The organism is Xanthomonas sp. WCS2018Noco2-27 (genome assembly GCF_031843525.1).
Lineage (GTDB): Bacteria > Pseudomonadota > Gammaproteobacteria > Xanthomonadales > Xanthomonadaceae > Xanthomonas.
The window spans coordinates 288,358-335,436 of the sequence record NZ_JAVTIK010000004.1; the positions used below are offsets into that span (position 1 = coordinate 288,358).

The 47,079-nt window shown below is 63.0% G+C and carries 27 protein-coding genes and 1 pseudogene (1 of these 28 only partly in view); 7 read left to right on the plus strand and 21 right to left on the minus strand.

Annotation, left to right across the window (positions count from 1 at the left end):
* Together RQH86_RS10270 and RQH86_RS10275 are read left to right on the plus strand one after the other, a co-directional pair.
* A protein-coding gene (locus RQH86_RS10270) for a N(4)-(beta-N-acetylglucosaminyl)-L-asparaginase (RefSeq protein ID WP_311238658.1) crosses the window boundary here: on the plus strand, positions 1-252 show its final stretch. Its footprint begins 813 nt before the window's first position; only the last 252 of its 1,065 coding nucleotides appear in the window; its start codon lies off the left edge, out of view; it ends in the stop codon at positions 250-252.
* 23 nt (positions 253-275) lie between these two features.
* Positions 276-995 carry a copper homeostasis protein CutC gene (locus tag RQH86_RS10275; RefSeq protein WP_311238711.1) on the plus strand — a complete coding sequence of 240 codons (720 nt, stop codon included), beginning with the start codon at positions 276-278 and terminating at the stop codon, positions 993-995.
* Positions 996-1,589: 594 nt separating this feature from the next.
* On the opposite strand, the gene RQH86_RS10280 is transcribed toward RQH86_RS10275, so the two are convergent.
* Positions 1,590-2,660 carry a sialidase family protein gene (locus RQH86_RS10280; RefSeq protein ID WP_311238659.1) on the minus strand — a complete coding sequence of 357 codons (1,071 nt, stop codon included), beginning with the start codon at positions 2,658-2,660 and terminating at the stop codon, positions 1,590-1,592.
* A 387-nt stretch (positions 2,661-3,047) separates the two neighbouring features.
* Here RQH86_RS10280 and RQH86_RS10285 point away from each other — a divergent pair.
* Positions 3,048-3,367, plus strand: a pseudogene (locus tag RQH86_RS10285) (RebB family R body protein).
* 65 nt (positions 3,368-3,432) lie between these two features.
* Here RQH86_RS10285 and RQH86_RS10290 read toward each other — a convergent pair.
* From RQH86_RS10290 to RQH86_RS10330, 9 genes are all read right to left on the minus strand, one after another.
* Positions 3,433-3,636 (minus strand): hypothetical protein, encoded by a 204-nt coding sequence (locus RQH86_RS10290; protein ID WP_115528640.1) that lies wholly within the window; start codon positions 3,634-3,636, stop codon positions 3,433-3,435.
* Positions 3,637-4,205: 569 nt separating this feature from the next.
* A complete protein-coding gene (locus tag RQH86_RS10295) occupies positions 4,206-6,047 on the minus strand; it encodes a beta-galactosidase (protein ID WP_311238660.1) in 1,842 nt (613 codons plus the stop codon).
* A gap of 328 nt (positions 6,048-6,375) precedes the next feature.
* Positions 6,376-8,718 (minus strand): GH92 family glycosyl hydrolase, encoded by a 2,343-nt coding sequence (locus RQH86_RS10300; RefSeq protein ID WP_311238661.1) that lies wholly within the window; start codon positions 8,716-8,718, stop codon positions 6,376-6,378.
* A gap of 168 nt (positions 8,719-8,886) precedes the next feature.
* Positions 8,887-10,350, minus strand: a complete 1,464-nt coding sequence (locus RQH86_RS10305; protein WP_115513585.1) for a glycoside hydrolase family 125 protein — start codon at positions 10,348-10,350, stop codon at positions 8,887-8,889.
* Between the two features lie 784 nt (positions 10,351-11,134).
* Positions 11,135-12,559: a 6-phospho-beta-glucosidase gene (locus tag RQH86_RS10310; RefSeq protein WP_115554344.1), complete on the minus strand. Its 1,425-nt coding sequence runs from the start codon at positions 12,557-12,559 to the stop codon at positions 11,135-11,137.
* Positions 12,556-13,497 (minus strand): PfkB family carbohydrate kinase, encoded by a 942-nt coding sequence (locus RQH86_RS10315; protein ID WP_311238662.1) that lies wholly within the window; start codon positions 13,495-13,497, stop codon positions 12,556-12,558. Before RQH86_RS10315 ends, RQH86_RS10310 begins: the two co-directional genes overlap by 4 nt.
* Positions 13,476-14,843, minus strand: a complete 1,368-nt coding sequence (locus tag RQH86_RS10320; RefSeq protein WP_311238663.1) for an APC family permease — start codon at positions 14,841-14,843, stop codon at positions 13,476-13,478. Before RQH86_RS10320 ends, RQH86_RS10315 begins: the two co-directional genes overlap by 22 nt.
* Positions 14,837-16,762 carry a beta-galactosidase gene (locus RQH86_RS10325; RefSeq protein WP_311238664.1) on the minus strand — a complete coding sequence of 642 codons (1,926 nt, stop codon included), beginning with the start codon at positions 16,760-16,762 and terminating at the stop codon, positions 14,837-14,839. Before RQH86_RS10325 ends, RQH86_RS10320 begins: the two co-directional genes overlap by 7 nt.
* Positions 16,763-16,831: 69 nt before the next feature.
* Positions 16,832-19,741, minus strand: coding sequence for a TonB-dependent receptor (locus RQH86_RS10330; RefSeq protein WP_311238712.1), 2,910 nt, complete (start codon positions 19,739-19,741; stop codon positions 16,832-16,834).
* A gap of 835 nt (positions 19,742-20,576) precedes the next feature.
* Here RQH86_RS10330 and RQH86_RS10335 point away from each other — a divergent pair.
* Positions 20,577-21,218 (plus strand): DUF1629 domain-containing protein, encoded by a 642-nt coding sequence (locus RQH86_RS10335; protein ID WP_311238665.1) that lies wholly within the window; start codon positions 20,577-20,579, stop codon positions 21,216-21,218.
* A 35-nt stretch (positions 21,219-21,253) separates the two neighbouring features.
* Positions 21,254-21,511, plus strand: a complete 258-nt coding sequence (locus tag RQH86_RS10340; RefSeq protein WP_311238666.1) for a hypothetical protein — start codon at positions 21,254-21,256, stop codon at positions 21,509-21,511.
* On the opposite strand, the gene RQH86_RS10345 is transcribed toward RQH86_RS10340, so the two are convergent.
* The 4 genes from RQH86_RS10345 to RQH86_RS10360 form a co-directional block, all read right to left on the minus strand.
* The gene (locus RQH86_RS10345; protein ID WP_311238667.1) at positions 21,506-22,474 is read right to left on the minus strand and encodes an alpha/beta hydrolase-fold protein; all 969 of its coding nucleotides are present in this window, start codon (positions 22,472-22,474) and stop codon (positions 21,506-21,508) included. The genes RQH86_RS10340 and RQH86_RS10345 overlap by 6 nt on opposite strands.
* A gap of 394 nt (positions 22,475-22,868) precedes the next feature.
* Positions 22,869-25,535: a M1 family metallopeptidase gene (locus RQH86_RS10350; RefSeq protein ID WP_311238668.1), complete on the minus strand. Its 2,667-nt coding sequence runs from the start codon at positions 25,533-25,535 to the stop codon at positions 22,869-22,871.
* Positions 25,536-26,037: 502 nt separating this feature from the next.
* Positions 26,038-27,417 carry a D-serine/D-alanine/glycine transporter gene (cycA, locus tag RQH86_RS10355; RefSeq protein WP_311238669.1) on the minus strand — a complete coding sequence of 460 codons (1,380 nt, stop codon included), beginning with the start codon at positions 27,415-27,417 and terminating at the stop codon, positions 26,038-26,040.
* Between the two features lie 733 nt (positions 27,418-28,150).
* Complete coding sequence (locus tag RQH86_RS10360; RefSeq protein WP_236699239.1) at positions 28,151-28,546, minus strand: helix-turn-helix domain-containing protein; 396 nt, start codon at positions 28,544-28,546, stop codon at positions 28,151-28,153.
* 83 nt (positions 28,547-28,629) lie between these two features.
* On the opposite strand from RQH86_RS10360, the gene RQH86_RS10365 reads away from it, so the two are divergent.
* Positions 28,630-29,376, plus strand: a complete 747-nt coding sequence (locus tag RQH86_RS10365) for a glucose 1-dehydrogenase (RefSeq protein ID WP_311238670.1) — start codon at positions 28,630-28,632, stop codon at positions 29,374-29,376.
* A 552-nt stretch (positions 29,377-29,928) separates the two neighbouring features.
* Here the strand turns inward: RQH86_RS10365 and RQH86_RS10370 are convergent.
* The 7 genes from RQH86_RS10370 to RQH86_RS10400 all read right to left on the minus strand — a co-directional run bounded on the left by RQH86_RS10370 (position 29,929) and on the right by RQH86_RS10400 (position 45,278).
* Positions 29,929-31,031, minus strand: a protein-coding gene (locus RQH86_RS10370; protein ID WP_311238671.1) for an IS3 family transposase whose coding sequence is annotated in 2 segments (ribosomal slippage) — positions 29,929-30,773 and positions 30,773-31,031 — 1,104 coding nt in all. Because the reading frame shifts where the segments join, the coding sequence is not laid out codon by codon here.
* A gap of 225 nt (positions 31,032-31,256) precedes the next feature.
* Positions 31,257-33,917, minus strand: coding sequence for a glycoside hydrolase family 3 C-terminal domain-containing protein (locus RQH86_RS10375; RefSeq protein ID WP_311238672.1), 2,661 nt, complete (start codon positions 33,915-33,917; stop codon positions 31,257-31,259).
* Positions 33,918-34,225: 308 nt separating this feature from the next.
* Positions 34,226-36,919, minus strand: coding sequence for a glycoside hydrolase family 2 protein (locus tag RQH86_RS10380; protein WP_311238673.1), 2,694 nt, complete (start codon positions 36,917-36,919; stop codon positions 34,226-34,228).
* Positions 36,920-36,940: 21 nt separating this feature from the next.
* A complete protein-coding gene (locus RQH86_RS10385) occupies positions 36,941-39,370 on the minus strand; it encodes a family 20 glycosylhydrolase (RefSeq protein WP_311238713.1) in 2,430 nt (809 codons plus the stop codon).
* Positions 39,371-39,638: 268 nt separating this feature from the next.
* A complete protein-coding gene (locus RQH86_RS10390; protein ID WP_161963124.1) occupies positions 39,639-40,706 on the minus strand; it encodes a glycosyl hydrolase family 18 protein in 1,068 nt (355 codons plus the stop codon).
* Between the two features lie 3 nt (positions 40,707-40,709).
* The gene (locus RQH86_RS10395) at positions 40,710-42,392 is read right to left on the minus strand and encodes an alpha-L-fucosidase (protein ID WP_311238674.1); all 1,683 of its coding nucleotides are present in this window, start codon (positions 42,390-42,392) and stop codon (positions 40,710-40,712) included.
* 204 nt (positions 42,393-42,596) lie between these two features.
* Entirely contained in the window at positions 42,597-45,278 is a 2,682-nt protein-coding gene (locus tag RQH86_RS10400; protein ID WP_311238675.1) for a TonB-dependent receptor, read from the minus strand.
* A 719-nt stretch (positions 45,279-45,997) separates the two neighbouring features.
* On the opposite strand from RQH86_RS10400, the gene RQH86_RS10405 reads away from it, so the two are divergent.
* The gene (locus RQH86_RS10405; RefSeq protein ID WP_311238714.1) at positions 45,998-46,996 is read left to right on the plus strand and encodes a glucokinase family protein; all 999 of its coding nucleotides are present in this window, start codon (positions 45,998-46,000) and stop codon (positions 46,994-46,996) included.
* Positions 46,997-47,079 lie beyond the last annotated feature (83 nt).

Sequence of the window (47,079 nt, forward strand, 5' to 3'; positions counted from 1 at the left end):
TTTGCAGTGGTGGAAATGATGCGCCAAGGCAAGTCGCCGGCCGATGCCTGCCGCGAGGTGGTGATGCGGTTGATCCACCGCAAGCCGGAATTGACGCGTACGTTGCAGGTCGGGTTTTTGGCGATGAACAAGCGTGGCGAAGTGGGCGCGTTTGCGATCCAGAAAGGCTTTAGTTACGCGGTATGCGATGCGACGCGGCAAGACCTGCTGGTGCCGGGCGAAAGCCACTACACCCAGGAGCCTGCGGCATGAGCGCAGCTGACAAGTCGGTGGCGATGGGGCTTGAGGTGGCCGCCGACTCGGTGGGCTCGGCGCTGGCCGCGCAGCAGGGCGGTGCGATGCGTGTCGAACTCTGCGGCGGGCTGGATGGCGGTGGCTTGACGCCCTCGTTCGGCACGCTGGCGGTGGTGCGGGAGCGGTTGCAGATTCCGTTGTATGTCTTGATTCGCCCGCGCGTGGGCGACTTCGTGTTCGATGCCGCCGAGGTCGAGGCGATGCAGCGCGATGTGGAGCAGTGCGTGCGGTTGGGTTGCGATGGCGTGGTGCTGGGCGCGCTGGATCGGCACGGGCAGGTCGATATGGCCACGATGCGTGTGTTGATCGAAGCGGCCGGAGCGCTGGGCGTGACCTTCCATCGTGCGATCGATGTGAGTGCCGATCCGGCACGCGCACTGGAAGACGCGATCGCGCTGGGCTGCGCGCGCGTGCTGACCTCAGGCGCGCGGGCGAGTGCGTTGGAGGGCATCGACACCATCGCTGCGCTGGTGGCGCAGGCCGCCGGCCGCATCGGCATCATGCCCGGAGCTGGAGTGTCCGAGCACACCATTGCCGCCTTGCGTGCGCGGACTGGCGCACATGAATTTCATGCCTCCTTGCGCGGGCCGGTGGCCGCACAGGTGCATGCGCCGCATGCCTACATCAGCGACCTGGGTGGCGATTACCAACGCACGGATGTGGAGCGTGTGCGGCGTCTCGTGGCGCTGCTAAGCGGGTGAGTTGTGCGTGCGTTGTGCGCAGCTGATGTGCTTTATCGATGACAACATCTCACGCTGCGGGTTGGGCAGCAGTGCCGCGAGCGGGGGAGGGGGCGTAGATTGTTTTGCCTTCTTTCTTGGGAACACTGGCGCGGAACAGACCATCAAGGGCAATGCCGATGTGCCTCTTTCCCGCTGGGAAAAGTGGGCGGGGTAATAAGGGTACGAGGCGATCGGCCGGTGCCAGATCGCAGTGCGCTGCCTGCGTTAACCCCATTATCTTTTTGAGGCCGGCAGCGCTTGCATGCACTCGCCCAACGTTGCAACGCGCGTGTTCACCAGGCAACGCCAAGCTACGCCGTACCCTCATCCGCCCCTGCGGAGCACCTTCTCCCGAGGGGAGAAGGGATCAGAACTCCGCTGCCCTCGTCAGAGCCCCCCTCCCCTCGGGAGAGAGGTTGGGGTGGGGGTAGTCACGTTCGCGGTTTACCTGCCGCGACGCGCATTCAACGTGTTTGAAGTGACGTTGAGAACACAGCAGACAGCGCGCAACACCGCGGCAGTGCTTATCGATAGCGACTCCGACGCAGCCGCATCCACCGCGCTTGTTGCGTGTTATTCGCCGCCGCCAAGCCGCGCCGGATCGACTACCACATGCTTGATGCGCTGACGCTTCCAGGTGTAGCTGATGTGCACCAGCCCGTCGCGGGTCTGGATCACCGCCGGATACGAAAATTCGTCTTTTGCGCTGTCTTCCAGCGTCAACACGCGCTGCCAGCGCACGCCATCGTCGGACACCGCCACGGCCAGGGTACCGCGCCCGTTCCACCAGTCCTTGCCGGCAATACCGGGGTTATAGACCAGGAGCGAGCGACCATCGCGCAGCGTCACCGCATCGGTGCCGGAGTTGGGGTTTTCCACATCGAGCAACTGCATCGGCTGCCAATGCAGGCCGCCATCGTGCGAAAACGTGCTGAAGAGTTTGTTCTGCTGGCTGCGGCCCAGCGCCTGCAAGCGGCCATCGCTGTGCAGCAACAGACTGGGCTGGATCGCACCGATCACGCTGGGATCGTTGAGCGGCATGCCGCGCTGCCAGTGCTCACCGTCGTCGTCGCTCCATTCGAGATGCGCACGCCAACCGCGATCTTCGCTGCTGCTTGGTGCCAGGATGCGCCCGCTCGGCAGTTGCACGGGTTTGTTCTTGATCGGCCCAAGGATGCCGTTGGGCAACGGCTGTGGCGCAGACCAATGCGTTCCATCGTCGGATGAGGTCATGCGCAGCCCCCACCATTGCCGCGGGTTGGGGCCGAGCTTGTAAAACAGCTGCACCAGGCCAGTGGTCGATTGAAACAGCACCGGGTTCCAGGCCGGCACGGTCGCGCCCTGTTTGCCGGCACGCGTGCCATCGGCGATGCGACGCGGTGGCTGCCAGTGCTGTGCGTCGCGCTGGGTCAGCCAGATGCCGACGTCGGCCGCGCCTTCGTGCGCGCCCCCGAACCAGGCAGCCAGCAGGCGGCCATCGCGGGTCTCCAATAACGTGGAGGCATGCGCCTGCGGGGTAGGTGCCGGGTCGGCAATGAACTCGCTGAGCACGATCGGCGACGGCGGCGAGGTGGGCGTCTGTGCCCCGGCGATAAAGGCGGCAAGGCTGGCAATCAGGCCAATCATCAGGCGTGGCGAAACCATCGTGGTCCAGTCCTGTGCGGATTTTAAAAATACCTATTTATTATCTCTTAAATACCATGTGCTCTGGTCATCGCAGGCGGCCTTGGTCCACTGCGAGGACCCGCGATGTCGTCACGCCCGCTCTGCCCGTTGCGCTGGCTGGCCGCCCTTGGCCTCAGCGCGCTGACCCTGCCTTGAGCCATTGCGCAAAACGTTGCCGAGGTGACTGCGACGTGCATGGCGAAGCTGCGCTGCGAGGGTTCAGGCGCGGGGTTGCACGCCGCTATCGGAAGGGCATGGTGTGTTGTGTCTTGCGGCCTGGTCCGTGTAGCACGATGCGGTCGACAGCCGCCGAGCTTGGCTGCCGGGGCACGTAACGCCGTGCGTCCGTCCACTCAGGAGCGCAGCATGGCTTTTCCAACCGCAGTCGACAATCAGATCACCGATGCCGTCACCCAGTCCAACGTCAAGGTCATCGGCGAGGCGCCTGCCATGGCAATGGGCACGATCTACCAGAGCATGGCCCAAGCGGCCGGCATCCTGTTCCAGAACGCGGTAGCGGCGCAGCAGCAACAGAACACGCTGGCGCAGGCCGCGACCAACCAGGGCGTGATGCAGATTTACAGTGTGGATACCACGGAGTTAGCCGGTGCCACCGAGACGGTTGCGCAGGCAAGCGTGTCCGATACCTGAGCAGCCTGCTGACGGTGCTCAACGCGTTTGAATAACGCTGCGGGCTGGGCGTTGGCACGCGTGCACCGCTGTTGGCAGCGGCGCACGCGTCGGGCCGTGCTTAGGCGGCGTTCTCGTCGCGCACCTGTGGCGGCAACAGTGTCTGCGGTTTCTTGGCCGACTGGGTCTGGCACAGGAACGTCATCATGTGCGCCGCTTCGGTGCTGCCCATGGGCTTGCTATGGACCTGCTCTGCAAACGCGTGCTGGGTGTGCTCCGGGGCAACGGAGGTGGAATCTTGGGCAACAACGGTGGACGACGACATGCAACGCTCCTGGAACCTGCAATCAGGCCGTCTACGTAGCAACCAAAGCGCCCCCGTAACGGTGTCAGCCGGTGATCTTGCCTGGAATATGGTCCGCCCGATACCAGGACGGCAACGGGCGGTACAGGTGCACCGGACTTCCAGATAACGGCGCGCAGGACGCGGTCTGAAGGGGCGGCAGTTGAGGCGCCTTGCACGGAGTTGGTTGGCGGTGGGTTTGACTGTGGCGAGCGATGCAGGCTGCCCTGCAGTGCGTGCGGCTTGCCCCGTACCCTCACCCAACCCCCTCTCCCGAGGGGAGATGGGCTTTGATTCCTTCTCCCCCTCGAGAGAAGGTGTCCCGCAGGGGCGGATGAGGGTGCGGCGCAACTTCGTCTGGTTGTCGAACAAACGCTTTGTGGAACGGCACGCTTACCCGCGAACGCTGGTGGGTTTGACGCGTGCAGCGCCCCTCCATCTGATACATGCGGCCCGCCCCGTACCCTCACCCCAACCCCTCTCCGGCATTAGAGGGGTTTTGAGTGTTGCAGTTGCTTGCCACCTTCTGGATCTGCGCGAAGGTGACGTCATCAGTTTTTCGGCTTGATCCACACCTGCTGTTTCAGGCCGCGCACGCTGGGGTTGGCGGTGCTGTCCAGGTCGAACACCACCATGCTGTTATCGCCCTTGCGCTGGAACGGCGCAGGGAAATACAGCGCGGTTTGCGGGCCGATGGACCAATGCCGTCCGAGATTCACGCCATTGGCCCAGGCGATGCCCTTGCCGAAGCCGTGCATGTCCAGATAGGTGTCGGTGGGCGTGCCGATGCGCAGGCTGCCGCGATGGAACGCCGGGCCTTGCACGGGCTTGCGGGTCCAGCCGCGGATGCTGTCGGGCGAGCGCATCGGTAGCGGGAAGGCCTGCCAGCCGGTGAGTTTTTGGTTGTCCAGCAGCACCGGGTCGACCAGGCCTGCGCGGCCATCTGCCATGCGCGTGCCGTAGTTGATGCGACCGCTGTTTTCGACCAAAACGTCCAGCGTGTGTTCGCCCGCCGGGATGTCCACGTCGGTGGAGACCTGCTGCAGCCGACGTTCGACACTGCCGACCGGCTTCTTATCGACATATACCCGCGCCACGTCGCGCACCTCGCCCAGATAAAGCGCGCCCTTGCGCGGGCCGGTGATTGTGGTGCGATAGAGGATGTAGCCGTAATCCTGGCCGAAATGCTCCATCGGCTGCGGGGTGTCGATGGCGATTGGTGCAGGCAGGTTGTCCCACAGCGACGCAGATTCGCGCAGTTGGGTGTCCGGCAGTGTGGCCATGGCGATCGGTGCCGGCAACGCGGGCGGTTGCACGCCGGTGACGCGCGCGATGGCATCGCGCATCAATGCGAACTTGGGCGTGGGCTGGCCGGCTTCGTCGAGGATGGCGTCGTAGTCGTAGCTGGTGGTCTGCGACGCGTAATGGTCGCTGGGATTGCCCTGGAAATTGGCACCATTCATGAAGCCGAAACTGGTGCCGCCGATGAACATGTAGAGGTTGGCCGAGTGGCCCTGGCGCAGGATCCACTCCAGTTCTTCGGTCTGTTGTTTGGCATTGGTGCTGGCGTGCGGCGTGCCCCAATGGTCGAACCAACCGGCCCAGTATTCGCCGACCATGCGCGGTTGCTCGGGACGGAACTTCATCAGTTTGTCGAACGCGCTCTTGGCTTCGCCTGGCGCAAAATTCACCACCGCCAAGGTGTCGGGCAGGGTGCCGTTGGCGAGCATGTCGGCACCGTCGGAGGTGAACAGTAGCGCCTTGTCGAAGCCGGCCTTGACGAACATGGCGCGGTTGTCGGCCATGTAGGCATGGTCGTCGTCGTAGGAGCCGTATTCGTTTTCTACCTGCACGGCGATGATGGGGCCGCCGTTGTGGTTGAGCAGCGGTTGGACCTGTTTTGCCACTGCATCCAGGTACGCCTGGCTGGCGCCGAGAAAGCGCGGGTCGCGGCTGCGCACGCGGATGTTGTCCTTGCCGAACAACCACGCGGGATAACCGCCGGCTTCCCATTCGGCGCAGACGTAAGGGCCGGGGCGCAGGATGACGTTGAGGCCTTGCGCGGCGGCTTCGCGGACGAAGGCGGCCACATCGTTGTTGCCGGCAAAATCGAACTGGCCTTGCTGCGGTTCGACCAGGTTCCAGAACACGTAGGTTTCCACCGTGTTCAAGCCGAGCGCGCGCGCCTTTTGCAAACGGTCCTTCCAGTAGGCGCGTGGAATGCGCTGAAAATGGATGGCGCCGGAGAGGATCTGATACGGCTTGCCGTCGCGCACGAACTGCGTGCCCTGCGTGCCGACGCTGGGCCAGCGCTCGGTGTCGGCGGCAATGGCGGTGACGGGAAGCGCGAACGCGAGGGCCAGGAAGAGGGGGCTGAGGGTGGTGCGCAACATGGGCGATTCTCGGCGGTGACGCATGACTGGTGACAAGCGTGGTGAATGGGGTGTTGGGTGGGGCGGGGTGTGGGTGGGGCCCTCATCCGCCCTTCGGGCACCTTCTCCCGCTTGCGGGAGAAGGGAAAGGAAGGCAGGACTCCCGCTTGCGGGAGAAGGGAAGAGCGAGCCTCCTGCTTGCGAAAGGAGGTGCGAGCGAGCCTACCGCTTGCGGGAGACGTGGACTGCAATCCGCTCGCTTACGCCAGGAGTGAGACGCGTGCCTTTAGCTTGTATGGCAGGGATCGGTCGACTTCTCTATGGGGTGAGTTGCTTGGGGCGTGCGCCGTTATGCGAACGACGGCGGTAAATCCTCCGTGTTCGCACCGAAGGCTGGATTGGGCTTGTCACCCATGGTGAATTCCAGCGTGCCACCTGCGGCCAGATCGGCGTGGCGCAGCCAGGCGCGATTGATCGGCTTGCTATTCCAGCTCAGCGATTGCACATAGACGTTCTGCGCGCTGGTGTTGTTGGCCACGATGCGCAGCGTGCGGCCCTTGCCCACATCCAGTTCTGCGCGTTTGAACAACGGGCTGCCGACGATGTAGTTGCCGCTGACCGGGTCCACCGCATACAGGCCCAGCGCGCTGAGCACGAACCACGCGCTCATCTGCCCACAATCTTCATTGCCGGACAGGCCATTGCGCGCGTCGTGGTATTGCTCGCGCAGCAAGCGGCGCACCATCGCCTGGGTTTTATACGGTTGGCCTGCATAGGCGAACAGATAGGCCACGTGGTGGCTGGGCTCGTTGCCGTGCGCGTATTGGCCGACCAGGCCGTCGATATCCGGCGGCGCATCGGCCGGCAGTTCGGAACTGGTGGAAAACAGCTCGTCGAGCTTGGCGACGAAGCCATCGCGGCCACCGTACAGCTCCATGTAACCGTACAGGTCATGCTGATTGAGGAAGGTGGCTTGCCAGGCGTTGGATTCGGTGAAATCGCGCCACTTCGCGATGTGGCCCATGCCGCGCGGGTCGAACGGTTTGGCCCAGCTACCGTCTTCCAGGCGCGCCTGCACAAAGCCGCTGTCGCGGTTGAACACGTTGCGGTAGTTGCGCGAGCGTTTGCGCAACGCGCGTGCATCGTCCACCGCGCCGGCGGCCTGCGCCAGGTGCGCGCAGGCCCAGTCGTCATAGGCGTATTCGAGGGTGCGGCTGACCGCTTCGTCCACCTTGTCGGCGGGGATGTAGCCCAGCGTGCGGTAGTACGCCAGGCCGTGGGTGGTGTCGTCCATCGCACGCTTGCGGTAGGCCGGCCACGCGGCGGCGTAGTCGATGCCGGTAAAGCCCTTGGCGTGCGCTTCGGCCAGCACCACGGCGGAGTGGTAGCCGATCATGCAGCCGGTTTCCACGCCTTGCAGCGGCCAGATGCCGACGCCGTCCGGGCATTCGTTGGCGCCGCGCACCAGGCATTGCACCAGGTCGGGCACGCGCTCGGGTTGCACCAGGGTGAGCAGCGGATGCGCGGCGCGGTAGGTGTCCCACAACGAGTAAGTGCTGTAGTTGTTGTAGCCCTTGGGCGCGGTGTGGATCTGCAGGTCCATGCCGCGGTACCGGTTGTCCACGTCGCTGAAGAGCGTGGGTGCGAGCAGGCTGTGATACAGGCCGGTGTAGAAGATGCGGCGTTGCGCATCGTCATCGCTGTCGATGCGCACGCGGGCCAGTTCTTTTTCCCAGGTCGCCACGGCTTGCGCATGCACGCGTGCGAAGTCGAAGTCCGGTAGCTCGGCGTCGAGATTGACCAGCGCGTTGTCGGCGCTGACGGCAGAGATGCCGACCTTGATCAGCAGCGGGGCATCGGAGGCATCCGGGAAGTGCAGCGCGGCCTTGAGATGGGTGCCATCGAGGCTACGGGTGTCGGCTGCCAACGGCTGGTCTTCGTTGTACAGCTGCACGCGTGCGAACGGCCGCGACAGCCGCATGGCGAAGTAGATGTAGCGCCCCTTGGCCCACTGGTAGACGCGGCGCCCGCCGGTGAGGGTTTGCGCGTCGACCACGCGCAGCTGCGCATCGCTGACGCGGGTGGGAATGCCCGGTTTGTCCTGCATGCCGTGGCACAGGTCGAGCAGCACGTGCGCCGGCTTGCCCTTGGGGAAGTGATAACGGTGCAGGCCTGCACGCGCGGTGGCGGTGAGCTCGGCATGCACGCCGCTGTCCTTGAGCCGCACGCGGTAATAGCCGGGCGAGGCGGCTTCGTCGCTGTGATCGAAGCGCGAGCGGTAACCAGCATCCGGGTTATCCAGCGAGCCAGGCACCAGCTTGACCTCGCCGGTGGCCGGCACCAGCAGGAAATCAAGCATGTCGCCGATACCGGTGCCGGATAGATGCGTGTGCGAAAAGCCCATGATCGAGCCATCGGATTCGTGATAGCCCGAGCACGAATCCCACACCGCGTTGTAGGTGTCCGGACTCAGCTGCACCATGCCGAACGGTAGCGTGGCGCCGGGGAAGGTGTGGCCATGACCACCGGTGCCGATGAACACATCGACATGGCGGGTCAGCTCGGCACGCGTGCGCGCATCGGCGGGCAGCGCGTAGTTGCCGGCGCGTGCGCGGGCTGCGCCGGGCAGGCCCACGCTGCCGAACAATGCTGCAGCGATGGCGCCTTGGAGAAAACCGCGTCGTGTTGCCATGGGGTGTTGTCTCTGAATGTGCGGGCCGATGCCGGGGCACCCTCATCCGCCCTTCGGGCACCTTCTCCCGCAGGCGGGAGAAGGAAGGAGTCCAGCGCTTTGGATAGCAATCAAACGCTTCGAGTAGCAATCAGGTGCTTCGGATAGCAATCAAGCGCTGCGCGGTGTTCAGGCGCTGCGCAGTAGTTGGGGTTTGCGTTGATGCAGGTCGATGATCAGTTCGCCGAACAAGGTATTGGCCCAGGCGAACCAGTCGCGGGTAAACGTGCTCGGGGTGTCCTTGTCGAACGCTTCGTGCATGAAACCGGTGCCGGCGTGGGTGGTCTTGAGCCACTGCAGGCATTGGCGCAATTGCGCGTCGTCGTCGCTGACCAGCGCGTATTGCACGATGGACATCGGCCAGATGGTGCCCATGCCGCTGTGCGGGCTGCCGACGCCTTCGGCCGCGGTGCCGCGCGAAAAATACGGGTTGCGTTCGCTCCAGGCCAGCTGGCGCGTGCGCAAAAATACCGGGTCGCGCCGATCGCAGCAGCCCAGGTACGCCAGGCTGAGCAGGCCGGGGGCGTTGGCGTCGTCGATAAACAGCTGATTGCCGAAGCCGTCCACTTCGAAGGCCCAATAGGCTTGCCCATCGGTATCGCGCAATTGCCCGAACTGGCGCGTTGCGGTTTCCACTTCATCGGCCAGTGCGGTGCACTCGGCGGCGAAGGCGGTGTCGCGATGCAAGGCGGTGCTCATCGTCGCCAACTGCCGCAGCGAGGCCACCGCAAACAGGTTGGCTGGTACGAACAACGGAAACACGCAGGCATCGTCGGACGGGCGGAACATCGAGTGGATCATGCCGTTGGGTTTGGTCGGTTGGCCGTAGCCTTCCAGCACCAGGGTTTCGGTGGCCAGCGGGGAGGGGCGCTGGAACACGTACGGGCCGCGGTTGTCCTTGCGCTGTTGTTCGCGGAAGGTCTTGACCACTACGTGCATCGCCTCGCGCCAGTCGTCGTCGAACGGAGCGGTGTCGCCGGTGGCGCGCCAGTATTCGTGCGCGATGCGAATGGGGTAGCACAGCGAATCGATTTCCCACTTGCGCTCGCCCACGCCGGGCTTCATTTCGGTGATGTCGTTGAGCGACCACTTCAGGCGCTGGGTCTGGCCATCGGGCAGGAAGGCGTTGGCATACGGGTCGAGCCGGATGCACGCGGCCTGGCGTTGGATCAGGCCATGGAACATGCGCCGTAACGCGGGGTCGCGCTTGGCCAGCGGAACGTATGGATGCACCTGCGCGGACGAATCGCGCAGCCACATCGCATGGATGTCGCCGGTGATGACGAAGGTGTCTGGCTTGCCGTTGCGGGTGCCGGTTTCCACCGTGGTGTCGAGCGTGTTGGGGTAGCAGTTCTCGAACAGCCAGGCCAGTTCCGGGTCGGCGATCTGCGCCTTGATCTGCACGATCTGCTGCTCGACCGCTTTGCTGACGAAGCGGCGCTGCGCCTTGGGCGGGCGCTTGCTGACGAAGGCGCCGCCGGCCGTGGAAGCGCCGGCGGCAGGCGCGGCCGCGAACGCGGGCAGGGCGCTGGCCAGCAGGCCGGCACCGGCGCTGGCGCCCAGTAGCTGAAGGATGTCGCGGCGGGTATGCATGACCTCAAGACTCCATGGATTCGACCTGCGATCCGCATGACGGTGCTCCCTGCGCTGGCGGCTGCGAGACGGCAGCCTGGGCGATGAGACCTATGCATGACCAATTCCCGATGACCATACAACGTGTGCGTCGAAACTGCATAGTGCGTTTGCACAATTTTGGGGGTGCGCGCGCCGCCGGATGCCTGCCAGGCCATGGCGGCGCGGCCTGGCTGGAACATCTGCGGATAGCGGCGTGGTGCTTGCCACGCCACGCCGATATCCGCAGGATGGCTCCATCACCCAGCCGCATGCCCGCGCCAGTGCGCCGGGCCGGCGTAGTGGCCGTCGTTGTCGTGGTCGTGCCCGAACAAGGCGTCCAGCGTTGGCGTGGTGCCTGCCACGCCGACATCCGCAGGCCGGCTCCATCACCCGGCAGCATGCCCGCGCCAATGCGCCGGGCCCGCGCAGTGGCCGTCGTGGTGGTCGTGCCCGAACAAGGCGTCCAGCGTCGGCGTGGTGCCGGCCACGCCGATATCCGCAGGCCGGCTCCATCACCCAGCCGCATGCCCTCGCCAGTGCGCCGGGCCGGCGCAGTGGCCGTCGCGTGGGCGTGGTCGTCCAAGGCGTCCAGCGTCGGCGTGGTGCCGGCCACGCCGATATCCGCAGGCCGGCTCCATCACCCAGCCGCATGCCCGCGCCAATGCGCTGGGCCGGCGCAGTGGCCGTCGTCGTGTTCGTGCCCGAACAAGGCGTCCAGCATCGGCGTGGTGCCGGCCACGCCGATATCCGCAGGCCGGCTCCATCACCCGGCCGCATGCCCGCGCCAGTGTGCCGGGCCGGCGCAGTGGCCGTCGTCGTGGTCGTGCCCGAACAAGGCGTCCAGCAGGCGCTGCGATGGGCCCCACTCGCCGATCGCCGGATGGATCAGCATGGCCTTGCAGGCATCCCGATGGCTGCCGCTGAGCGCGGCGTCGATCGCGGCGTGCTCGTAGGCCTTGAACGCACGCACCAGGCCATGCACCGCGTCCGGCAGGGGCGCGGCGGGAATCGGCACGATGCGGTCGCGGTCGATGTCTGCGGCGATTTCCACCACGTCGTCGTCGGCCAGCTCGGCCATTGCGCCGCGGTTGCGCACGTTGACCACGTGCCGGCCCGGGCGTGCGCCGGTCAATGCGCTCATTACGTCCACCGCGATGCGGTGATAGCCGGTGCTGGCGCGGAACGGATCCGGCTGCGGCGCCAGATCCGGTGCGAACGCCGAGCCGGCTTCGGCTTCCAGCTTCATGTACGAGCCGGAGCGCTGCGCCAGGTAGGCGGCATAGGTCTGCACCGCGCCGGCGTTGTCGCCAGCCTCCAGGCGGCTGCGCAGGTCGGCGATCAGGCTGCGGTTGAGCCGCTCGATCTCGCCACCGCGGCTGGCTCCGCTGGCGCGCTGGTTGTCCAGGGCGCGGCGGCGTTCGTAGAAGAAATACAGGTACTCGGTGGGGATGAGCCGCAACGCGCGCAGCATTTCGACATCGAACAGCGGGGCTAGATACAGCTGACGCAGGATGGCGTCGTCGTCGAGGATGCGATCCATGATGTCCTGCCCGCGCAAACGCACCGCACGTATCCAGCCCAGGTGATTGAGGCCGACGTAGTCGCACTCCACATCGGCGGCCGGCTCGCCCAAGGCGCGCGCGATGTTGTGGAACAGCTCCACCGGCGTATCGCAGATGCCGACCACGCGCGCGCGGGTGTGCGCGGTGATGGCCTGGGTGACCAGCCCGGCCGGGTTGGTGAAGCTGACCAGCCATGCGTCCGGACTCAGCCGCTCGATCATGCGCGCCTGCTCGATCGCCACCGGCACCGTGCGCAGCGCCTTGGCCACGCCGCCGGGGCCAGTGGTCTCCTGACCGGAATAACCATGATCGATGATGGTTTTTTCATCGGAGGCGCGCTGGGCGATGCCGCCGATGCGGATGCTGTTGAGCACGAAGTGCGCGCCTTCGATGGCCGCTTCCAACGACGTTGCGGCATGCACCTGCAGCGTGCCGCCGGACTCGGCCACGATGGCGCGGCCCATCGCCACCATCAAGGCCAGACGCTCCTGGTCGGGGTCGTACAGCACGATCTCGCGGGCGCCGAGTGCTTCGGCGGCTTCGTTGACGCCGTACACCACCAATGGTGTGCGCACGCCGCCGCCGCCGATCAGGGTCAGCTTGCGATTGTCGACAGAACTACTCATGGAACGTCCTCAGTGGGGGAGAAAAGGGGAGAGAGGGAAACCAGGCCGTCCAGTGCGCCCAGCGCGCTGCAACACGCCGCGCCGCAGCGGCAGCCCTGTTGGGCAGCGGCGTCCAGTGACCGCCCTTGCAGGGACGCGGCGATGAAGCCGGCATCGAAGGCATCGCCGGCGCCGGTGCTGTCGCGCAGCTGCACCTGGGGCGCGGCAATCAGACGCGCACCGTCGGCATCGACCACCATCACGCCGGCAGCGCCTTGTTTGATCACCGTCTGATGCAGGCCTTGCGCCTGTGCCCAGGCACTGCAGGCGTCGGCGCCGTCGCCGCAGCCCATCAATGCGGCTTCCTTCTGGTTGGGCAGGAACCAGGTCACTGCGCGACAGGTGGCACGGTTGGCTGGGTCGGCGAGCCATTGCGGGCTGAAGCCCACATCCAGCGAGGTGCTGCAGCCGGCGCGCGTCAGCTGCGGCAATAGCGTGCGCGCCACTGCGGCCGGCAACGGCAGCGCGAAATGCACATGCGTGGCCGCGCACAGGGCGGCGATGGTGTCTTCGCGCAGCAGCAACGCGGGTAGCTCCGCATTGGCGCCGGCATAGGTGAAGAACGAACGGTCGTCCTGCAGGGACACGCTGGTGGTCACGCCGGTACCGCTGAGCGCGTCGATCAGCCCGTCGGCCGAAACGCCAAAGTCGCCCAGGCGCTGCACGAACAGCGCGCGATCCTGCGCGCCGATCGCACCGATCACACGCACGCTGCAGCCCAGTTGCGCGAGTGCGCAGGCGGTGATGACGGTGCCGCCGCCGAGTTCGCGCCGGTAGTGCTGCGCGAACGCTTCTTCGCCAGGTGCGGGCCAGCGTGCGAAGCCGCTGAAGATATGGTCGAGATATACCTCGCCGACCACCGCGATCTGCGCAGTGCTCATTGCAGCTGGAACGGCCATGCGCGCTCCCTCCGTGCCTGGATCAGATACACCGCGCTACCCACGCACAGCGCCAACACTGCCGCGAGCAGGCGCCGTCCCGGGCTGGTGGCCAGCAGGTAGAGCCAGCCCACGACGCTGATCAGCAGCGGCCAGGGATACAGCGGCATCGCAAACGCACGCCTGCGACGCTTGCGCCGCAGCAGCACCACCGCCAGGCATTGCGCCAGAAACTGGAACAGGATCTGGATGATCATCAAGGTTGCGATCAAATCCTCCAGCGAGAGCAGGCAGGCCAGGGTCGAGGTTGCGCCGACGAACAGCAGCGACACCGTAGGAAATCCACCGCGCGGATGCAGCCGCGCGAACACCGCGAAGAACTGCCCGGCCGCAGCGGCCGCATACGGCACCCGCGAATAGCCCAGCAGCACCACCAGCGCCGAGCCCCATGCCGCCAGCGCGATCAGTGCCACCGCCACCGTGGCGCCGGTGGGGCCGTAGATGGTCTGCATGAAGTCGGCCATCACCGCCTTCGACTGCGCGGCCTGTTGCCACGGCAGCACGCCGAGCAGGGTGATGTTGAGGCCCAGATACAGCAGCGCCACGATCGGGATCGAGAGCAGTACCGCGCGCGGAATCGTGCGCCGCGGCCTGCGGATTTCGCCGCCGAGCATGCACACGTTGTTGTAGCCGCCGTAGTCGTAGACCGCGATCAGCGCCACCGCGCCGAAGCCCAACCAGAACCCATGTGGCGATGCAGGGCGTGCGCGCAGAAACTCTGCCGCGATGCCGGCATCGAAATGCAGCACGCCGCTGCCGATGATCCACACGCAAGCGCCGATCACCACCGCGCTGACCAGCAGCGACAGCACCTGTACCGAGCGCACTTTGCGATACAGCAGCAGCGTGTTGAACGCGCAGAGCGTCATCGCGATCGCGGTGAGCTGGGCATGGCCCAACCCCGGCATCAGGAAGGCCAGGTACTGCGCGCAGCCCACCGCCGCCGAGCCCACCGACAGCGGCGCGGTCAACAGCGTCTGCCACAGATACAGAAAGCCGAACAGCCGCCCCCAGTGTTCGCGCCCATAGGCCTCGCGCAGATAGTGATACGGCCCGCCCGAGCGCGGAATCGCCGCGCCCAGTTCGGCCCACACCAGTCCATCGCACAGGCACAGCAGCGCACCGGCGACCCAGCCCAGCAACACCGCCGGCCCGGCCAGCTCCGACAACGCCAGCGGAATGGTGATGAACGGGCCGATGCCGATCATGTTGAGCAGGTTGGCCGACAGGGCGCTCCAGACGCCGAGCGTGCGCGGCGGTGCAGCGACGGGCGTGGCTGATAGTGGCGCGATGGGAGCGGTCAACATGTGTAGCGCTCTGGGTGTGCGAGTGCCGCGACAGGGGGCGCGTTGTGTGCCGAGGTCAGCCCATCGGCGCAGTGGATGGCGGTGGGTTCCAGTTGATGCAGATCCAGCACCAGCACTGCGTTGTTGCCCGGCTGCAGCCATGCGCCAGGGCAGAACAGACACTGCTGCGGGCCGATGTTCCAGTAACGCCCGAGCAGGCGGCCGTTGATCCACAGATAGCCTTTGCGCCACTGACCCATGTCCAGGTAGATGTCGCCGACCGTCTCCAACGCGATGTCGGCAGCGAAGAACAGGCCGGGCCGGGTGGGTGCTGCTTGTAGCGGGCGGAGCGTCGGCGCGTGGTCGCCGTCCAGCGGCAGGCCCTGCACCTGCCAGTCGTGCAGCTCCTTGCCATCCAGCTGCACCGGGCCGAGCAAGCCTTTTGCATCGCCCAAAGCCGGGCCGAAATTGATATGCCCGAAGCTGTCGACCAACACTTCCAATGTGCGCTCGGTAGCGGTGGACGGCGGCAATGCCAGCTGCGGGTCGCTGTGCAGGCGTGCGTGCTGCATGCGCGACACATGCCCAAGTTCGGCACCGTCCAGATGCACCACCGCGTAGTCGTGCACTTGCCCCAGGTGTAGTTGCGCACCGGCTGCGATGCGACGCCGGTACACCACCAATCCAAGGTTCTGCTTGAGCAGGGTCTGGTTGTCGGTGGGCCGCTCGGTGTGTACGGGGTCGACACGCAAGTTGTCCCACAGCGCTGCCACCGGGCGGGCAGTGACTGATGCAAAGCGCGCGCGCGGCGGCGCAGCCGGTATCGGCGGCAGCGATGTGCCGAGATGCGTTGCGATGATCCCGCGCAGCGCCATGTAGGCGGGTGTGGCACGTCCACCTTCGTCGATGGGAGCGCTGTAGTCGTAGCTGGTCAGCGCCGGTTGGAATTGCGAGCCGTCGTCTTCTGCATTGGCACCGGCGCTGAGGCCGAAGTTGCTGCCGCCGTGCACTACGTACAGATTGAACGAGTAACCGGCGGCCATCAGTTGCCGCAGCATCGGCGCGTAATCGCGCCGTGCAACGTCGTCGTCGCCCCAATGCGTCAACCAGCCCGGATAGCCTTCGGCCACCCAGACCGGCGCGTCGCCTGCGAACTGCGTGGCGGCCTGCAGATCTGCCATGTCCGCACCATCCAGGCCCAGTGCCGCACCAGGCAGATAGGCCTTGCGGCGACGCAGATCCTTCAGACCCTCGGCCAGGGAGAATGGGCCGGCGATGCCGTGCGCGCGCCAGAGCGCGGCCAAGGCCTGCAGGTAGCCCACATCGGTGCCGTGCATGTTGTATTCGTTCTCGATCTGCAGCATCAGCACCGGTCCGCCCGCGCTGGCCATCAGCGGTGCGATCCGTGGCGCCACTGCGTCGATGTAGCGCTGCACCGCCGCCATGTAGCGCGCGTCGGTGGCATCGCGCAGGCGCATGTCCGGCTCGCGCAGCAGATACGGCGGCAGCCCGCCCAGCGTCCACTCGGCGCAAACGTACGGGCCGGGCCGTAGATACACCCACATCCCTTCCTGCTGGCATAGCCGGATGAAGGCGGCGAAATCGCGCTCGCCGGTGTCCAGATCGAACTGCCCCGGTTCGCGTTCCAGCGCGTTCCACATCAGGTACAACGCGATGGTGTTCAACCCCATTGCCTTGGCCATGCGGATGCGGTGCAGCCAATCGGCGCGCGCGATGCGCAGCGGATGCATTTCGCCGCTGCGCAGCTGCCAGGGCTGCCCGTCCAGGGTGAACTGGCCGTGCGCGAATCCGAACGCATGCGGCTGCCCATCCGGTAGCGGCGCCGGCAGCGCGGTGCGCGCCGGCGATCGCAGCGCTGGTGTGGCCGCCAAGCCCAACGGGGCGAACAGGCCGAACGTGCACAAGGTCCTGCGCTTCATCGTCTCTCCAGCCGAAAGGGAAGGCGTCGCCACGCCGCCACCGGCGACGCGGCGTCATGCACCGCTGCGCTAGAACGCGTACTTCACCGTCAACAGCGCTGTGCTGCCCGCATCGACGATGTCGGAGATCGCCAGATTCTTGCGGCCCACATGCGCCCAGTAGCTGTATTCCTTGGTCAGGTTGGAGATCGATACGTCCATGCTCACGCCGTTGTCGAAGCGGTAGCCGGTGTGCAGATCCACGCGCCGGGTCGGGCGGGCCCACAGGTCGTTCCACGGCGCGCCTTCATGCAGGAAGTCGTAGCCCAGCAGGTACGAGCTGCTGAAGTGATAGCTCAGGTTCAATGAAAAACCGCTGTGTTCGTAGAACAGTTCCAGGTTGGCCATCGCCGACGGCGCCGACTGCATGTGTTCGTTGTCGAAGCCGTCCAGCCCGAGGTCGGCGCGCGCATGCTGTCGGGTGGCATTGGCACTGATGCCCAGGCCGTCGAACGGCGCCGGCAGGTCCTGGAACTTTTGCCGCGCACTGAGTTCCACTCCGTAGATTTTGCCGTCGCCGCCATTGGTGGGCATGTGGTACAGCACCGTGCCGCTGCCGGTGGTGCTGCCGTTGGCCTGGGCCGAGCCAGCGTCGTAGATGTAGTTGCGCAGCTGCTTGTAGAAGCCGGCCAGCGAAAAGAACCCACCGCGTTCGGTAGACCATTCGCCGGAGAGGTCCAGGTTGGTCGATTCGATCGGCTTCAGATCCGGATTGCCTTGGGTGATGGTGGTGACGCCATTGGAGATGTCGATCTGGCTGCCGCCGCCTAATTGCACGAACGCCGGGCGCGTGTAGCTGGTCCAGAGCGACGCACGGTACGCGGTGCGCAGATTCGGCCGCCAAGTCAAGAACACGCTGGGCAGCGGTTCGTTGTAGGAGGTGCTGTTGTGGTCGAAGTAACCGACGATCTGGTTACCGTCCGCATCCACCGGGCTCACCCAGAACGTGTTGTCGATGCCGGTGTGTTCGAAGCGCACGCCCGGCACGATATCCAGATTGCCCACAGTGAAGGTGGCGGTGGCATAGGCGGCGCTGACCGCCTCGGTGCCGCGCATGGTGTTGCAGTTGAAGTTGTTGACGTAGAACGCGCTGCCGCAGGTGTCCAGGTCGTCGTCGGTCAGGTGCTGCGCGATCACGCCGGCCACCGCCGCTTCGCTCACGCGCGGTGTGTTCCAGGCGTATTTACCGGGAAAGATCGACCCATAGGTGCCGGTGAAAATACCCAGGTCGCCCAGCGTGGTGGTGCCGTCCACGCCGCCGGTGTACCAGTCGCGATTGGTGTAGCGGCGGCTGCTCTTGCTGTACTTCACCCCGAACTGCACCGACCGCAGCGCGCCATCTTCGAAGTCGTAGCGAGTATCGAAACGCGCGCCGCCTTTCTTCTGGCCGGAGTAGATCTTGGTCTGTTCGCCATAGCTGCTGGCAAACAACGCCGGGATGTTGTTGACCTGCGCCAGCAGTGCGGGTGTGAGTTGCGGGTACGGGAACGCACCGCCGCCGTAGCGCACGAACGTGTTGCCGGAATAGGCGTAGTTGTCCTGAGTGAACTTGTCTTGCCGCCCGTCGATTTCGACATGGTCGGGGCGGTCGTTGTCACCGAAGCTGTAGAACAGGTTGGGCAGGAAGGTCCAGCCGCCTGCCGTTTTTTTTGCGCCGATCTGGAACGTCGCCAGGTCTGCGATTTCCGGATTGGTTTCGTACCAGAAGCGCGCCGCGATGCGGCCGATGTCGGGCGTGAAACCTCCCGGCGTGCCGCTCGGTACGTAGCGCACATCCTGCGGTAGCAACTGCACGAAGGTGGTGCCTTGCTCGGTCTTGGCGTAGGCGTAGGTCATGCGCGCGTACAGCGACAGGCTGTCGTCCACGTGCCAGTCGAACGAGGCATTGCCGCCGTAACGGCGCTCCCATCCCGCGGCGATACCGACATTCATGCCGGTGCTGGTGAGGTTGTGTTGCGGATCGAAGCCGGCCGCGTTGCCGCCGCTGGCATCGGTGTTCAAGTACTCCCACGAGCCATCGTTGAGCGCGCTGGTGGCGGCGGCCACTTCGCTGTTGGTGGTGGTGCGGTAGTCGTAGTAGGCGCTGGCATACACGCCGAACTGCTGCGCGTCGCCGAACTTGTGCTGGAACTCGCCGCCAAACCCGCCGCCCAATCCATCGCCGCCGTAATCGCGCGCACGGCTTTCCACCCGGCCGCTACCGGTGACGCTGCCGCTGCTCACGTCCTTGAAGTCGTAGGCGGTGGGGGTGCGGAAATCCAGCGTGCCGCCGATCGCATCGCCGTCCATGTCGGCGGTGGAGGTCTTGTTGGCCACGATGGTCTGCAGGCCGGTGGGCGGCAACAAACTCAGTTGCACGCTGCGGCTATACGGCATGCCTTGCGCCACGGTGACGCCGTCGATCATGTTGACGTTGTATTCGGACGGCAACCCACGCACCGAGGCGAACATGCCTTCGCCGCGTGCGGCGCCATCGATGCCGCCGAAGTATCCCGAGCCGGTACTGGTGATGTTGATGCCGGCGATCAGGCCCAGCGCTTCGGCCACGTTGTGCACAGCGGTGCGCTGCAGATCGTTGGCCGACAGCACATCGACGGTATTGGCGGCATTGATCTTCAGATCGCTGGCGTCGTAGCGGTTGCTCACCACGCTGATCGCCTTCAATTGCTTGACCTCGTCCAGTGCGATGGTTACTGCAGCGGTGCCGCTGTCGCCGACCTGGATGCTGGTCTCTACCGCGCTGAAACCGGGGTAGTCCAGATTCAGTGCGTACTGCCCGGCAGGTACGTCGTGGATGACAAAGTGCCCGCCCGCATCGGCCACCGCGCTGTACGCGGTGCCGGCGATGCGTACCTTCGCATTGGCAGCCGGTTTGCCGCTGCTGCGTTCCTTGAGGGTTCCCTCCACCGTGCCTGCCACGGCGCACGTTGCCGAGGCCATGCCGGTCACGGCCAGGATCGCCACGATCAATTGCTTACGGGTCAAACGCTCATGCTTGTGCACATGCCACCTCGCCAGATGCTGGGCCGCGTTACCAGGGGGTAACGGCCTTGCGATGCCTTGTGTCAGGGCAGACGATCTGCACGGCGATACACGCGCACGGCAATAAACGCCACGCGCGATACGTGTGCGAAAGACCGAACGGGAAGTGCGCCGGAGCGTCTGCCAGCTAGAACAGCGTTGCAGGCGTCAGTGGCGTGGCGGCGAGTAGCCGGCGATGCATTTGGAACGCGAGCGCATGGCGCTCAATTTATAGTGCTTGGTCATGCGCGCTGCACCCTCGGGGCAGCGATCGCGGCAACACGGATACGCGGGTGGATACGACGCTGCTGCATACAATCCTCTCCCAGTGTGCGTGCCGCGTGGAAACGCTGTTGCCGTCGATGAGTCGTACCGATCGCCGATGGCGTGGACTGCCGACCGCAGCCAGTGATAGACCTCGTGCTTGAGTCTGTCAAGCAGGTGTGAAGTATGTGCGGACATCATCGTGTTGCTTGCCGATTGCGCACCAATTCGGCCGCGCACAGCAGCGATATGGCGGTCGTGGGATGCAGCGCAACACGTGTCAATAACCCAGCAGGCGCCGGTAACGGCATCCGACTCCTGTTGCAGATCATGCGTACAAAATACTTAAAAGACATTGTTCAAGGAGGGGGTGTTAGCCGTTCTGGATCCAGTCGCTATCCAGGACGGTGGGCGTCGCACGGACAAGGTTAGAGCGGTAAACTTTTGCGCAGATAAATGGGGTGGCAGCTACATGGAGGAGACCGGATACATGGAAACGAAGACGATCAACGGACCCAAGGTCGGTGAGTTTTTCCAATTGCGGCCCGATGCCCGCCGGGGCGGAAAAGGCCACGGCGTGTTCTTCGAGAACGAGAAGGCATTGCTGTCGCCTCCTCGTCTCATCTTGAAGCCAGACGAGGGCGGGTTTCCTCCGTTGCAAGAGACTCCGCGCTTGGTCTACATCCCCAGCGAAGGGGAATTGCCGCAGGACCTGGAGGGTGGCTTCAGTGGCTATTGGTTGGTGTCCCAACGGCTTCGAGAGGTGATGGAGTCCGTGGACGCAGATGCCTTCGTTTTCACTGACGCCGACTATCGCTTGATCGATGGCTCCAGGGGGCCGACCGTCTTCCTTTGCGATGTCGTTCGCACGTTGGATGCCTTGGACGAGGAAGCCTCCGAGCTCGATATCAAGATCAGCGATGACTATGAGGACGGGAAGTATTACAGCTTGGCCGGTGGGAGTCGTTTGGCTTTTAAACGGGACGTGCTTGGAGAGGCCCACGTTTTCAGGCTTCCCTTCCATGGCGGTGTTTTTTGCGATCGGGTGTTCAAGGACGCTGTTGAGGCAGCGGGGATTGGCAATGAAGGCCAATCGGACGGCCTCTGGTTCTACGACGTCGTGAACCGTTGAAGCGAGCCGCGAGCCAATAGGAAGGAGCCTGAGCCATGCCGAACTACCGGACGCTTTTTCAAGATCGCCACAACATCGAGCAGCAAACGCTTAAGAACAGCGAGTTGCTGGCGAAGCTTCAAGAGACTGGCCGGTTCGACATCCACGCGCCGGAGAATCGCCTGTTCCTGCCGTCCGCAAAGTTCCCGCTGCATGCGCGAAGCGCACGATTGCCGTTTAGTACGGCTGTGTGGGACATGCCGGCTTTGACTTGCTTGCCAGTAGTAGCCATCGACAGCCCGACCGACTCATAACCCGCGGTTACGAGGCCCCCGGCTCGGGAGTCCGACAATGTGTTGCAATACCGCGCGCAATGAAGCATGGAACATTGCCGCATGATGCAGGGCGGGGGACTCGCGGTAGCGCACTGCAAGACCTGGCAGCGTCGCCAGGCGCCTTGCCAGATGCAATGCTGCATCAGCTGGCGCGCCTTGAATTGCAGTCAATAAGTCTGTGTGATCAGGACGTTCACGGCTACGCGGATCGATCTGGCCGGCTCGCTCTGCTCCACCGAGAAATATCCATATACGCGCGGGATAGTGCGACCCGCCTGCAATGAAGTGCTCCTCGGGCGTGCCTAACAGTGCGCCTTGCCCCCACCATAGTGATGGGCTGGCAGTGGCAAAATCGGTGAACAGGCCGTCGCCGGCATACAACGCGTGCAACACGAACAGTCCGGCCAATGAGTGTCCCCACAGCGCCTGCCTACTGTGATCCAACCGCACGTGGTGTGTGATAGCAGGCATTGCTTTCAGCAGCAGAGCATTGAGCAATGCTTGCGCGCCGCCACCTACCAGCCCGTCTGGCGCATCGGGAGCTTTAAGGAACGGATGGTCGGCCGGCTGGAACGTATAATCGCGAGCGCGGGTAGGCAAATCGATCAGCAGGTCGTGGTCGGCATCGATAAACACCAGCACGGGCGGCGCCGGCAGCTGCGACAACCGGCACAGCAAGACGGTATCGAAGTGGGTAAGCGCCCGGTTACCGTCCAGCATCCACAGCGACGGAAAACCGCGGCTGGGTGGCTGCACACATGGACGTGCAATACGAATGCGCCAGCGACGTCCATTATCTTCATCAATCACTACGCTGTCGAAAAAACGGTAGCAACGAGTCGGCGGCAAGCGCTTGCTCGTTGCCCGGATGCCAAGCCTCAGCCGGCCCGAGCTAAGCCTGTTTTGCTGTGGATTGATGCCGCGCCATGTTGTTGAGATCATTGGAGCATTGGGCAGGCGCGACCTAGTAAAAAAAACTGCGCTCGACAAATCACGCCTGAATAATTCAAGTATTTTCTATATGAATCCATGATTTTTGTATCGGGCCTGTTGATTTTTAATAAAAGATTGCGCTAGCAATAAAGAGCTGCACTACCAAAAGCAATACATGCTATTGATACCATTTTTCCGGACTAATTGTGCGTCGTCGTTAAGGTGGGTGACTCGTAATTTGCGTTGAATAGATATTTTTTTAGACGATTTTAATTGAATGTAAATGGAAACAAAGGGTGAAGCGCTAGATCGCTCTTTAGTCCATCAACCAGCCTCAGCCCCACTTGATTTGGACTGAGGGCATGGGGCGAGCAGCAACAGAACGATGCATCTGTAAATGCACTCACTCTTTACGCCCTCTCAGCCAAGCTTCAATTTCCGGAACCCGTCGCTCTCGCAGCGTGACGCGCGTTTGAATGGCGGCGATGGCTTTTTCTGCATTGCTGCGTGCGTCTGGCTCAAGATAGTGGTCTGCGTACACCTTGACCTTGTCGGCGGTCTGCCGGTTGGCCGAGGTGGCAACCAGGCGCGTGTAGAAGCCGCTGGGGGAGGTTGCGCCGATCAGTGTGTCTACTTGTTCGCGATGCGCGACTGCGAAGCCAAACGCCAGGTCCGGGTGCTGGCGTGCCGCCTGCGAAATCATGCGCATGCCGATGTTGCCGCCAGGCTCGCTGGTCATGCCTAGGTCAAGTGCACGTTGTGCCAGCGCAGCATCTTGCGTATTCGCAAGCAGCACGTAGTACTGCGTACGCAGCGTGTTGCTGGTCTGTGCCTTGGCCAGAACGTGTAGACGATCCCATGTGGCGGCGTCGGCATGGCGGGACACGATGTCCAACACACTCTTACGCAGATCAGGCGGCAATGCATCGGGATCGGATTCAAACGCGACAAAGCGGCGCCGCGCTTCTGCGACGATGGCAGGCTCGCCCATGGCGCCCAGCGCGCTGAGCAATTGCGCGCGCGCTAGCTTCACCTGGCTGCGCTCGTTGACGCGGCTGTCCCAGCCCAGGTTGCCAAAAGCTGGCGTCAACCGCGACGCCGCGTAGCTACGCCATGCGGCCTGCTCTTTGGGCGCGCCATCGAATACCGTGTCGATTCCGTCGAACAGCTCGGCCACCACCTGCCACACGTCTGGTGGTGCCGTGGATGCCACGCTGGTGGTGAGATCGAGCAGGTCGGCCTCCGGTTGCAGGGCGTTGGTGGCAAGCGCACTGGTGTCCATCAGTGCGCCCATCTGATCCACGACCGGCAATGTGGAGAAACCTGTGCGCAGCACCTTGAAATCAGCGGGCGAATAAAGCGTGCGGAAGTAGCCGTTTTGCCCGGCATTAACCACAACAGGCCCACCGCACCCAGGCAATTGTAGTTGCGCGGTGCCGTCCACCAGCACACGCGTGAGCGTGCCACTGGCACCGCGTACAGCCACCGGTACGCGCCAGCGCAGCGGCGTCTTGTTCGGGCGATCCAGCGTGTACTCGCCCTGCTCCAGATCAACCGTGGTGCTGCCCACAGTGCAGGTGGTGCGCACCTTGATCAAGGGCACGCCCGGTTGCAGGGTGAAGTCGTGCGCCACGTGAGTGAATTGCTTGCCTGGCGCTACGGCATCGAATTGCTGCCAAAGGTCATCGGTGGTGGTGTTGCCGTAGCGATGCTGGCGGATGTAGCGCCGGACACCATCGCGCCATTGCTCGGCACCAAGGTAATCTTCCAGCATCGCAATGATCGCTTCACCCTTGTTGTAGGTGATCTGGTCGAACGCCTGATCGGCTTGCTCCACCGTGGTCACGTGCTGCACCACCGGGTGAGTGGTGGCAGATGCGTCGCCCTGCATAGCACTGCGGCTACGCAGAGCTGGAAACATGTTGTTGCTGTCCCACTCCGGGTGCAGCTTCTGCGTCGTACGCGCTCCCATCCAGTTGGCAAAGCCCTCGTTGAGCCACAGGTCGTCCCACCAGGCCATGGTGACTAGGTTGCCAAACCACTGATGCGCGATTTCATGCGCGGCCACGCCGAAGGCACGTTGCCTGTCGTCAATGCCAGCCACTGCCGGATCCAGCAACAGATAAGCTTCGGCACTGAGAATGGCGCCCCAGTTCTCCATAGCTGCGTTGTAGCGTGCCGGTGCGGCAATGTTGTCTAGCTTTGGCAACGGGTAAGGCTCGCCGAAATATGCGTTGTATTCATGCAGAAGGTTGCGCGACGACTCCAGCGCAAACTGCGCCTGACCCAGCTTGCCGGTCTGGGCCACCACGCCGATCTCGGTGCCATTCTCGGCCTTGATCGTGGCGCGCTCAAAATCGCCAACACCCAGGAACAGTAGATACGTGGACATAGGGGGCGTGCGCTGGAACACCACCCGCTTCAATCCGCCGGCGATCGCGGTGGACTTGGCCACCGATAGGTTGCTGATCGCCATTTGCGCGGCCGGTACATTCACAGCCAGATCAAAGGTGGCCTTGAAGTTGGGCTCGTCCCAGGAGGGAATGAAGTTGCGTGCATTGGCCGCCTCAAACTGAGTAAGCAATGCACGCCGTGGGCCCTGCGGTGTCGGGTAATCAGCAGCAAACAGTCCGTTGGATTGGGTGTTTATCACCCCGCTATAGGCGATGGATAGCACGTAGTTACCGGGCGCCAGCGACTTTTCAAAAGTGAAGCTGGCAGTCTGTTCCTCATCATTGGCGCTGACCATGGCTGGCTGCGGCGTGCCACGCTTGCGCTGGGTGAGCGTGGCGTTGACAAAGGTGAGCTTGGCCGCATGTAGCGTGATGCTGTCAGTGGGTTGCAGCACGACGACGTCAATGGTCACCTTGCCATCAAAGGTAAGTGTATCGGCATGCGGCGTTATCTCTACCGCGTAATGCGTGGGCCTAGCGGAACGGGGCAACTGGGTCGTAACCGTGCTCACCGGCGAGCTTGATCTGCGTTGGGCAGCAGCCCCCCCTTGAGCCAAGGAAGGCAGGGAAGTACTGATCAAAGTCAACGTGATGGCAGCTTGCAGGATGTATCGCACAGTGATTGCCTTGGAGAGGTGGACGCGATATTCGGCTTATATCTAAAGTTATTAAAAAAATATTAGAAAATTATTGTAGGGTGCGAAATACTATGCGCGGGAGCGTAGTTCAAGCCCGCAAGACGCAGGGGCCGCTGAATGGCTAGACGCCATCGATCCGCAGGACTTAATAACTCATCCTCAATAAGTTTCATTATTTATATTTTGACATGACTGTGCTTGCAAGAAATCGCAAGCCATTTTTGCTTTGTGTGGAAAAAATGCCGCAGAATTAGTTTTCCTTATGGGGTTGAGGGTATTATTAGGTCGCCGAATGCCATTTCATTCAAGGCATATATTGGGAATTCAACGAAAAAATAAGAGCTCCGCGCTTGTTAAGCGCGGAGCCAATAAAAGCATTTTATGCAAATTCGGCTTCTTCAAAACAAATTAATGAAATTCATGCTAATCGGCAGGCGTGCTCTCTCCTTGGTAGGAATACTTGCGTTTATTGATGAGTTTATCATTTCTTTTCGCTTGCGCTGCGCGATTTGGCTAGATAACTGACGGCCAGTATCAGGAACCACATCGGGCTGGCCAACAGCGCCTGGCGTGTGTCGGTCTGTAAGGTCAGTAAGACAATTACGAAGGCGAAGAACGCGAGGCATACGTAGCACATCAGCACACCGCCGGGCATCTTGAAAGCTGACACTGCGTGTAGCTCCGGGCGCTTGCGCCTATAGGCGATGTAAGCGCACAGAATCAACGACCACACGAACATGAAGAGCACCGCCGACAATGTCGTGACCAGAGTAAAGGCGGTGATTAGGTTGGGGATTAGGTACACCAGCATGGCACCCAACAACAAGCAAACGCAGGAGAACAGCAAGCCGCGTGCTGGCACTGCTGCACGAGAGAGCTTCGCAAATCCCTTTGGTGCATTTTGCTCTTCGGCAAGGCCGTAAAGCATGCGACTGGTCGAAAATAGACCGCTGTTAGCCGACGAGGTGGCGGAGGTGAGCACTACAAAATTAATCAGACTTGCCGCCGCTGGTATTCCGGCAAGTACGAATAGCTCCACGAACGGACTTTTGCCGGCCACTACCTGCCGCCAGGGCGTCACGGCCATTATAGCGATCAGGGCAAGCACATAGAAAATCAGAATTCGCACAGGAATTGAATTGATCGCTTTAGGCAGGTTGCGATGCGGGTCGGCGGTTTCTGCAGCAGTGGTGCCGACCAGCTCGATGCCGACAAAGGCGAACACTGCGATCTGGAATCCGGCGAAGAACCCGCCAATTCCCATTGGGAACATGCCGCTGTCATTCCACAGATTGGACAGCGATGCCAGGTTGCCGGAAGGCGAACGGAACCCCCACATCACCAGCCCCGCGCCAGTAATAATTAATGCGCAGATGGCGATGATCTTAATTAGTGCGAACCAGAACTCTAGCTCGCCGAAGAGCTTCACTGTCACCAGGTTCAACGCAAGCAAGAGTAATACACAAATCACCGCTGGAATCCACGGCGCTAGGTCCGGAAACCAGAACTGTGCGTAGGCAGCGATCGCGATGACATCCGCAATGGCGGTGATGATCCAGCAGAACCAATAGGTCCATCCACAGAAGAAGCCCGCCCATGGGCCAAGCAAATCTGTGGAAAAGTCGATGAACGACTTATATTCGAGGTTGGACAACAGCAGCTCGCCCATGGCACGCATAACAAAGAACAGCATCGCGCCGATGATCAGGTAGACGAACAGGATTGAAGGCCCAGCCAAGCTGATCGTCTTGCCCGAACCCATGAACAAGCCGGTGCCGATTGCCCCGCCAATGGCGATTAGCTGCAAGTGGCGGTTGGAAAGACTGCGCTGTAGATGATCGGGCGCGGATGGGTCAGGCATGGGGAGCGGACCGGCGACTAATGAGCTGGCTAACGTACATCTTCGTTGATCAGATTGTTGCCTAGTAACGCAAATTGAAACCGCGAAGCGAATGTTTCAAGATTATTGGAAGCGCAATAAAGTTTATAATCGTCACTGCTACATGAGAGCTTCGTAAAAAAAAACGTGAATGCATATTGGCTAATGATTGACTTATGATTTGGCGTGCAACTTTTACTGGCGAGCTCGATTCGTCTTAACCAGCTATCGCTTGGCGTTGAAATAATGGCCTCGGCTGGAACGTGCCGACCAGGAAGCCCGCGGTGGAGATGAATTTCGTTCGAAACACTGAGTAACCTTCTTATGCCTGTGCTGTCCTGCGTGGCAGAGTGGGCCGAGCCGCCGCCGCAGACCTGCGTCCGGAGCGATGGCGCGATGCATGCCAATCTTGTCCGCAACGAGCGCGACGAACGCTCGCACTTGAAGTGGACACATCTATGTTTATCGGGGTTAGGGAGCGTTTAAAAGACTGCGCCCGCCGTGTTGCTGTTCAATGCTTGATATCAGTTGCAGCTGCTCACTGAAGCGCTGCAGATCGCTGGCTTCTCCGGGGCTGGTAAGGCCGTGTGTAGGAGTGAGACTGATAATGAATGCACGAACTGGCTAGGCTGATATTGTTCCACTCCAGTATGCGTACCAGCCGCCGCTCGCGGTCGCTGACCAGCGGCTGGTTCACGCAGCGTAGGATCTTGACCTACGATTTCAAGTTAGGCGCGCCATCTGCGTTGTCCGATGCATAGGCGTTGATGATCGCTGCTACCAGCCCTGGGAAGCGGGCGTTGATTTCTGGAAATCTCGAATGGTTCCGCATCTCAACACCGTGACGCTCGCTGCGGATCAGTCCAGCCTCGCGCAAGATCTTGAAATGATTCGACAGCGATGATTTCGGAATCACGCGATCGCCCAGCTCGGCGACAGAAGCACACGCCTCGACATGGCCGTCAGTGAGGATCTTGGCAAGGATCGCCGCACGGTTGGGGTCCGACAGCGCATGGAGAATCGCGGCGGGTCGAACGTCTTCGATAGCAGGATGAAGTAAGGGTCTCATGGTGATTTTCTGCAGCGCTTGACCTTGGTGGCCATAGTTCATAATATCCGAACTACGGGACTAGGGTGTGCGTTCTGCAGCTCTGGTCAATGTCGATGTCAAAAGTAACAACCGAGGATAGCAACATGAAGAAGCTGGCAGGTAGGGTGGCAGTGGTGACGGGGTCCTCAAAGGGGATCGGCGCTGGCATCGCAAAGGCGTTGGCGGCAGAAGGCGCATCAGTAGTGGTCAACTACGCGTCGAGCAAGGCGGGAGCAGATGCCGTGGTTGAGGCTATCTCCGCAGCAGGCGGCAATGCGTTTGCAGTCCGGGCAGACATCTCCATCGCCATCGAAGCACAGGCACTTATTGAATCTGCGGTGACGCAGTTCGGGCGTCTCGACATACTGGTAAACAACACTGGGGTCTGGGATGTGGGAGCGGTAGAGCACGTCACAGAGGATCAGTACCGTCGCCTGTTCGACGTTAATGTTCTAGGCATGGTCATGACCACACAGGCCGCCATCAAGCATCTTCAAGATGAAGGCAGCATCGTCAACATCTCCTCCTCAATCACCACCTTGCGATCGCCAGGTACATCGCTGTACACCGCTAGCAAGGCGGCCGTGAACGCAGTTTCTGGCGTGTTAGCCAAGGAACTTGCTCCCCGCAAGATTCGGGTCAACGTCGTCAGCCCAGGATTTGTAATCACTGAAGGAACGACCACTGCCGGCATCGTCGGTTCGGAAATGGCAAGTGGCATCGTGGCGCAGACGCCCCTTGGACGTGCAGGCCAGCCGGAAGACATCGCAAGCGTGGTGACGTTCCTTGCATCTGACGATGCCCGATTCGTGACCGGTGAGGAGATCCTGGTCACCGGCGGATTACGCTGACCAATGCCTTCATGCAGCTGGCCTGACCCGGCCGGCTGCAAAAGGCGCGAGACTTTCCTCAATAAGTATGCGGAACTGTTGTGGCGCGTCTACCTGCGGACAGGCGGACACCCCTCGGACGTCCGCGGACACCGTGCGACCAGTAGGGATAACATCTGTCGCGGAAGAGCTTGGCATGGATCCTGCCTGACATACCTGATCTATCAAGGCTCTCATCTAATGGCATCCGTTCCAAAGCACCGCCCGTCTTCGAGCCGCGTACTTTCTGTCTTCTGCGCCGCCTTGGTGCTCGGGTCCGAGATGCTTTCCCCTGCTAGCGCGCAACAGGCCCCACAGTCGAGCACCGCTTATCAGGGATGGGCTGCCATGGCGGACAAAGATGTCGACTTCTCGCTGCAATGGTTCCGGGACCAATCCATCATGGCCGTGTACCCAGATCCTTCAGGGTTCGAGGTCACTCTGTCGAAAGCTCGCAAACAAGCCGATGCGTACCTACAGCGGGTCAAGAATTTTGAGGGCTCGACGTCCCCCCGCAGTGAATAGCGGTCGGATTTAGAGTCCAGAGTTGATGATATGGGTGTTTGCTAAGTGTTGGGCATAAGTAGCCGGCGTCATGCCGCCGATTGCCTTCTTGGGTCGTTCCTCGTTGTATTCGCGTCGCCAGCGTTCGATCTCGGTGCGCGCATGCAGCAGTGTTGGGAACCAGTGTTCGTTGAGGCATTCGTCGCGTAGCCGGCCGTTGAAGGATTCGACGTAGGCGTTCTGGTTCGGTTTGCCTGGCTGGATGAGCCGCAACTGCACGCCACGGGCATGTGCCCAGACGACCATGGCCTTGCCGCAAAACTCCTTGCCGTTGTCGGTACGGATGACCTGAGGCAAACCACGACTGAGGGCCAGCCGGTCCAGCACCCGCGTCACGCCATGGCCCGAGATTGCACGCTCCACCTCAATGGCCACTGCTTCGTGTGTCGCGTCGTCCACGATCACCAGACACTTGATCACCCGGCCTTCGGCGGTACGGTCGAAGACGAAGTCCATCGACCACACCTGGTTGGCCCGCGCCGGCCGAAGCAGCGGCTGGCGCTCGCCCACCGGTACTTTTTTCCGCTTGCGGCGACGGACTTGTAGCTGCTGCTCGCGGTACAACCGCTCGACCCGCTTGTAGTTCACCAAGCGTCCTTCCTGTCGCAGTTTGAGATAGATCATTTCCACGCCATGACGGCGATGGTGATGCGCCAACGCACCGATGCGTTCGCGCAGTTCGACGTTGCGATCTTCGCGCGGGCGATAACGCAGTGCACTGGCGCTCATGCCGATCACTGCCAACGCATGACGCTCGCTAGCACCACGATCGATCCACTCGCGCACCAGCGTACGACGTACCGGTGCGCTCACCACTTTTTTCGCAGTGCATCCTTGATCAGGTCGTTCTCGAATAGCTGCTCGGCTAGCAACTTCTTCAGTCGCGTGTTCTCGGCCTCAAGGTCCTTGAGCCGCTTGGCATCGGGCACACTCATGCCGCCGAACTTGCTGCGCCACAGGTAATAGGAGGCCTCGCTGAAGCCATTCCGCCGGCAAAGGTCCTTGATGGCCACGCTCGCTTCAGCCTCGCGCAGGAAGCCAATGATCTGCTCTTCGGAAAAACGCTTCTTCACGTCCAATCTCCTCGGGATAGGAAATTGGACTCCAAACTGGGGCGCTACTCAAAATCGGGGGGCGTCGACCTGGACACAGCTGACGCCGGGTTGAATGGCTTGCGCAACCGCACCACGCTTGAACTCCGCTTTGAACTTCCTTCGCTCGGACATGAGCAATCATCAGGGCCTCGATCGGCTTTCTTGTAAGGTCCGTGATAGCCAGGGTAAACCCGTTAGTAACTCTTACTTCGGCAACGGCGAGCGCCCCGAAATCGACAATGCCGCCGCCTCACCCGCTGCGCCGGTCCCCGGCTGGCCACCACCGACAAATACGCGGTAATCGCCGGCTTCCACCGCGCGCTGGCCGCTGCGGTCCACATCGCTCAGTGCACGCGCATCCAGCGTAAAGGTGAGTTCGCGTTGTTCGCCGGGCGCGAGGTGGACGCGTTGAAAACCGACCAGGCTGCGCAGCGGCGATTGCGGGCGGTCCGGATACTGCAGATACACCTGCGCCACTTCATCGCCGGCGCGGCTGCCGGTATTGCGCACGGTGGTGGTCACCTGCAGCGTGCTGCCGGCTTGCAGCGTGCTGGTGGACAGGCGCGGCGCGTCGTAGGCAAAACTCGTATAGCTCAGCCCATAGCCGAACGGAAACAGCGGCTCGCCCTTGAAGTAGCGGTAGGTGCGACCCTTCATGTCGTAGCTGACGTACGGCGGCAGGTCCTTGGTGGAGCGGTAGAACGTCACCGGCAGGCGCCCGCCGGGGTTGTCGTCGCCGGCGAGTGCGCGCGCGATGGCGGTGCCGCCGGACTGGCCGGGATACCATGCCGCCACGATGGCGTCGGCGTTGGCCTTGGCCCAGTTCAGCGCCACCGCACTGCCGCTCATCAACACCACCACCATCGGTTTGCCGGAGGCTTTGGCGCGTTCCAGCAAGGCTTGCTGTGAGGCGGGCAGGGCGATGTCGTTGCGATCGCCACCGTCGAAGCCGGGCACGTCGATGCGTAGTTCCTCGCCTTCCACATCCGGCGACAGGCCGACGAAAGCCACAACCGCATCGGACTGCGCCACCGCCTGTTCGGCCTCGGCCAGTTGCGCGGCGGCCGGTGCCAGCCACTCCAGGCGCAGGCCCTGGTCCTGGCCGCGATGCTCCATTTCCAGACGGATCTTGCGCGGGCGGGTGTCGTCGAAATGCAGCACGGTTTCCACACTGCGGCCATCGGCGTTGTGCATGCCGGCCGGCACGTGCTTGTCTTCGGCGTTGCCGGCGACCACCAGCTTGTCGTCGATGTAGAGCCGCACCGGGTCATGCCCGGTGCAATCGAAGCAGCGTGCCACGCGCACCGCCAAGGTGTAATCGCCGATGCCCGGCGGCAACAGCTCGCCGCTCCAGCGCACCGCGTAACGATCGGCCGGCACGCCCTTGGCCGGGCTGACCTGATCCCAGTTGAAGCTGATGGTGCGGTCTTGCCGCACCACGCGCGGGCTACCGTCCAGATCGACATTGTCGAAATATTCGCCGCGCAATCCCGGCTTGCCGTCGCTGCGCAATGCGGTTTCCGGAATCATGCCCGGCACACCGGCGGCCAGCGGCGCGCCTTGCGCGTAGCGCACGTGCTGCGCACCGAAGTGCTGGCGCAGGCCGAGCAGTGGGGTGATCGGTGTGGAGGAAGTGCCCTGATAGTTGGCTTCCAGTGCGGCCAACGCATCGGCATTGGGGCCGATCACCGCCAGCCGCGTGCCGGCTTTCAACGGGAGGGTATTGGCGTTGTTCTTCAACAGCACGATCGATTCGGCAGCGGCCTGCAAGGCCAGTGCGCGGTTGGCGGTGTTGTCGATGTCCTTGGCGCCCAGACGCGCATACGGGTCCTTGCGCGGTGCCTCAAGTTCGCCCAGCCGATAGCGCGCGGCAAACAGGCGCACCAGCGATTGATCCAGCAGCGCTTCGTCGACTTCGCCACGTTCGATCGCGGTGCCCAGTGCGCGATACGCATGCCCGCAATTGAGGTCGTGACCGGCCTTGAGCGATGCAGCCGACGAGCCGGCATTGTCCGGGCGGAAGTAGTGGAACTGGGTCATGTCGTCCACCGCATCGCAGTCGGACACCACAAAGCCCTTGAAGCCCCAATCGCCGCGCACGCGGCCATTGAGCAACCAGTCGGCCGCGCACGCCGGTGTGCCATGCAGGGAGTTGTAGGCGCACATCACCGACCAGGCCTGTCCATCGACCAGTGCCGCGCGGAAGGCGGGGGTATAGGTCGCTTCGACATCGCGCGGCGACACGTCCACATCGAAACCATGCCTGCCCGGTTCCGGGCCGCTATGCACGGCGATGTGCTTGGGCGTGGCGATGGTGCGCGGATGGTTCAGATCATCGCCTTGCAGGCCGCGAATGAAGCCCACTGCCAGCTGCCCGGTGAGGAAGGGATCCTCGCCGTAGGTTTCCATGCCACGGCCCCAGCGCGGGTCGCGGAAGATATTGATGTTGGGCGACCAGATGGTCAGCCCCGCGTAACGGGGGTGGTCCTTGCCGGGGCGTCCGGCCAGATTGAACTTGGCGCGCGCCTCGGTGGACACCACCGTGCCCACCTGCTGCATCAGCGCAGTGTTCCAACTGGCGGCCAGGCCGATCGCCTGCGGAAATACCGTGGCATAGCCATTGCGCGCGATGCCGTGCAGGCCTTCGCTCCACCATTCGTAGGCGGGGATGCCCAGGCGCGGAATGGCCGGCGCATCGTTCATGGCCTGTGCCACTTTTTCGTCGCGGCTCATCTGCGCCACCAGCGCAGCGGCGCGTTGTTCGGGGCTGACGCTGCGGTCGACGGTGGCGGCGTGCGCGATGCACGGCAGCCCAAGGCTCAGGCCCAGCGCAATGGCAAGGCGCGATACAAACACGGATGACATCAGTGCACTCCTGCGCAGTGGCGCTGCCGCCATGCGTCTTTTTTTGTTTTTGTTATTGAGGCGGGGGCGACAAGGGGATTACTTTCTTACGGACAGCGTTGCCCTCATCCGCCCCTGCGGGGCACCTTCTCCCGCAGGCGGGAGAAGGAGATGCTCTCGGTGTTCGGGTGGCAAGTTGCTCGGGTCCCAATGGGAAACGCGATTCACTCGTTCTGTTGATCGTCCTGCAGTTGATCGCCCTGCAATCGCCAGAGGTTCCTTCTCCCGCCCTGCGGGAGAAGGTGCCCGCAGGGCGGATGAGGGCCGCATCACTTCGCTTCGGCTGGCTCCGGCGGCGCGCCGGCCAGCGTGCTGGCCAGGTCGCGCACCTGCAGCGCGGCCTGCACCTGCGCCAGCGGCAGCTTGCTGGAGACGTGCACCGTCAGTGGCTCGCCCGGCAACAGGTCGAAGGCGTTGTCGGCCACGTTCACTTCCAGATCGCCGAACGACAACCACACCTCGCGCGCCAGCGTGTCGCTGCGCAAGGTCAGCGCGTAGCCATCGCCATCGGCGCGCCATTGGCTGTCGATCTTGGCGGTGGGCAACGCCAGCTGCTTGGCCGGCGCGAAGAACACCACTTCGCGCGACAACGGCTTCTCGCCATCGAACAACTCGAACACCGCATAGCTGCGCTTCGGGTCGGCCTTGCCCAGCAATTGCGCATCACTGAAGTTGCCCACCTGCAGGCTGCTCAGCGGTTTGACGCTGGCTTTTTGCTCGCGCTTGCTCAGCACCTTGCCGTCCATGCTCATCACCCGCATGCGCCAACGCGCATCAAGCGGCGTGGTGCGGTCCGACACCAGCGACACCTGGGTCTGGCCCTTGTCGTTACGCAGCGCGGCGATCATCTCCGGCGCATAGAAGCGGCGCGCGTGGTATTGCAGCGCCTTCCAGCGGCCGTAGTAATCCACGCTGGACCACGACGCACCCGGCCACACATCGTTGAGCTGCCAATACAGCGAGCCCATCGATTGCGGGCGCGAGGCACGCAGGTGCGAGGCAGCCAGGTTGATGCCTTCGGCCTGCATCAACTGGCTCAGATACACGAAGCTTTCGAAGTCCTTGGGCTCGCCGAATTCGCGGCGGATGTACAGCATCAGCCGCTTGTTGCCATTGCCCTTGTCGAACTTCTGATGCGCGCGCATCACCGGCGATTCCGGGTCCATGTCGGCGGCATCGGCAAACACACGCACGGTGCGCATGTCCGGGAACGACTGCAGGCCGTATTCGGACATGAAACGCGGGGTGACGTTGAGGTATTCGGTCACCGGCAGGGCCGGGCCGCCCCACACTTTCCAATAATGCATGTCGCCGTCGTTGGCCTGGTCGGCACCGCCGTCGAAGTCGGTACCCGGCGAGGTGGCCCAATACGGCACATCGCTATCGTAGGTGGCCACCACTTCGCGGAACACGGTGCCGAATAGCGTGGTCATGCCGCGCTCGATGCGGGTGCGTTCTTCCGGGTCCACCGACTGCTTGAACTTGACCCGATCGCCCCAGTTTTCCCAGCCGGTCTGCACTTCGTTGTTGCCGCACCACAATACGATGCTGGGGTGATCGCGCAGGCGCTTGACCTGTTCTATCGCCTCCTGCCGCGTGTTCTCGCGGAACTCCACGTCGTACGGCGGCACCGCGCCACCGAACATGAAGTCCTGCCAGATCATGATGCCCAGCTCGTCGGCCACCTCGTAGAAGTGATCGTCCTGGTAATGCCCGCCACCCCACATGCGCAGCATGTTCATGTTGGCATCGCGCGCATCCTGCAAGGTGCTGCGCATGCGCTCCTGGCTGACGCGCGAGGGGAACGCATCCAGCGGGATCAGGTTGGCGCCCTTGGCGAAGATCGGGATACCGTTGATCACGATCTCCATGCTCTTGCCCCACTTGTCCTTTTCGCGGCGCAACTCCACCGAACGCAGGCCGGTGACGCGCTTGATCTGCTGGCTGTCGCCATCGGCATCGCGCACGGTGGCCACGAAGGTGTAGCGATCCTGTGCGCCGTAGCCGGCCGGGAACCAACGCTTGGGCTTGGCAATCCGCACCGCCAGATCGATGCGGTTCTGGCCCGGGTCGATCACCGCGTCCTGGGTGAACTGGCCGACCTTTTGTCCATCCGGACCCAGGACATCCAGCGTCACCTGCACCGGGCCGCTGCGGCCGGCCTGCAGTTCCAGTTGCGCCTGCAATTGCGCGCTGTCAGCGTCCACGCGCTGCTGGTCGATATGCAAGCCGTCCACGCGCACGGCATCCCATGCTTCCACGCGCACATCCTTCCAGATGCCGGCATTGACCATGCGCGGGCCCCAGTCCCAGCCGTAGCTATACGGTGCCTTGCGCACGTAGGTGGAACTGTGGCGTCCATCCGGCTCGTCGCCGAACGCCGAATCGTAAGCACCGGGCAACGCATACGGCTGCTTGGCCAGCCAGGGCTGAATCTTCTTGATCGGCGAGAAGAACGTGATTTCCAGCACGTTGTCGCCGCGCTTGAGCAGCGATTTGGCGTCCACGCGCCACTGCCGGAACATGTTGTCGGCACTGAGCAGCTTCTTGCCGTTGAGGGTGACCTCGGCCAGCGTGTCCAGGCCATCGAACACCAGCTCCACATGCGCGCGCTTGAGCGTGTCCGCATCCACGTTGAAGCGGGTCTGGTATTGCCAATCGCTTAAGCCCGCCCACTGGATCTTGCCCTCGTTGTCGCGCAGGAACGGGTCTGGCACCACCTTGGCGGCGATCAGATCGGTCTGCACCACGCCCGGCACCTGCGCCGGCATCCAGCTGGCCGCCTTGGGATAGGTCTTTGCCTGTTCCTGCCCCGGCATCAGGCGCACCTGCCAGCCGCTGTCCAGGGTCACTGCCGTGGGCGGTGCCGCCCAGGCCTGCGAGAGTGCAAAGGTCAGGGCAAGCCCGAGCCGGGCGGGGGTGAGCAGGGACAGTGCGGGGGCAGTGCGGTGCGACAGGGGCATGGGTGAGTCTCCTTGGATGGATCAGCGCGTGGCGGCGGGGGGCGCCTGCGCGGTGGTTTCAATCAGTTGGACGGCGCCGATGGCATACAACGGGCCGCGAATCGGCGCAGTGAAGCGCAGGCACAGATCGTGGGTGCCGGTGCGTGCAGGCAACGGCGTTTCCAGGGTGAATTGTTCGCCCAGGGTGTCGCTCTTGGGCAGTTGCACGCTGGCGATCAGTTCGCCTTCGCAACCCTGGCGCACTTCCAGCTCGCCGCCGCGGGTCTTGGCCGGGTACTGCACCACCTTGGATTGCTCGTGCGCCAGGCCGAAGTTGTTGGGCAGGCGCGCGGCCTCGATGCGGATCGCGCCGATGCCGTCCAGGCGTGCCTGCGGATACAGCCGGCAGGCATGAAACAGATCGACGTTGTAAACCGGTGCATCGGCGCCGGTCATCTCCGGCAGCAACGGCAGGCGCAGGCCGAGCGCGCCGGTCTCCACGCAATCGCGCAGGCCTTGCGTGTCCACGCGCAATAGCGATGCACGGTCGAAGGTGCGGCTGCGCGTGGCGGCCAGCGGCGCGCCGTCGGCGGTGAATGCGGTGGCCTTGACCGTGGTCGGCAGGTTGATCGTAAACGGCGCCTCATAGCGCGGCGATGCAGGGCTAGGGTCGCTGCCGTCCACGGTGTAGTGCAGTGCGCCTGCGCCAGTCTGCGTGTTCAACGCTACCTTGGCCGGGCTGCCGGCGAGGACCGGGTTGGGGCCGTTTTCCATGGCGATATCGGCAGCAAATGCGCCGTCGCTGTAGGCGATGTCCAGTGCCTTGTAGCGCTGCAACTGCGCCGGCAACCGCGCCAGAAAGTTTTTCCACTCGCGTGCGTTCGGCGGCGACCAGGTCATCTCCGCTACCGCCGCCAGACGCGGGAACAGCGCGTGGTCCACATGCCAGCGCGAGGGGATGTATTCGGACCACAACGCGCCTTGCGCGCCCAGCACATGCCTGGCCTGCTCGGCGGTGAGGTCGCTCGGGACCGGATCGAACGCGTACACCTTCGACAATGGCAACACCGTCAGACGACCATTGGGCTCGTCGCTACGCGTGGTCTGCAGGTTATCCAGATACAGCCAGTTGCCCGGTGCCAGCACCACATCGTGTCCCTGTCTGGCGGCGGTGACCGCACCTTCGACGCCACGCCACGACATCACCGACGCACTGGCCGGCACGCCGCCTTCCAGAATCTCGTCCCAGCCGATCATGCGCCGGCCGTGCTTGGTGAGGTAGGTCGCAAGCTGTTCGTTGAACCAGCCTTGCATGGCATGGGCATCCTTGACGCCCAGCTTGCGCATCTGTGCACGAACAGCCGGCGAGGCTTCCCATTGATCCTTGACCGCCTCATCGCCACCGATGTGGATATAGGTCGACGGGAACAACGTCAGCACCTCGTCCAGCACATTGGTGATGAAGGTGAGGCTGCGTTCGCTGGTGTTGAACAGATACGGGTTGACGCCCCAGTCCACACCCACCTGGGTGCGCACGCCGGGGACGCCCACCTCTTCCGGGTAGGCGGCAACGGCTGCTTGCGCATGGCCGGGCATGTCCAGCTCGGGCAACACGGTGATGTGCAGGCGTGCCGCATACGCGACGATTTCGCTGATCTGCTCTTGCGTGTAAAAGCCGCCGGAGCGCTCTGGTGTGCCGTGTCTGCCGGCACCCGGCGGCGTGCGCCAAGCACCGACCTCGGTGAGTTTGGGGTAACGCTTGATTTCGATGCGCCAGCCCTGGTCATCGGTGAGATGCCAATGCAGCACATTGAGCTTGTGCACCGCCATCGCATCGAGCACATGCTTGACGGTATCCACGTCGTGGAAGTGGCGGGCCACGTCCAGATGCTGACCACGCCAGCCAAAGCGCGGCCAGTCGCGGATACTGACGCCGGGCACGGCCACCGCGCCCTTGCGCGCATCCGGGGTCATCAATTGCCAGGCGCTGATTGCTCCATAAAACATGCCGGCGCCATCGCGCGCGGCAATGCGGATACCGGTGGCGTCCACATCCAGGCGATAGCCTTCTTTCTGCGTCACCGCTGCCTGCGCATTGCGTTCCAGGCGGATGCTGGCCGGTGAGGGCGTGGCTTCTGCACGCACTTCCAGTGCAAGCCCACGTGTGCGCTTGAGCAGGCCGGCAAGATACTCGGCGCTGCGACGCGCATCGGCGTCGCCTGCCACGATCGAGATCACCGTGCCGGTGCCAACGCTGAAACTGCTGGCGTTGCGCTTGGCCTCCACCGGTGCGGGAATCAGCGGCAGCGGCGCAGTTGCGGAAGGTGGCGCCGCCGTCGCGCCTGCGCTGACCGCTGCCGGTGCCGTGCCTGCGTCGCGTTTGCCGCAACCGGTGAGCGCCAGTGCGGCCAACGACAGTGCAAGCAACCGCGACGGCAACTGCATCGATAACGGCTTCTTGCCTGACGGCATGTCCAACAACAGCGCCCTCGACAACAACATGCGTGGCGTACGGCTGGTGTTGGACATCATGCAATCACATCCCGAAGTAGCGGAGAGCGTGTCGCTGCGCGGTTGCATGCGCGCAGCCAAATGGAACAACACCATATCGCATCGACACCATCGCTCGGTCATGCCGACGATGGCGATGCGCGGCAGCCACGCACAGTAGCAAAGCCGCAGCGACTCACACAGGCACTGGCGCACGCTTCATCGGCGTGCACCAGGCATGCAACAGGGATCAGCGCTGCGCGGTCGGCAGCTCGTCCCACACCTTCGGGTCTTCGGCGCCCAGCACCCAGCAGCTGAAACCTTCCAGACCGTATTGCTTGGCCATCTCGTAGCGTGCCTTGAAGCTGCGCGCGTCCGGGCGGAACACCCACTCGCGCATGTCGTCGCGGTAGAAGTAGAACCACGATTCCTGTTCGACCGGATCCCACTGCACGGTAGCGTTCTGTTCGATCGCCAGCGGGAAGGATTCGTCGGCATCGATGTAGGTTGCGGAAATATTCGACGCCTCGGTGCCGTCTTCCTTCACCGGGTTGCCGGTGAACCAGCGGTAGCCATAGGTAGCGATGCCCAGCGAGAGCTTTTCTTTCGGCACCTGGGTAATTGCGTAATCCAGATGCTTCTTCATCCACACCATGCCATCGACCGGGCCGGGCGTGGTCCAGCGGGTGTGCTGGTCGTAGGTCATGATGCTGACCAGATCCGCCGCCTGGCCCAGCGCCTTCAGGTCATACGCGCCGCGCCAGTATTCCCACATCCACTTGGAAAACTGGCCGCCTTCGGCGTGGCCCGGTGCATTGGGCACCACCGCCACCGACATCTTGAAACCGGCCTTGTGCAGCGCATCGGCGGTCTGCTTCACCATCAAGGTGTAGGCGTCGCGATCAGTCCAGGCGATGTTCTCGAAATCGAACTGGAAGCCGTAGTACTTGTGCTGCTTGCCATGGATCAACAGCGATTCGATCATGCGCTTCTTGGCCGCTTCGTCGTGCATCAGCTTGTGGAAGCCGTCGCGGCCGGTGGTCATCGACAGGATCGGCATCACCCGCAGCTTCTTCTGCTTGGCGATGTCGTACAGGTACATATTGGGCGTGCCGTTGACCAGGCCGTTCTGATCCACGCCATACCAGGTCGGCACCACCACATCGATCTTGTCGACGTTGGCAATGAACGAGTTGGTCGATTTCTGCGTGTTCATCAGATAGAACAACGCCGTGGGGTTCTTGGCCAGGGCCGGGACGCAGGCAAATGCCAGCGCAAGCAACATCCAGGTCAATCGTTTGCTCATGGAGGACAACATCCGTCAGGGAGTAGGGGTAGAAAGGTCGATGCGGAACACATACGCGCTCTCGCCAACCGGCTTTGCGGGGAGGCGCAGATGCAGGCCATCGGCGCGTTGTTCGAACGGGATCTTCTTGCCGTTGGCCAGCAAAGTGACCCCGCGCACGCCATCGGCGGCGTTGAGCGAGCGGATCACCGCCTCGCCATCGGTCGGCCAAACCAACTCGATCGCATACAGCGCGCCATCGCGGGTGGTGAAGCGGAAATCGTCGGACGTATACGGCTTGGTCTTGACGTCCTGGAAGGTGCCGCCCACCACTTCGGTCGGGCCTTCGCCATACACGCGCCACGGCTTGCTGTCGTAGATCGCGCCGCCGTTGGTCTTGAGCCACTTGCCGATCGCCAGCAGGATGCCGCGCTCGGTGTCGGGGATCGAGCCATCGGCACGCGGGCCGATGTTGAGCATCAGGTTGCCGTTCTTGGCCACCACATCGGCCAGCATGTGGATGATGAAAGTGGGCGATTTGTAGGTGTCATTTTCGATGTAACCCCACGAGGCATTGCTGACCGAGGTATCGGTCTGCCAATGCGTGGGATGGATGCCGGTGAGCTGGCCGCGTTCGATATCCAGCGTGCCGGCGCCTTCGGGGAAGGCGCCCAGTTTGTAATTCACCACCACGCCACGATCGGCCTCGGTGCGCGCCGCGCCCTGGTTGTAGTAATACGCCAGCATCGTCGGCAGGCTGCGCCGGAACGTCGGGTGGGCAATCCACCAATCGAAATAGATCAGGTCCGGTTGATAGGTATCGATCAACTCGGTGGTGCGCGCCAGCCAGTCGTCCAGCCAGGCCTGCGACACCGGCGTCCAGTCGTTGGCGACATCGCCGTCGTCCTTGCCCGGCAGGCGCACTTGCGCCGGGCCGTACAGCGCCGCATAACGCGGGTCGTTGACGTCGGAATCGAACTTGCGCCCGCCGTCGAAGAACCAGTTGTGTTCGGCGCGGTGCGACGACAAACCGAAGTGCAGGCCCTGTGCGCGGATTGCGGTGGACAGCTCGCCCAGCAGGTCGCGCTTGGGCCCCATCTTCATTGCGGTCCAATCCGACAACTTGGAGTCGTACAGCGCAAAGCCGTCGTGGTGTTCGGCCACCGGCACCACGTAGCGCGCGCCGGATTGCCGGAACAGCTTGGCCCAGCCAGTGGGGTCGAACTTGGGCGCGGTGAACTTGGGAATCAGATCCTTGTAGCCGCTGGTCGCTTGCGGGCCGTAGGTCGCCACGTGATGGGCGAATTCCTTGGAGCCTTGCAGATACATGTTGCGCGAATACCACTCGCTACCAAACGCCGGCACCGAGAACACGCCCCAATGGATGAAGATGCCGAACTTGGCATTGTCGTACCACGCAGGCGATTGATACGCCTTCAGCGCAGCCCAGTCGGGGCGGAACGGACCCTTGCGCGCGCCAGCTTCGGCTTCGCGCACCAGACGCTCGCGTTCGGGAGCGTACTTGGCGGTGGCATCGAGCCACTGCTGGTCGATGACCTCGGGGCTGAGCGTGGTGGCGGTGGCTGCAGTGGGCGATTGCGCGCTGAGCGTGGCAGCAGGCAACGCCAGCAGCAGACCGAGCGCGAGCATTCGCGTTCTGGGTGCAGCTCCGGCGTGGCGGCGGAATGGAGCCGCATGGATGCGGCTATCGGTCGTCATGGGAACTGCTCCTCTAAGCGAAACGTGTCGGTTGCATGCAGCCGGCACGTGGATGGCAAAAGCGGGCCTGGCCATGCTCCCTCAACCGCGAAGGGGCGTGGCCAGTACCACTCCTTGGTACAACATCAACCTGTGCGCTGCATGCAACGCACAGGTCAAAAAAAGCGCGCCACCGTGGAGGGTCGGTGGCGCGCCGGTGCTACATCAGAACTTGAAGTTAAGCTGGGCCTGATAGCCGCGGCCGTTCTTGTAGAACGCCGTGGGGGTATCGCGGGTGTTGCTGAAGACCCGGTAGGTGGAATCCAGCAGATTGGTCGCGCCGACGGTGATGCCCATGTAGTCGGTGATCTGGTACGAGGCGTTCAGATCCAGCTGCTTGTAAGCATCTGCAAAGTCACGCGACTCCAGACGACCGATCTGGGTGAAGTACTTCGAGCGGTAGCTGTAGTTCACACGCACCATCCAGTCGCCGTGTTCCCAGTAGGGGATCACGTTGTAGGTATCGCGCGACAGGTACGGCAGATTCAGACCAGAGCTGGAGTCGGACTCGGCAAACGTGTAGTTGGCCTGCAAACCGAAGCCCAGCCCGAAGCTCTGCTGGTAATTGACCGAAACACCCTTGACCTTGGCATCGGACACGTTGACCGGTGTGGTCACCTGGTACAAGCCAGCGATGGCCGGCGGTGCCGGATTCAGCTGTTGGGTGACCGTGGTGTTGACGATGTAGGAGCTGATGTCGCGATAGAACACTTCACCGGACAACATGCTGGACGGAGCGAAATACCACTCGGCCGCCAGATCGTAGTTGGTGGACTCGTACGGCTTCAGATCCGGGTTGCCGCCGTTGGCGGTCAGGTTGCCGTTACCGCTGTTGACAGTGAACGTACCTGCCAGATCGGCGTAACGCGGACGGGCGATCACCTTGGCCGCCGAGAAGCGCAGCACCGTGTCGTCGGTGATGTCGTAGGCGATGTTGAAGCTCGGCAACGCCTTGCGGTAGTCATTGGTTTCGGCCACGCGCTGGAAGCTGGTGCCGCCGTCATTGCTCTGCCAGAACTGAGACTTGTCGGTGGTGTCGACCAGGCGCACGCCGACGTTACCGCGCCACTTGCCGGTCTCGTAGTTCAACTGCGTGTAGACGTTCTGAGTGATTTCCTTGACGTCGAACGACGCGCCAAAATCGGTGCGGTACGGGCCCTGCGGCTGCGACAGCAAGTAGCTGCGCACGGCGCCCAGGTTGGCGGTTGGCCAGGTGGTCAAGTCGCCGCTGGCACCCAGGCCGTCGTACAGGCTGCTGGGTGTGGTGCCTGGATTGAACTGCGTCAGCGACACCGGGTCGGTGGTGTTGATGCGGTTACCGCGCGCGTCGACGCCGTTGTTGTGGTTGATGTACTTGTAGCCGAACTGCAGCTTGGTGAACGGGCCCCATTCCAGGTCGCGCGCGGCATCCCACTGGAAGTACTTTTCGTCGTCCTTGCTCTTCTGGTAAGCGATACCGCCGGCCTGCATGATGCCGGTGGTGGTGCCCGGGATATTGCCTTCCTGGCCCGGCGCCAGGCCGGCGGGGTTGCCCGGCAGTGCCCAGTTGGAGGCGCCGCCGTTGTCGTAGTTGACCGACGTATTGCTGCCGTCGAACGCGTAATTGTAGCCACCGTCCTGCATCAGGTACTTCATCAGGTATTCGGGGTTCTTGCCACCTGTGGCCTCGGTGTAGCCGGCCTGGGTGGTGAATACCCACTTCTCGCCGGACCAGTCGTGACGCAGGTTCAGGCTCTTGGTGGTGACGGTGCTCTCGCGGTAGTTGGCATCCAGCTGCGCGTACGGCTGACCGGCTGCGCCATCGCTGACCGTGGCCGAGGTCACCACGCCGTTCTGCACATTGGCCTGGGTGATCTTCTGGCGGTCGTCGTTACAGGCCGGGCACACATAACGTGCCTGGCTGAAGTTGTTGTACTTGCCCTTGATGTACAGACCGGTCAGGTTGAACTCGTTCTGCTCGTTGGGCTTCCACTGCAACGCACCCTGCAGGCCGCTGCGCTCGCGGGTCTGCTGGAAGAACGCGCTGCTGATACCGGCCGGCACACGTGCGGTGGCCACATCGCTGCCGTCGCCGGTGATGGTGGCCGTCGGCGGAATGCCGGCGCCAGTGGTGTAGCCGAAGTATTCGATACCGGCACGTGCCAGGTCCTGCTTGTCGTGCGTGGCGGAGATCAACGCGCCGAAGGTTTCGTCGTCGTTCTTCCAGCTCCACAGCGCCGAACCGCGCGGATTGCCTTCTTCGGAACGGTCGTTGTAGTTGTAGCCGACCGAGCCGCGGATGGTGTTCTTGGGCAGGTCCAGCGGCTTGCGGGTGTGCACGATCACGGTGCCGCCGATCGAGCCTTCATCGATGCGCGCTTCAGGGGTCTTGTAGACCTCCATCAGGCCGATGATTTCCGGCGACAGCAGGGTGTAGTTGAAGGTACGGCCGCTGGTGTCGGTCGGGTTGCCGCCCCAGTCGCCGGAGGCGATGGTCTGGCCGTTGAGCAGCACGCGGTTCAACGCCGGGTCGGTGCCGTTGATGCTGACCTTTTCGCCTTCGCCGAACTGGCGGTCGACGCTGATGCCCGGCAGGTGCGACAGCGATTCGGCCGCATTGATGTCCGGGAACTTGCCGATGTCTTCGGCGCTGATCGCATCGACGATGGAGTTGGCCGAGCGCTTGACCGCCTGGCTCTTCTCCAGCGACGCGCGGTAGCCGGTGACGGTGATGGTGTCCAACTCGGTGGTGGCCGACGGCGTGGTGCCAGCCGGGGCTTGTTGTTCTTGTCCGGCAGCCATTGCAGAGCCGGAGCAGTACAGAGCGGCGGTGATACAGAGTGCTAACGTCGTGGTGCGGCTGTGCATGGCTAAACCTCATTGGTTAGTGCTGTGAGTGCGCATGGCCCGTAGTGGGCACAACGCGCTCGGCGTGGCCGGCAAAACAACACGCCCTGACCGATCGCGGTGATCGCACTCCGTGCTCCGCAATGGCAGCAGGTGGCGTCGATGCGCGTGGTAGAGGAGGTGTCCCCCGTGTGGTGAAGCGGTGGAGCGAATGCGACATCGGCGAGTCGAACGTCGGATGACGCGCCACTCACGAATCTGGCGTGGCAGGCGAGGGAAGCGCCGTTCTTCAGTACCGAACAGTTGCTGGCCCCTCCTGCCAGAACCCCGATTTGGATCGAGTCTCGCGTAGCGTTGACAGCGTTGTCAACACATCGTCACAGATCTCTGAAGCGCCTGCGATTGCGCTGCAATGCAGCATTTTTTGCGACGTGATCGTCGAAGCCGCTGAGAGCGTGCGCACATGCGGGGTTCCGTCAGCAGCGTGCAATTGGCGGCTTCTATGGCTCGACGGCGTTCCACTGGCACATGCACGGTTTTTATGCAGAAATCTCCGTGATGCATGCGGATTTTTCGTGGATGATGGGCGGTGCGGGAGAATGCCCTGATCGTCGCCGCCACGGTTGCGTTACAGGGCGATTACTGACAACGTTGTCTACCCGCTGCCGTTCGTCGGACAACGGGACATGACGCCAGCCCGCTGCCACTTATCAGGAGAATGCGTGAGCGCAAGCAGCCCAATGGAAGCGGTGGCCTTTCCGCGCCCCGACACCTTCGTTGCCGCAGACGTGGGAGGGACGCATGTGCGCCTGGCGCTGGTCTGCGCAAGCACCGATATGCGCAAGCCGGTCACCGTGCTGGAGTATCGCAAGTACCGCTGCGCCGATTATCCGGGCCTGGCCGAGATCATGTCCGTGTTCTTTGCCGAGATGGGATGCGCGCCAGTGCGGCGCGGCGTGATCGCCAGTGCCGGTTATGCGCTGGAAGACGGTAGCGTGATTACCGCGAACCTGCCGTGGGTGTTGGCGCCGGAACAGATTCGCCGCCAGCTCGGCATGCAGGCGCTGCATCTGGTCAACGATTTCGAAGCGGTCGCCTACGCGGCCAATTACATGACCGGCAATCAGGTCATGCAGCTGTCCGGCCCCGCTCAGGGCGCGCCCGGCCCGGCCTTGGTCCTCGGTCCCGGAACCGGGCTGGGTGCGGCGGTGTGGATTCCCAACGGCGCCCACCCGATGGTGCTGCCGACCGAAGCCGGCCACGCGGCGCTTGCCGCCGCCAGCGATCTGGAAGTGGCCTTGCTGCAGGAACTGCGTCGTACGCGCACGCATGTGGGCACCGAAACCCTGTTGTCCGGCCCTGGCCTGTTGAACCTCTACACCGCGTTGGCCGCGCTGCGTGGCGAGCCTGCCGTGCATCAAGGACCGGCCGATGTCACCGCCGCCGCATTGGCCGGTAACGACGTGCTCGCACGCGATGCGTTGCGGGCGTTCTGTGGGTTCATGGGCAGCGTGGTCGGCGACATGATGCTGCTCTACGGCATCCGCAGCGGCGTCTATCTGGCCGGCGGATTCCTGCCGCAGATTGCCGAGTTCATTGCCGCCAGCGACTTCACCGCCCGCCTGCTCGACAAGGGCACGCTGCGTCCTGCCCTGGAGCAGGTGCCGGTCAGCATCGTCGAACACGGCCAGCTCGGCGTCATCGGCGCGGCCAGCTGGTTTTTGCAGCACGGCCGCTGACGCACGGCACGCCGTAGGGGCGCACTTGGGCGCGATAGGGCGTTACCAGTGACGCTTCTCGCGCCCGGGTGCGCTCCTACGCC

Coding starts and splice junctions, on each gene's coding strand:
- RQH86_RS10275 (WP_311238711.1), top strand. CDS start 276: ATGGGGCTTGAGGTGGCCGCCGACTCGGTGGGCTCGGCGCTGGCCGCG.
- RQH86_RS10280 (WP_311238659.1), bottom strand. CDS start 2,660: ATGGTTTCGCCACGCCTGATGATTGGCCTGATTGCCAGCCTTGCCGCC.
- RQH86_RS10290 (WP_115528640.1), bottom strand. CDS start 3,636: ATGTCGTCGTCCACCGTTGTTGCCCAAGATTCCACCTCCGTTGCCCCG.
- RQH86_RS10295 (WP_311238660.1), bottom strand. CDS start 6,047: ATGTTGCGCACCACCCTCAGCCCCCTCTTCCTGGCCCTCGCGTTCGCG.
- RQH86_RS10300 (WP_311238661.1), bottom strand. CDS start 8,718: ATGGCAACACGACGCGGTTTTCTCCAAGGCGCCATCGCTGCAGCATTG.
- RQH86_RS10305 (WP_115513585.1), bottom strand. CDS start 10,350: ATGCATACCCGCCGCGACATCCTTCAGCTACTGGGCGCCAGCGCCGGT.
- RQH86_RS10310 (WP_115554344.1), bottom strand. CDS start 12,559: ATGAGTAGTTCTGTCGACAATCGCAAGCTGACCCTGATCGGCGGCGGC.
- RQH86_RS10315 (WP_311238662.1), bottom strand. CDS start 13,497: ATGGCCGTTCCAGCTGCAATGAGCACTGCGCAGATCGCGGTGGTCGGC.
- RQH86_RS10320 (WP_311238663.1), bottom strand. CDS start 14,843: ATGTTGACCGCTCCCATCGCGCCACTATCAGCCACGCCCGTCGCTGCA.
- RQH86_RS10325 (WP_311238664.1), bottom strand. CDS start 16,762: ATGAAGCGCAGGACCTTGTGCACGTTCGGCCTGTTCGCCCCGTTGGGC.
- RQH86_RS10330 (WP_311238712.1), bottom strand. CDS start 19,741: ATGGCCTCGGCAACGTGCGCCGTGGCAGGCACGGTGGAGGGAACCCTC.
- RQH86_RS10335 (WP_311238665.1), top strand. CDS start 20,577: ATGGAAACGAAGACGATCAACGGACCCAAGGTCGGTGAGTTTTTCCAA.
- RQH86_RS10340 (WP_311238666.1), top strand. CDS start 21,254: ATGCCGAACTACCGGACGCTTTTTCAAGATCGCCACAACATCGAGCAG.
- RQH86_RS10345 (WP_311238667.1), bottom strand. CDS start 22,474: ATGATCTCAACAACATGGCGCGGCATCAATCCACAGCAAAACAGGCTT.
- cycA (WP_311238669.1), bottom strand. CDS start 27,417: ATGCCTGACCCATCCGCGCCCGATCATCTACAGCGCAGTCTTTCCAAC.
- RQH86_RS10360 (WP_236699239.1), bottom strand. CDS start 28,546: ATGAACTATGGCCACCAAGGTCAAGCGCTGCAGAAAATCACCATGAGA.
- RQH86_RS10365 (WP_311238670.1), top strand. CDS start 28,630: ATGAAGAAGCTGGCAGGTAGGGTGGCAGTGGTGACGGGGTCCTCAAAG.
- RQH86_RS10375 (WP_311238672.1), bottom strand. CDS start 33,917: ATGTCATCCGTGTTTGTATCGCGCCTTGCCATTGCGCTGGGCCTGAGC.
- RQH86_RS10380 (WP_311238673.1), bottom strand. CDS start 36,919: ATGCCCCTGTCGCACCGCACTGCCCCCGCACTGTCCCTGCTCACCCCC.
- RQH86_RS10385 (WP_311238713.1), bottom strand. CDS start 39,370: ATGCCGTCAGGCAAGAAGCCGTTATCGATGCAGTTGCCGTCGCGGTTG.
- RQH86_RS10390 (WP_161963124.1), bottom strand. CDS start 40,706: ATGTTGTCCTCCATGAGCAAACGATTGACCTGGATGTTGCTTGCGCTG.
- RQH86_RS10395 (WP_311238674.1), bottom strand. CDS start 42,392: ATGACGACCGATAGCCGCATCCATGCGGCTCCATTCCGCCGCCACGCC.
- RQH86_RS10400 (WP_311238675.1), bottom strand. CDS start 45,278: ATGCACAGCCGCACCACGACGTTAGCACTCTGTATCACCGCCGCTCTG.
- RQH86_RS10405 (WP_311238714.1), top strand. CDS start 45,998: ATGGAAGCGGTGGCCTTTCCGCGCCCCGACACCTTCGTTGCCGCAGAC.